This window comes from Streptomyces sp. NPDC001380 (genome assembly GCF_042895785.1).
Classification (GTDB): domain Bacteria; phylum Actinomycetota; class Actinomycetes; order Streptomycetales; family Streptomycetaceae; genus Peterkaempfera.
Window position 1 is genome coordinate 1 of record NZ_JBIAWP010000017.1, and the last position, 57671, is coordinate 57671.

General features: G+C 75.6%; 44 protein-coding genes and 5 tRNA genes (1 of these 49 running past the window's edge). 34 read left to right on the forward strand and 15 right to left on the reverse strand.

Going from position 1 to position 57671, the window contains the following annotated elements; genetic code table 11:
- The first annotated feature begins 175 nt into the window (after positions 1–175).
- The 3 genes from gatB (at position 176) to ACFY07_RS20450 (ending at position 5510) form a co-directional block, all read left to right on the forward strand.
- Positions 176–1681, forward strand: coding sequence for an Asp-tRNA(Asn)/Glu-tRNA(Gln) amidotransferase subunit GatB (gene gatB / locus ACFY07_RS20440; RefSeq protein ID WP_390870364.1), 1506 nt, complete (start codon positions 176–178; stop codon positions 1679–1681).
- A gap of 341 nt (positions 1682–2022) precedes the next feature.
- On the forward strand, positions 2023–2214 hold the full coding sequence (locus ACFY07_RS20445) for a hypothetical protein (protein WP_390870366.1): 192 nt from the start codon (positions 2023–2025) through the stop codon (positions 2212–2214).
- 233 nt (positions 2215–2447) lie between these two features.
- Positions 2448–5510: an ATP-binding protein gene (locus ACFY07_RS20450; RefSeq protein WP_390870368.1), complete on the forward strand. Its 3063-nt coding sequence runs from the start codon at positions 2448–2450 to the stop codon at positions 5508–5510.
- 65 nt (positions 5511–5575) lie between these two features.
- On the opposite strand, the gene ACFY07_RS20455 is transcribed toward ACFY07_RS20450, so the two are convergent.
- Positions 5576–6673 carry a PQQ-dependent sugar dehydrogenase gene (locus ACFY07_RS20455; protein WP_390870370.1) on the reverse strand — a complete coding sequence of 366 codons (1098 nt, stop codon included), beginning with the start codon at positions 6671–6673 and terminating at the stop codon, positions 5576–5578.
- Between the two features lie 185 nt (positions 6674–6858).
- Between ACFY07_RS20455 and ACFY07_RS20460 the strand changes: the two genes are divergently transcribed.
- From ACFY07_RS20460 to cimA, 11 genes are all read left to right on the forward strand, one after another.
- Complete coding sequence (locus ACFY07_RS20460; protein ID WP_390870372.1) at positions 6859–7842, forward strand: 2-hydroxyacid dehydrogenase; 984 nt, start codon at positions 6859–6861, stop codon at positions 7840–7842.
- Between the two features lie 434 nt (positions 7843–8276).
- On the forward strand, positions 8277–11450 hold the full coding sequence (locus ACFY07_RS20465; protein ID WP_390870522.1) for a putative bifunctional diguanylate cyclase/phosphodiesterase: 3174 nt from the start codon (positions 8277–8279) through the stop codon (positions 11448–11450).
- Positions 11451–11781: 331 nt separating this feature from the next.
- Positions 11782–13632, forward strand: a complete 1851-nt coding sequence (locus ACFY07_RS20470) for an acetolactate synthase large subunit (RefSeq protein WP_390870374.1) — start codon at positions 11782–11784, stop codon at positions 13630–13632.
- 47 nt (positions 13633–13679) lie between these two features.
- A complete protein-coding gene (gene ilvN / locus ACFY07_RS20475) occupies positions 13680–14204 on the forward strand; it encodes an acetolactate synthase small subunit (protein ID WP_230650920.1) in 525 nt (174 codons plus the stop codon).
- 144 nt (positions 14205–14348) lie between these two features.
- Positions 14349–15347 carry a ketol-acid reductoisomerase gene (gene ilvC / locus ACFY07_RS20480; protein WP_230650922.1) on the forward strand — a complete coding sequence of 333 codons (999 nt, stop codon included), beginning with the start codon at positions 14349–14351 and terminating at the stop codon, positions 15345–15347.
- 321 nt (positions 15348–15668) lie between these two features.
- On the forward strand, positions 15669–17273 hold the full coding sequence (serA, locus tag ACFY07_RS20485) for a phosphoglycerate dehydrogenase (protein ID WP_390870377.1): 1605 nt from the start codon (positions 15669–15671) through the stop codon (positions 17271–17273).
- Between the two features lie 828 nt (positions 17274–18101).
- Entirely contained in the window at positions 18102–22013 is a 3912-nt protein-coding gene (locus ACFY07_RS20490) for a S8 family serine peptidase (RefSeq protein WP_390870379.1), read from the forward strand.
- Positions 22014–22158: 145 nt separating this feature from the next.
- Positions 22159–23202 (forward strand): 3-isopropylmalate dehydrogenase, encoded by a 1044-nt coding sequence (locus ACFY07_RS20495; protein WP_230650931.1) that lies wholly within the window; start codon positions 22159–22161, stop codon positions 23200–23202.
- Positions 23203–23546: 344 nt separating this feature from the next.
- On the forward strand, positions 23547–24665 hold the full coding sequence (locus ACFY07_RS20500) for a branched-chain amino acid aminotransferase (protein WP_230650934.1): 1119 nt from the start codon (positions 23547–23549) through the stop codon (positions 24663–24665).
- 134 nt (positions 24666–24799) lie between these two features.
- A complete protein-coding gene (locus tag ACFY07_RS20505; RefSeq protein ID WP_390870382.1) occupies positions 24800–25366 on the forward strand; it encodes a Uma2 family endonuclease in 567 nt (188 codons plus the stop codon).
- Between the two features lie 338 nt (positions 25367–25704).
- A complete protein-coding gene (cimA, locus tag ACFY07_RS20510; protein ID WP_390870383.1) occupies positions 25705–27333 on the forward strand; it encodes a citramalate synthase in 1629 nt (542 codons plus the stop codon).
- A 132-nt stretch (positions 27334–27465) separates the two neighbouring features.
- Here cimA and ACFY07_RS20515 read toward each other — a convergent pair whose 3' ends face one another.
- The 8 genes from ACFY07_RS20515 to ACFY07_RS20550 all read right to left on the reverse strand — a co-directional run bounded on the left by ACFY07_RS20515 (position 27466) and on the right by ACFY07_RS20550 (position 38241).
- Entirely contained in the window at positions 27466–28050 is a 585-nt protein-coding gene (locus ACFY07_RS20515) for an ATP/GTP-binding protein (RefSeq protein ID WP_390870385.1), read from the reverse strand.
- Complete coding sequence (locus tag ACFY07_RS20520) at positions 28031–28774, reverse strand: DUF742 domain-containing protein (RefSeq protein ID WP_390870387.1); 744 nt, start codon at positions 28772–28774, stop codon at positions 28031–28033. Before ACFY07_RS20520 ends, ACFY07_RS20515 begins: the two co-directional genes overlap by 20 nt.
- A gap of 153 nt (positions 28775–28927) precedes the next feature.
- Entirely contained in the window at positions 28928–29341 is a 414-nt protein-coding gene (locus tag ACFY07_RS20525; RefSeq protein ID WP_111495390.1) for a roadblock/LC7 domain-containing protein, read from the reverse strand.
- Between the two features lie 10 nt (positions 29342–29351).
- A complete protein-coding gene (locus ACFY07_RS20530) occupies positions 29352–32768 on the reverse strand; it encodes a nitrate- and nitrite sensing domain-containing protein (protein ID WP_390870389.1) in 3417 nt (1138 codons plus the stop codon).
- 410 nt (positions 32769–33178) lie between these two features.
- Positions 33179–33781, reverse strand: a complete 603-nt coding sequence (locus ACFY07_RS20535; protein ID WP_390870391.1) for an ATP/GTP-binding protein — start codon at positions 33779–33781, stop codon at positions 33179–33181.
- The gene (locus ACFY07_RS20540; RefSeq protein WP_230654970.1) at positions 33762–34193 is read right to left on the reverse strand and encodes a DUF742 domain-containing protein; all 432 of its coding nucleotides are present in this window, start codon (positions 34191–34193) and stop codon (positions 33762–33764) included. The genes ACFY07_RS20535 and ACFY07_RS20540 overlap by 20 nt, the downstream gene beginning before the upstream one ends.
- A gap of 96 nt (positions 34194–34289) precedes the next feature.
- Positions 34290–34703, reverse strand: coding sequence for a roadblock/LC7 domain-containing protein (locus ACFY07_RS20545; RefSeq protein WP_230745250.1), 414 nt, complete (start codon positions 34701–34703; stop codon positions 34290–34292).
- A 13-nt stretch (positions 34704–34716) separates the two neighbouring features.
- Positions 34717–38241, reverse strand: a complete 3525-nt coding sequence (locus tag ACFY07_RS20550; RefSeq protein ID WP_390870393.1) for a nitrate- and nitrite sensing domain-containing protein — start codon at positions 38239–38241, stop codon at positions 34717–34719.
- A gap of 603 nt (positions 38242–38844) precedes the next feature.
- Here ACFY07_RS20550 and ACFY07_RS20555 point away from each other — a divergent pair.
- The 9 genes from ACFY07_RS20555 (at position 38845) to ACFY07_RS20595 (ending at position 43003) form a co-directional block, all read left to right on the forward strand.
- Positions 38845–39033: a hypothetical protein gene (locus ACFY07_RS20555; RefSeq protein ID WP_230745277.1), complete on the forward strand. Its 189-nt coding sequence runs from the start codon at positions 38845–38847 to the stop codon at positions 39031–39033.
- 283 nt (positions 39034–39316) lie between these two features.
- Complete coding sequence (locus ACFY07_RS20560) at positions 39317–40099, forward strand: fumarylacetoacetate hydrolase family protein (protein ID WP_230654974.1); 783 nt, start codon at positions 39317–39319, stop codon at positions 40097–40099.
- The gene (gene gltX / locus ACFY07_RS20565) at positions 40092–41591 is read left to right on the forward strand and encodes a glutamate--tRNA ligase (RefSeq protein ID WP_390870395.1); all 1500 of its coding nucleotides are present in this window, start codon (positions 40092–40094) and stop codon (positions 41589–41591) included. Before ACFY07_RS20560 ends, gltX begins: the two co-directional genes overlap by 8 nt.
- Before the next feature lie 343 nt (positions 41592–41934).
- The gene (locus ACFY07_RS20570) at positions 41935–42351 is read left to right on the forward strand and encodes an HAD family hydrolase (protein ID WP_390870397.1); all 417 of its coding nucleotides are present in this window, start codon (positions 41935–41937) and stop codon (positions 42349–42351) included.
- Between the two features lie 131 nt (positions 42352–42482).
- Positions 42483–42554 (forward strand) — tRNA-Gln (locus ACFY07_RS20575).
- 67 nt (positions 42555–42621) lie between these two features.
- Positions 42622–42694 (forward strand) — tRNA-Glu (locus ACFY07_RS20580).
- Between the two features lie 75 nt (positions 42695–42769).
- Positions 42770–42845 (forward strand) — tRNA-Glu (locus tag ACFY07_RS20585).
- 9 nt (positions 42846–42854) lie between these two features.
- A tRNA-Glu gene (locus tag ACFY07_RS20590) sits at positions 42855–42927 on the forward strand.
- Positions 42928–42931: 4 nt separating this feature from the next.
- A tRNA-Gln gene (locus tag ACFY07_RS20595) sits at positions 42932–43003 on the forward strand.
- Positions 43004–43191: 188 nt separating this feature from the next.
- Here ACFY07_RS20595 and ndgR read toward each other — a convergent pair.
- The gene (ndgR, locus tag ACFY07_RS20600) at positions 43192–43905 is read right to left on the reverse strand and encodes an IclR family transcriptional regulator NdgR (RefSeq protein WP_230654978.1); all 714 of its coding nucleotides are present in this window, start codon (positions 43903–43905) and stop codon (positions 43192–43194) included.
- Between the two features lie 245 nt (positions 43906–44150).
- On the opposite strand from ndgR, the gene leuC reads away from it, so the two are divergent.
- From leuC to ACFY07_RS20620, 4 genes are all read left to right on the forward strand, one after another.
- Positions 44151–45572, forward strand: coding sequence for a 3-isopropylmalate dehydratase large subunit (leuC, locus tag ACFY07_RS20605; protein WP_390870399.1), 1422 nt, complete (start codon positions 44151–44153; stop codon positions 45570–45572).
- A gap of 5 nt (positions 45573–45577) precedes the next feature.
- Positions 45578–46174 (forward strand): 3-isopropylmalate dehydratase small subunit, encoded by a 597-nt coding sequence (gene leuD, locus ACFY07_RS20610; RefSeq protein WP_230654983.1) that lies wholly within the window; start codon positions 45578–45580, stop codon positions 46172–46174.
- 103 nt (positions 46175–46277) lie between these two features.
- Complete coding sequence (locus ACFY07_RS20615) at positions 46278–46565, forward strand: hypothetical protein (RefSeq protein WP_390870401.1); 288 nt, start codon at positions 46278–46280, stop codon at positions 46563–46565.
- A gap of 125 nt (positions 46566–46690) precedes the next feature.
- Positions 46691–47461, forward strand: a complete 771-nt coding sequence (locus ACFY07_RS20620) for an HU family DNA-binding protein (RefSeq protein WP_230654987.1) — start codon at positions 46691–46693, stop codon at positions 47459–47461.
- Positions 47462–47656: 195 nt separating this feature from the next.
- On the opposite strand, the gene ACFY07_RS20625 is transcribed toward ACFY07_RS20620, so the two are convergent.
- Both ACFY07_RS20625 and cofC read right to left on the reverse strand, forming a co-directional pair.
- A complete protein-coding gene (locus ACFY07_RS20625; RefSeq protein WP_230654989.1) occupies positions 47657–47875 on the reverse strand; it encodes a hypothetical protein in 219 nt (72 codons plus the stop codon).
- A gap of 106 nt (positions 47876–47981) precedes the next feature.
- The gene (gene cofC / locus ACFY07_RS20630; protein WP_390870403.1) at positions 47982–48677 is read right to left on the reverse strand and encodes a 2-phospho-L-lactate guanylyltransferase; all 696 of its coding nucleotides are present in this window, start codon (positions 48675–48677) and stop codon (positions 47982–47984) included.
- A 248-nt stretch (positions 48678–48925) separates the two neighbouring features.
- Between cofC and ACFY07_RS20635 the strand changes: the two genes are divergently transcribed.
- The 3 genes from ACFY07_RS20635 (at position 48926) to ACFY07_RS20645 (ending at position 52109) form a co-directional block, all read left to right on the forward strand.
- A complete protein-coding gene (locus tag ACFY07_RS20635; RefSeq protein ID WP_390870405.1) occupies positions 48926–49789 on the forward strand; it encodes a lysophospholipid acyltransferase family protein in 864 nt (287 codons plus the stop codon).
- Entirely contained in the window at positions 49786–50787 is a 1002-nt protein-coding gene (locus tag ACFY07_RS20640) for an NAD(P)H-dependent glycerol-3-phosphate dehydrogenase (RefSeq protein ID WP_390870407.1), read from the forward strand. Before ACFY07_RS20635 ends, ACFY07_RS20640 begins: the two co-directional genes overlap by 4 nt.
- 146 nt (positions 50788–50933) lie before the next feature.
- Entirely contained in the window at positions 50934–52109 is a 1176-nt protein-coding gene (locus ACFY07_RS20645) for a D-alanine--D-alanine ligase family protein (RefSeq protein WP_390870409.1), read from the forward strand.
- A 151-nt stretch (positions 52110–52260) separates the two neighbouring features.
- On the opposite strand, the gene ACFY07_RS20650 is transcribed toward ACFY07_RS20645, so the two are convergent.
- Both ACFY07_RS20650 and ACFY07_RS20655 read right to left on the reverse strand, forming a co-directional pair.
- Positions 52261–52791, reverse strand: a complete 531-nt coding sequence (locus ACFY07_RS20650) for a DUF3515 domain-containing protein (RefSeq protein WP_390870411.1) — start codon at positions 52789–52791, stop codon at positions 52261–52263.
- A gap of 20 nt (positions 52792–52811) precedes the next feature.
- Complete coding sequence (locus tag ACFY07_RS20655; RefSeq protein ID WP_230654999.1) at positions 52812–53045, reverse strand: Lrp/AsnC ligand binding domain-containing protein; 234 nt, start codon at positions 53043–53045, stop codon at positions 52812–52814.
- 244 nt (positions 53046–53289) lie between these two features.
- Between ACFY07_RS20655 and ACFY07_RS20660 the strand changes: the two genes are divergently transcribed.
- The 3 genes from ACFY07_RS20660 to thiD all read left to right on the forward strand — a co-directional run bounded on the left by ACFY07_RS20660 (position 53290) and on the right by thiD (position 56464).
- On the forward strand, positions 53290–54252 hold the full coding sequence (locus ACFY07_RS20660; RefSeq protein WP_390870413.1) for a thiamine-phosphate kinase: 963 nt from the start codon (positions 53290–53292) through the stop codon (positions 54250–54252).
- Between the two features lie 225 nt (positions 54253–54477).
- A complete protein-coding gene (locus tag ACFY07_RS20665) occupies positions 54478–55503 on the forward strand; it encodes an ATP-dependent 6-phosphofructokinase (protein ID WP_230655001.1) in 1026 nt (341 codons plus the stop codon).
- Positions 55504–55636: 133 nt separating this feature from the next.
- Positions 55637–56464, forward strand: a complete 828-nt coding sequence (gene thiD, locus ACFY07_RS20670; protein WP_390870415.1) for a bifunctional hydroxymethylpyrimidine kinase/phosphomethylpyrimidine kinase — start codon at positions 55637–55639, stop codon at positions 56462–56464.
- Positions 56465–56579: 115 nt separating this feature from the next.
- On the opposite strand, the gene ACFY07_RS20675 is transcribed toward thiD, so the two are convergent.
- On the reverse strand, positions 56580–56996 hold the full coding sequence (locus tag ACFY07_RS20675; protein ID WP_390870417.1) for a hypothetical protein: 417 nt from the start codon (positions 56994–56996) through the stop codon (positions 56580–56582).
- A 498-nt stretch (positions 56997–57494) separates the two neighbouring features.
- Between ACFY07_RS20675 and ACFY07_RS20680 the strand changes: the two genes are divergently transcribed.
- Positions 57495–57671, forward strand: partial view of a hypothetical protein gene (locus tag ACFY07_RS20680; protein ID WP_390870419.1) — the 5' portion only. Its footprint extends 117 nt past the window's final position; 177 of the gene's 294 nt are visible here — the first part of the coding sequence; the start codon lies at positions 57495–57497; its stop codon lies beyond the right edge, outside the window.

Here is a 57671-nt window from a genome sequence, read left to right on the forward strand (position 1 = left end):
GGGGTGAGCGCCGCCGTCGCGCTGGACACCAGCACCGCGGTGCGGATCCGCGAGGTGGGGCGGGGGGGCGCCGGCGGGGGGGTGGGGGGGGGCGCCCCCGCGGGCGCGGGCGGGGGCCCGGGGGCCCCGGCCGGCTCCCCCAGAACCTTTCCGTGAACGTGAAGAAGGGGACGCTGTGAGCGTCGTGAACCTGGTGTCGTTCGAGGACGCCCTGGCGTCGTACGACCCGGTGATGGGCCTGGAGGTCCACGTCGAGCTGGGCACCGCCACCAAGATGTTCTGCGGGTGCTCGACCGCCCTCGGCGCCGAGCCCAACTCCCAGGTCTGCCCGACCTGCCTCGGCATGCCCGGTGCGCTGCCGGTGGTCAACGCCGCCGCCGTGGAGTCCGCGGTCCGGATCGGCCTGGCGCTGAACTGCGAGATCGCCGAGTGGTGCCGGTTCGCCCGGAAGAACTACTTCTACCCGGACATGCCGAAGAACTTCCAGACCTCCCAGTACGACGAGCCGATCGCCTTCGACGGCCACCTGGACGTCGAGGTCGACGGCGAGGTCTTCCGGGTCGACATCGAGCGCGCCCACATGGAGGAGGACACCGGCAAGTCCTCCCACATCGGCGGCGCCACCGGCCGCATCCACGGCGCCGAGTACTCCCTGCTCGACTACAACCGGGCCGGCATCCCGCTGATCGAGATCGTCACCAAGCCGATCACCGGCGCGGGCGCGAAGGCCCCCGAGGTCGCCAAGGCGTACGTCGCCGAGCTCCGCGAGCTCATCCGGGCGCTGGGCGTCTCCGAGGCCCGCATGGAGATGGGCCAGATGCGCTGCGACGTCAACCTCTCGCTGCGCCCGATCGGCCAGGAGAAGTTCGGCACCCGCTCCGAGACGAAGAACGTCAACTCGCTGCGCTCGGTCGAGCGCGCCGCCCGCTTCGAGATCCAGCGGCACGCCGCCGTGCTCTCCGAGGGCGGCACCATCGTCCAGGAGACCCGCCACTTCCACGAGGACGAGGGCACGACCACCTCCGGCCGCGTCAAGGAGGAGGCGGAGGACTACCGCTACTTCCCCGAGCCGGACCTCGTGCCCGTCGCGCCGGCCCGGGACTGGGTCGAGGAGCTGCGCGCCTCCCTGCCCGAGCTGCCGCGGCTGCGCCGCCGCCGGCTCCAGCAGGAGTGGGGCCTGTCCGACAAGGACATGCAGTCCGTCCTCAACGCCGGCGCCATCGAGCCCATCCTGGAGACCGTCGCCGCCGGCGCCCCCGCCGACCAGGCCCGCAAGTGGTGGATGGGCGAGCTGGCCCGCCGCGCCAACGAGTCCGGCACCGACCTCACCGCCCAGCCCATCACCCCGGCCCAGGTGGCCCGGATCTGCGCGCTGGTCGCCGATGGCTCCCTCAACGACAAGCTGGCCCGCCAGGTCATCGAGGGCGTCCTGAACGGCGAGGGCGGGCCCGACGAGGTCGTCGCCGCGCGCGGCCTGGCCGTCGTCTCCGACGACTCGGCGCTCGGCACCGCCGTCGACGAGGCCATCGCCGCCAACCCGGGCGTCGCCGACAAGGTCCGCTCCGGCAAGGTCGCCGCCGCCGGCGCCCTGGTCGGCGCGGTCATGAAGGCCACCCGGGGCCAGGCCGACGCCGCCCGCGTCAAGGAGCTCGTCCTGGAGCGGCTCGGCGTCGAGGGCTGAGCCCCCGCACCGCGCCCTCCCGCACCGCGCCCCGGACCCCTACGGGCCGAGGACCCCGGCCGGAGTCCCTGAGGCACTCCGGCCCCCACGGCGCCGCCGCCCCCCGCACCCGGGGGCGGCGGCGCCGTCGCACGTCCCCCTCCTGAGCCGTCGCGCCTCCGACCTGAGCCGTCGTGCCCCCGTCCTGAGCCGTCCCGCCCCCGCCCTAAGGCGTCCGGGCCCGGGAGGATGCGGCAGCCTGCCGATGCGGCGCACCCCCCTGGGCGAGGAGTCTCGTACCAGGACGACAGCCCGGCCGGCCCGGCCGGGCCCGGGAACCCACGAGGGGGCAGACCGCCGTGATGGAGTACGAGTTCATGCACTACCGCGCCAGGGACCTGCAGCTCCAGGCCGCCCGCCGGCGGCTGGTCCTGGAGGCGCAGGCCGCCCGCCGCGAGCGGTCGGGGAACCGTCCCGGACTGCTGCGCCGCCTGGCCGGCTCCGTGCGGGCCGCCGCACCGGAGGCCGCGCCGCAGCGGCTGCGCGAGTGCTGACCAGCGGGCCGGCCGCGGGAGCGGCGGCTGCGGACACCGGGGGGAGGGACGCCGAGGGCGCCCTCCCCCCGGGCCTTCCCGCCCCGGCATCGGCCCGGTCCGCCGCCGCGGCCGTCCCCGCCCCCGCTCCGGACGGCCACGGGCCTGCCGCCCCCACGCCGCGCGTGGCCCCGCCGCCGGCCGCCGCCGCGGTCGCGGCGGCAATCCCGGCGACGCCGTCCGACCCGTGTGGCATGCTCGGCGCCGTGGAGCACAGATCCGTCAGCCCCGTCTTCGTCGGCCGCGGCCGGGAGCTCGCCGCTCTCACCGAGGCCCTCGGGCGCGCCGGCGCAGGCCGGCCGCAGGCCCTGCTCGTCGGCGGCGAGGCCGGGGTCGGCAAGACCCGCCTGCTGGAGGAGTTCCTGGCGGCCGCCCGCGCCGCGGGCGCCGTCACCGCGCTCGGCGGCTGTCCGGAGGTCGGAGCCGAGGGGCTGCCGTACGCGCCGCTGGCCACCGCCCTGCGCCGGCTCCACCGGGAGCTCGGCGGCGAGCTGGAGCAGGCCGCCGACGGCCGCGAGGGCAGCCTCGCCCGGCTGCTGCCCGACTTCGGCGAGGCCGCGCCCGAGTCCAGCGACGAGTACGGCCGCGCCCGGCTCTTCGAGCACACCGCCCGGCTCTTCGAGCGCCTCGCCGCCGACCGCACCCTCGTCCTCGCCGTCGAGGACCTCCACTGGTCCGACCGCTCCACCCGCGAACTCCTCGCCTACCTCGTCCGCACCCTGCACAGCGCCCGGGTCGTCGTCGTCGCCACCTACCGCACCGACGACCTGCACCGCCGCCACCCCCTGAGGCCGTACCTCGCCGAGCTGGAGCGGCTGCGCACCGTGCAGCGCCTGGAGCTGTCCCGCTTCGCCCGTGCCGAGGTCGAGCAGCAGCTCGGCGGCATCCTCGCCACCGACGCCCCGGACCGCGAGCTGGTCGCCCGCATCCACCGCCGCTCCGAGGGCAACCCCTTCTTCGTGGAGGAGCTGGCCTGCTGCGCCACCGAGGGCTGCGACGTCGGCCTCAGCGACTCCCTGCGCGACATCCTGCTGGTCCGCGTCGAGGCCCTGCCCGAGCGGGCGCAGGCCGTGGTCAGGACCGCCGCCGAGGGCGGCTCCGCCGTCGAGCACGGACTGCTCGCCGCGGTCCTCGCGATGCCCGAGGACGACCTGATCGAGGCGCTGCGCGCCGCCGTCGGCGCCAGCATCCTCGTGCCCGACCCGGAGACCGAGGGCTACCGCTTCCGCCACGCCCTGGTCCGCGAGGCCGTCGTGGACGACCTGCTGCCCGGCGAGCGCAGCCGCGTCAACCGCCGCTACGCCGAGGCCCTGGAGGCCGACCCCCACCTCGTCTCCTGCGACGCGCGGGCCGCCCGCCTCGCCAGCTACTGGTACCACGCCCGCGACGCCGCCCGCGCCCTGCCCGCCGCCCTGCACGCCGGCCGGGAGGCCCGCCGCCGCCACGCCTTTGCCGAGCAGCTGCGGATGCTGGAGCGCGCCCTGGAGCTCTGGGACGACGTGCCCGGGGAGGTGCTGGAGGGCCTGCGGCCCTACGACCACGCCGACGAGTCCTACCCGCCGTGCGGCTGCGACCCCGCCCCCCACGGGGAGGGCTGCGGGCGGCTGCGCTTCGCGGACGTCCTCGCCGAGGCCACCGTGGCGGCCCGCCGCGCCGGGGACCGCGACCGCGGCCTGCGGTTCGTCAAGACGGCGCTCCGCCAGGTCGACGAGGCAGCCGAGCCCGAGCGGGCCGCCTGGTTCTGGCTCCAGCGCGCCCGGGCCGTCCGCTCCTACAACGGCACCTTCGGCGCCGCCGAGCTGGAGCGCGCCCGTTCGCTCGTCGAGGGGCGCCCCCCGTCCGCCGTCCAGGCCGACGTGCTCGGCCGGATCGCCGCCAACGGCATGCTGGACCGGCCCGAACCCGCCCACGTCGGCATCGCGGAGCGCGCCGCCGCCATGGCCCGCGAGGTCGGCGCCCCCGCCGTGGAGCTGCACGCCCTGCTCACCCTGGGCAAGCTGCGCTGCGACTTCGGGGAGCCCGAGGCCGGCCTCGCCGGCCTGCGCGAGGTCCGCGTCCGCGCCGCCGGCCTCGGCGACCCGGACCTGCACTGCCGGGCCGTCAACAACCTCGCCTCCCTCCTGGAGCAGCTCGGCCGGTCCGAGGAGGCGGCCGAGGCCGCCCGCGAGGGCCTGGAGCTCTCCCGCCGGTACGGGATGGTCCGCTACAACGGCGCCCTCCTGGCGGGCAACCTCGCGGAGTCCCTGATCGCCTCGGGGCGCACGGAGGAGGCCGCCGCCCTGCTGGCCGCGTGGGAGGACGAGGTGGACGGCTCCGCCCACGACGACTTCCTGGAGCGCCTCGCGGGCGAGCTGGTCCTGCTGCGGGACGACCCGGCGGAGGCCGCCCGCCGCCTGGCCGCGGCCCGCGCCCGCATCGAGACCCCCCAGCCGCAGAAGCTGCTGCCCGGCGCCGACCTGGCGCTGCGGACCGCCGCCCGCACCGGCCGGTTCGACGACGTCCGGACCGAGCTGCTGGCCGCCGTCGACGGCGGGCTCCCCGCCGGGTGCGACCACTACGCCTGGCCCCTGCTCACCCACGCCGCCGCGGCCGAGGCCGACTCCCGGGGGCTGCCCGCCGCCGACCCGGGCCGGGCCGGGATGCTGGACCGCATCCGGGCGGCCGCCGCGCCGCTGTCGCGCGCGGTGCCGCTGTACGCGGGCTGGGCCCTGCTGCTCGACGCCGAACTCGCCCGTGCCGAGGGCCGGGACACCCCCGCGGCGTGGCTCCCCGCCGTGGAGGCGCTGCGCGGCACCGGCAGGCCCTACCCGCTGGCCCTCGCGCTGCTGCGGGCCGCCGAGGCGCACGCCGCTGCGGGGGACCGCGACCGGGCCGGCGGCCTGCTCCGCGAGGCCGCCCACGAGGCCCGCCGCCGCGGCGACGCGTTCCTGCTGCGGGAGGCCGCGTCGCTCGCGGACCGGGCCCGCCTGCCCCTGGACGGCGGGGCCGCCGCCGCGGTGCCCGCCCCCGCCGCACCCGCGGACCCCGTCGCCGCCCTGGGCCTCACCGCCCGCGAACGGGACGTCCTGCGGCTGCTGGCCCTGGGCCGCACCAACCGTCAGATCGCCGAGGAGCTCTACATCTCGCCGAAGACGGCCAGCGTGCACGTGTCCAACATCCTCGGCAAGCTCGCCGTCGCCGGGCGCGGCGAGGCGGCGGCGCTGGCGCACCGGATGCGCCTCTTCCCGGAGGACGCGGGCGCGGCCGCGGCGGTCTGAGGACCGGCGCGGTCCCGGACTCCGTGACGCACCGTCACGGAGCCCCCGGGGCGCGGCCGCCGCGGTCAGGGGGCCGTGAGCCGCAGCACCCGGTCGTCCTGCGGGGCGGGCTCCCCGCGGCCGTCGGTGTTGCCGGTCGCCACCCACAGCGAGCCGTCGGGGGCCGCCGCCACCGTGCGCAGCCGCCCGTACAGCCCCGTCAGCTCCGCCTGCGGGGTGCCGGCCGTGCCGTCGCCGTGCAGCGGGACCCGCCACAGCCGCCGGCCCCGCAGCGCCGCGACCCACAGCGCGCCGTGCCAGTACGCCAGTCCGCTGGGGGACGCCTCGGCGGGGCGCCACTGGACGACCGGGTCGGTGAAGCCGGCCCGGTGCGCCCGGCCCTCCACCACGGGCCACCCGTAGTTCCCGCCCGGCCGGACCAGGTTGAGCTCGTCCCAGGTGTCCTGGCCGAACTCGGTGGCCCACAGCCGCCCGCGGGAGTCCCAGGCCAGGCCCTGCACGTTGCGGTGGCCCAGGCTGTAGACGGGGGAGCCGGGGAAGGGGTTGCCGGGCGCCGGCCGCCCGTCGGCGGTGATCCGCAGGATCTTGCCGCCCAGGGAGGCCCGGTCCTGGGCGAGGGGGCGCCGTCCGGTCTCGCCGGTCCCCGCGTACAGGTACCCGTCGGGTCCGAAGGCGATCCGGCCGCCGTCGTGGAACGTCCCCCGCGGGATGCCGGCCAGCACGGTGCGCGGCGGGCCCAGCCGCCGTCCGTCCCAGCGCATCCGCACGATCCGGTTGTCGGCGGCGGTGGTGAGGTACGCGTACACCCACGGCCGCGCCCCGGCGTGCGGGGGCACCGCGAGGCCCAGCAGGCCGCCCTCGCCCTCGGCGGCCACCCCCGGCACCCGCCCGGCCGGCGACCGGCCGCCCCCGGCCGCCAGACGCACGACCCCCCCCGTGCCCCGCTCGGCCACCAGCGCGGACCCGTCCGGCAGGAAGGCGGTGCCCCACGGCACCGGCAGCCGCTCGGCCACCGTGCCCGCCACCCGCACCGCGGCGGCCGCGGGCGGCCGCGTCCCGGAGGTCTGCCGCTGCGTGGCCGGGGGCGACCCGCCCGGTCCGCCCGCCGCCCCCGACGTGCAGCCCGCCGCGGGCAGCAGCCCGACCGCCACCGTCACCGCCACCGCCGCCGCAGTCCTCCGCAGTCCCCGCACGCGCCCGCCTCCGGTCCTCCGCCTCCCTCCACCCTGCCCCCGGAGCGGCCGCCGCAGCCACCCCTGCGGGCAACGGGCGGCGGGAGGGAGCGGGGGAGCCGTCGGCGGGAGGGAGCGGAGGGGAGCAGGCGGCGGGAGGGCATAGATTCGGACCCATGTCCGCACCCCGTGCCGCACTGATCCCCTACGCCCCCGGCGCCGTCGAGGGGCTGCCGCCGGACCTGGACGTCCACACGTGGGACGGCACGGAGCCGCCGCCCCCGCAGGACGTGCTGGACACGGTCGGCTTCCTCACCGTCCCCTACATGCGCACCGCCGCCGCCCTGCCGCTGATGCCCCGCCTGCCGGCGCTGGAGGTCGTGCAGACCCTCACCGCCGGCGTGGACGACGTGCTGCCCCACGTGCCGCCGGGTGCGGTGCTCTGCAACGCCCGGGGCGTGCACGACGCCTCCACCGCCGAACTGGCCCTCACCCTGGTCCTCGCCTCCCTGCGCGGCATCCCCGGCTTCGTGCGGGGCCAGGACGCCGAGCAGTGGCACGCCGGCTTCCACCCGGCCCTCGCCGACCGCACGGTGCTGCTCGTCGGGTACGGCTCGATCGGGGCCGCGGTCGAGGAGCGGCTGCGGCCGTTCGAGTGCCGGGTCCTGCGGGTGGCCCGCCGGGCCCGCACGGCCCCGCACGGTCCGGTACGGCCGCTGTCCGACCTGCCGGACCTGCTGCCGCGCGCCGACGTGGTGGTGCTGACGGTGCCCCTGACCGAGGGGACGCGCGGCCTGGCGGGCCGGGGCTTCCTCGCCCGGATGCGGGACGGGGCGCTGCTGGTCAACGTCGCCCGGGGGCCGGTGGTGGACACTGCCGCGCTGCTGGCCGAGCTGGGGTCCGGGCGGCTGCGCGCCGCGCTGGACGTCACCGACCCCGAGCCGCTGCCCGCGGGGCACCCGCTCTGGCACGCCCCCGGCGTCCTGATCAGTCCCCACGTGGGCGGCAGCAGCTCGGCGTTCCTCCCGCGGGCGCTGCGGCTGCTCGGCGCGCAGCTGCGCCGGTACGCGGCGGGCGAGCCCCCCGAGCACCGGGTCGCACCCCCCGGGGCGGCAGTGCCCGGGGCAGCGGCGCCCGGGGCCGGGGAGCACCGGGGCTGACCGCTCTCCGGCCGGGACACGGCGGCCGTCGTGCGGCGGCCGGAGCGCGGCTGCCGGCGTGCGACGGCCCGGCCGCAGCAGCAGGGGCGCACCCGGCCCGGCCGCGCCCGGGCGGGGCGCACCGCGCCCGGGCGCGCGCGGTCCCGGCGCTCCGGCGCTCCGGGCCCCGCGCCCGCCCGGCCCGCCGCCCGCTCACCTGGACCAGAGGTCACCCGTACGGGTGGCGGCGGCGGATGCGGTGATCCCCCGACGGTGCCGCTCCGTCGCGATCCGGGCCTGCACCCGGCCACGGGGCGTTACTTTCGGTGGTGCATCTGTGTCACTGAGTGACCGGCGTGGTGTATCGTCCCGTCCGAAGGCGCGGGCGGGGCGCGGCGAAGCCGGCCCTTCACGCCCGGAGGGGGAGATGTCGGTTGACTTCCACCGATGTTGTGCTGCCCAAGGCCGCCGGAACCCGGGGGGCCGTCGGCGCCGTCCGCACCGGCCGCCTTCCCCGCCTGCTGCTCGCCGCGGCCTGCTGCGCCTACGCGGCGGGGGCGGCCACCGGGTGGGGATCGGCCCGGCTGGCCCCCGTCATGGGCGACTTCGGCCTGGCCGCGGCCGCCCTGGCCGCCGCGGTGTCCTGCCTGGTCCGGGGCTCCCGCACCGGCGGCCCGGCCCGCCCCGCGTGGCTGCTCTTCGGGTTCTCCTCCCTGATGGCCGCCCTCGGCAACGGCACCTGGGGCTGGTACGAGGTGGTGCTGCACACCCCCGTGCCGTCGCCGTCGGTCGCGGACGGGGCCTTCCTCCTCTTCGCGCCGCCCGCCATCGCCGGCCTGCTGGTCCTCGGCCACCGGCCGCGCACCCCCGCCGCCTGGGTCTGCCTGCTGCTGGACGGCTGGCTGATCGCCGGCTCGCTGCTCACCCTGGGCTGGAGCCTCGCCCTGGCCCGCACCGCCCGGGGTGAGGAGGGCAGCCCGCTGCGGATGTCCCTGTCCCTGGCCTACCCGCTGCTGGACATCCTGCTGGCCAGCGTCGTCCTGGGCATGCGGTTCCGCGGCCGGGAGGGCAACCGGGCGGCCGTGAACACGGCCGTGCTGGCCCTGGCCGTCACCGTGGTCAGCGACGCCCTGTGGACCTCGCCCACCCTGCGCAGCGGCTACCACTCGGGCGAGTTCCTGGACGCCGGCTGGTTCGCGGGCAGCCTGCTCCTCGCCTGGGCGCCCTGGGCCGGCGACCGCTTCCGGCCGGCCGCCGACCCGGCCCCGCCGCACCCCCCGGCGGCCGGCCGCCGCACCGCCGCGACCTGGCTCAGCGCCCTCACCCCCTACCTCGCCGCGGCGGTGTGCACCGCCGCCCTCCTCACCAACGCCCTCGGCAGCCGCCCCATGGACCGGGTGGTGCTGGTCGCCGGCTGCACGGTGGTGCTGGCGCTGATCGTGCGCCAGGGCATCATGCTGCTGGACAACATCTCCCTCACCCAGGAGCTCGCGCGGCAGGAGGCCCACTTCCGGTCCCTGGTCCAGGGCTCCAGCGACGTCATCATGATCGTCGGCCCGGGCGGGGTGCTCTCGTACGTCAGCCCGGCCGCCCTCGGCGTCTACGGGCGCGATCCGGCGGAGCTGGCGGGCGGCCCGCTGGTCGACGTGGTCCACCCCGACGACCGCGGCCGCGTCCGCTGGGAGATCCGGCGCCTCCTCGCCGGGGGGCCCGGCACCGGGCCCGCCCGCGTGGAGTGCCGGATCCGCTCCGGGGCGGGGGAGTGGCTCCACGTCGAGTCCGCCGTCAGCCACTGCCCCGACGGACTGATCCTCAACAGCCGGGACGTCACCGAGCGCGTGCGCCTCCAGGCCCAGCTCCAGCACCACGCCTTCCACGACTCGCTCACCGACCTGCCGAACCGGGCGCTCTTCACCGACCGGGTGCGGGCCGCGCTCTCCGGCGTGCGGGGCGAGGGCCGGACGGTCGCCGTGCTCTACCTCGACCTGGACGGCTTCAAGGCGGTCAACGACACCGCCGGCCACCAGGTCGGCGACGAGCTCCTCGTCCAGGCCGCGCGCCGCCTGCGGGAGGCCGTCCGGGCCGAGGACACGGTGGCCAGGCTCGGCGGCGACGAGTTCGCGGCCCTGGTGGCCGGCCGGCTGCGCGAGGCGCACGTCCGCGACATCGCCGAGCGGCTGCGCGCCGCCCTCTCCCGGCCCTACCGGATCGGTGGCGCCGAACTCGCCGTGGCGGCCAGCATCGGCATCGCCTTCGCGGCCCCCGGCAGCGTCCCCGCCGAGCTGATGCGCAACGCCGACCTGGCGATGTACCGGGCCAAGTCGGCGGGCAAGGGCCGGGTCGTCGTCTACTCCCCGCGGTTCCGCGCCGACCTCGTCCGCCGCCGGGAGCAGGAGCAGCGCCTGCGCGGCGGCGTCCGCGGCGCCCGGCCGGTCCTGCTCCACCAGCCGGTCGTCGACCTGCTGAGCGGGGAGGTCGCCGCGGTGGAGGCCCAGGCCCGCTGGCAGGCCGGGCCGGAGCCCGCCGTCCCGGAGGACCTGCCCACGGGGGAGGCCGCCCGGTCCGGCACCCTCCCGCCCGGCCTGCTCCCGCCAGGCCGCCTCCCGTCCCGTGCCGGCCGGTCCGGACCCGGGCCCCGCACCGCCCGTGCCGGCGCCGACCCCGGCGCCGACCCCGGCACCGTCGACGGCCACGCCTCCCACGCCGCGGAGGCCGACGGGGACGCCGGCGAGCGTGCCGCCCGCCTCGCCCGCTGGCTGGTCCAGCAGTCCGTCGCCGCGGCCGCCTCCCGCTGGCGCGGCGCCCCCGAGCGGGGCGCCGCGGTGCCGGTGGCGGTCCGGCTGTCCGTGCGGCGGCCGGACGCCCCCGGCGCGTCCGGCCTGCTCGACGCCCCCGGCCTGCTCGACACGGTCGAACGTGCCCTGCGGGAGAGCGGCCTGCCCCCCGGCCGGCTGATCCTGGGCGTGGGCGGCGGCCCCGGGGAGCCGCCCGAGGAGCTGGACGACCTGGTGCGCCGCCTGGCCGCGCTGCGCCGGCTCGGCGTCCGGCTGGCGCTGGAGGGCTTCGGCACCGGCCCCGCCCCGCTGACCTGGCTGCGCCGCCTCCCCGTGGACATCCTCAAGCTGGACCGCGCCCTCGTCCACGGGGTGGCGGAGTCCGCCGTCACCCGCGCCCTCGCCGGCCACGTGCTCCGGCTGGCCCGCGACCTGGGCCTGACGACGGTGGCCGAGGGGGTGGACACGCACCGGCAGGCGGCCGTCCTGCGCGAGCTGGGCTGCCGGCACGCGCAGGGGCTGCTCTTCTCGGGGCCGCTCGACGACCGGCGGCTGCACCGGGTGCTGCTCCGCCGCCGCCTCCCGTTGCCCGGCCCCGCCGTGCACGCTCCCCCTGCCGCGCCCGCCGCCGGGCCCCCTGCCGCGCCCGCCGCCGGGCCCCCTGCCGGGCCCTCCGCCGGGCCCGCGGCCGCGCTCCGTCCCGTACCGCTGCAGCAGCCCGCGCCGTCCACCCGTCCGGAGGGGCGCGCGCACCTCCGCCGCGAGCCCTCCCCGCCGGCCCGGAACCCCTCCGACCTGCCCGGACGCCCCTCCGGAAGGAGTCCGCATGATGAGACCTGCGTCCCACCTACTTGACACCGCCCTCGGCTCGGGGGGAAGGTCGTCACCATGCGCACCCGAATCCTCGTACTTGGCGGGCGCGTCGGCTGACCCGGACAGCAGCACCGGATCGCAGAAGCCGACGCGCTACCCCTCGCATGCCCTGGGCACGAGGGGTTTTTTGCTGCACAGAACCCGTTCCACCACCGCCCGGCACCCCCTCCCGGGGCCTCCGGGGCAGCGATGAGCAGTCCACCGCAGACGCCGCGCGCCATGGGTCGCACCATGGGAGTACAGCCGCCGCGCGACGCCCAGCGACCGCCGCGGGCACCCTCCACCGCGGCGCAACCGGAGAAGAGACAGGCAGATGACCGAGCAGGCCGCCCCGCACCGCGGGGACAACCCGGCAGCCCACTCCGCTACCGGCACCCACGCCGCCCAGACGATGACCGGCGCCCAGTCGCTCATCCGCTCCCTGGAGGCCGTGGGGGCCGACACCGTCTTCGGCATCCCGGGCGGCGCCATCCTCCCCGCGTACGACCCCCTGATGGACTCCGCCAAGGTCCGCCACGTCCTCGTCCGCCACGAGCAGGGCGCCGGCCACGCCGCCGAGGGCTACGCCCAGGCCACCGGCCGGGTCGGCGTCTGCATGGCGACCTCCGGCCCGGGCGCGACCAACCTGGTCACCCCGATCGCCGACGCGTACATGGACTCCGTCCCCATGGTCGCCATCACCGGCCAGGTCGCCAGCGCCTCGATCGGCACGGACGCCTTCCAGGAGGCGGACATCTGCGGCATCACCATGCCGATCACCAAGCACAACTACCTGGTCACCGACCCCGCCGACATCCCCCGGGTGATCGCCGAGGCCTTCCACATCGCCTCCACCGGCCGCCCCGGCCCGGTCCTGGTCGACATCGCCAAGGACGCCCTGCAGGCGCAGACCGTCTTCCGCTGGCCGGTGGAGACCTCGCTCCCCGGCTACCGGCCCGTGACCCGGCCGCACGCCAAGCAGATCCGCGAGGCCGCCCGGATGCTGGTGAACGCCAAGCGGCCGGTGCTCTACGTCGGCGGCGGCGTCCTGAAGGCCCGCGCCACCGCGGAGCTGCGCATCCTCGCCGAGCTGACCGGCGCCCCGGTCACCACCACCCTGATGGCGCTCGGCGCCTTCCCCGACAGCCACCCGCAGCACCTGGGCATGCCGGGCATGCACGGCACCGTCCCGGCCGTCACCGCGCTGCAGAGGGCCGACGTCATCCTCGCGCTCGGCGCCCGCTTCGACGACCGCGTCACCGGGAAGCTGGACAGCTTCGCCCCGCACGCGAAGATCGTCCACGCCGACATCGACCCCGCCGAGATCGGCAAGAACCGTGCCGCGGACGTCCCGATCGTCGGCGACGCCCGCGAGGTGCTGGCCGACCTGATCGTCGCCGTCCAGGCCGAGCACGAGGCCGGCCGCCGCGGCGACTACACCGCCTGGTGGGAGCGGCTGAACGCCTGGAAGACCACCTACCCGCTGGGCTACGCCCCCGCCCCCGAGGGCGAGCTCTCCCCGCAGCAGGTCATCGAGCGGATCGGGCAGCTGGTCGGCCCGGACGCGATCTACGCCGCGGGCGTGGGCCAGCACCAGATGTGGGCCTCCCAGTTCATCGGCTTCGAGAAGCCCGCCACCTGGCTGAACTCCGGCGGCGCCGGGACGATGGGCTACGCGGTCCCCGCCGCGATGGGCGCCAAGGCCGGCCGCCCCGAGACCCAGGTCTGGGCGATCGACGGCGACGGCTGCTTCCAGATGACCAACCAGGAGCTGGTCACCTGCGCCCTCAACAACATCCCGATCAAGGTCGCGGTCATCAACAACGGCTCGCTGGGCATGGTCCGCCAGTGGCAGACCCTCTTCTACAACCAGCGGTACTCCAACACCGTGCTCCACAGCGGGCCCGGCCACGACGGCGTCGCCCCGCCGCCGGCCGGCACCCGCGTCCCCGACTTCGTGAAGCTCGCCGAGGCGATGGGCTGCCGCGGCCTGCGCTGCGAGACGCCGGACCAGCTGGACGCGGTCATCAAGGAGGCGATGGCGATCGACGACGCCCCCGTCGTCATCGACTTCATCGTCCACCAGGACGCCATGGTCTGGCCGATGGTCGCCGCCGGCACCAGCAACGACGAGATCATGGCCGCCCGCGACGTCCGCCCCGACTTCGGCGACGAGCTCGACTGAGACCCCCGTCAGGACGTCAGGACGTCAGGAACCGAGGAAGCCGACCCATGTCCAAGCACACGCTCTCCGTCCTGGTCGAGAACAAGCCCGGCGTGCTCGCCCGCATCGCCGCGCTCTTCTCCCGCCGGGGCTTCAACATCGACTCGCTCGCCGTCGGGCCCACCGAGCACCCCGACGTCTCCCGGATGACGATCGTCGTCCAGGTGGAGGACCTGCCGCTGGAGCAGGTCACCAAGCAGCTCAACAAGCTGGTCAACGTGATCAAGATCGTCGAGCTGGACCCCGACGCCTCCGTGCGGCGCGAACTGGTCCTGGTGAAGGTCCGCGCCGACTCCGAGACCCGCTCGCAGGTCGTCGAGATCGTCCAGCTCTTCCGGGCCAAGACGGTCGACGTCTCGCCCGACGCGGTCACGATCGAGGCCACCGGCAGCTCCGACAAGCTGGAGGCGATGCTGCGGATGCTGGAGCCGTACGGGGTCAAGGAGCTGGTCCAGTCCGGCATGGTCGCCATCGGACGCGGCGCCCGCTCCATCACCGACCGCTCGCTGCGCGCCCTCGACCGCTCCGCCTGAGCCCCCGGCGGGCCCGGCCGGAACCCCGAGGTCAGCCGTCCGGACCCGTCTCACCCACCGACTACACCCCGCACCACGGCACCCGGTTGCGTACCGTGAGGACACGACCGCTGCCACCACCACCACGCAAGGAGATGTGCCCCCGTGGCCGAGCTGTTCTACGACGACGACGCCGACCTGTCCATCATCCAGGGCCGCAAGGTCGCGGTCCTCGGCTACGGCAGCCAGGGCCACGCCCACGCCCTGTCGCTCCGCGACTCCGGCGTCGACGTGCGGGTGGGCCTGCACGAGGGCTCGAAGTCCAGGGCCAGGGCGGAGGAGCAGGGCCTGCGCGTGGTGACGCCGGCCCAGGCCGCCGAGGAGGCCGACGTCATCATGATCCTGGTGCCGGACCCGATCCAGGCCGACGTCTACAAGGAGTCCGTCGAGCCGCACCTGAAGGACGGCGACGCCCTCTTCTTCGGCCACGGCTTCAACATCCGCTTCGGCTTCATCAAGCCCCCGGCGGGCGTCGACGTCTGCATGGTCGCCCCCAAGGGCCCGGGCCACCTGGTCCGCCGCCAGTACGAGGAGGGCCGCGGCGTCCCCTGCATCGCGGCCGTGGAGCAGGACGCCACCGGCAAGGCCTTCGACCTGGCGCTCTCCTACGCCAAGGGCATCGGCGGCACCCGCGCCGGCGTCATCAGGACCACCTTCACCGAGGAGACCGAGACCGACCTCTTCGGCGAGCAGGCCGTCCTGTGCGGCGGCGCCTCGGCGCTGGTCAAAGCGGGCTTCGAGACCCTGGTCGAGGCCGGCTACCAGCCGGAGATCGCCTACTTCGAGTGCCTCCACGAGCTGAAGCTCATCGTCGACCTCATGTACGAGGGCGGCCTGGAGAAGATGCGCTGGTCCGTCTCCGAGACCGCCGAGTGGGGCGACTACGTCACCGGCCCGCGCATCGTCACCGACGCGACCAAGGCCGAGATGAAGAAGGTCCTCGGCGAGATCCAGGACGGCACCTTCGCCAACACCTGGATGGCCGAGTACAAGGGCGGCCTGAAGAAGTACAACGAGTACAAGAAGGCCGACAGCGAGCACCTGCTGGAGACCACCGGCAAGAAGCTGCGCTCCCTGATGAGCTGGGTCGACGAGGAGGCGTGAGCCTCCGCGGCGGCCGCCCCCCGTCCGGGGCGGCCGCCGCGCCGCACCACCCCCGCACCGCCGTCCGCACCGCCTTTCGTCAAGCCCCGGTTTTTGTCCGGCCTGTAGATTCCCGTGCGGGTGATTCCGCCGCGGGGGCAGGGGCCGGTGCACCGTACGTCGATACACTTCCGAGTGCGCGTCAGGCCCACAGCGTCGTGCGTCTTCAACGCGGCATGCCACCGTTCCCCATGCCGCTGTTCCCGCCGCCGGGACAGCCCCGCGAGACACGCCACCCACGGTCTGCGGCCGGGGGAGAACCGGACAGTAAGGACAACTGTCGTGAGCGCTGCAACACACCAGAAGCCTGTCGTTCTCATCGCCGAAGAGCTCTCGCCCGCCACGGTCGACGCGCTGGGCCCGGACTTCGAGATCCGCCACTGCAACGGCGCCGACCGCGCCGAGCTGCTGCCCGCCATCGCCGACGTCGACGCGGTCCTGATCCGCAGCGCCACCAAGGTGGACGCCGAGGCGATCGCCGCCGCCCGCCGCCTCAAGGTCGTCGCCCGCGCCGGCGTCGGCCTGGACAACGTGGACGTCTCCGCCGCCACCAAGGCCGGCGTGATGGTGGTCAACGCGCCCACCTCCAACATCGTCACCGCCGCCGAGCTCGCCTGCGGCCTGCTGATCTCGGTCGCCCGCAACATCCCGCCGGCCAGCACCGCCCTGAAGAACGGCGAGTGGAAGCGGTCGAAGTACACCGGCGTCGAGCTCGCCGAGAAGACCCTGGGCGTCGTCGGCCTCGGCCGCATCGGCGTGCTGGTGGCCCAGCGGATGTCCGCGTTCGGCATGAGGATCGTCGCCTACGACCCCTACATCCAGGCCGCCCGCGCCGCCCAGATGGGCGTCAAGCTGCTCTCCCTCGACGAGCTGCTGGAGGTCGCGGACTTCATCACCGTGCACCTCCCCAAGACCCCGGAGACGGTCGGCCTCATCGGCGACGAGGCGCTGCACAAGGTCAAGCCGACCGTGCGCATCGTCAACGCCGCCCGCGGCGGCATCGTGGACGAGGCCGCGCTGGTCAGCGCCCTGAAGGAGGGCCGGGTCGCCGGCGCCGGCCTGGACGTCTTCGCCAAGGAGCCGTGCACCGACTCCCCGCTCTTCGAGTTCGACAACGTGGTGGCCACCCCGCATCTGGGCGCCTCCACCGACGAGGCCCAGGAGAAGGCCGGCATCGCCGTCGCCCGCTCGGTGCGCCTCGCCCTCGCCGGCGAGCTGGTCCCCGACGCCGTCAACGTCCAGGGCGGCGTGATCGCCGAGGACGTGCGCCCCGGCCTGCCGCTCGCCGAGAAGCTCGGCCGGATCTTCACCGCGCTGGCCGGCGAGGTCGCCGTCCGCCTCGACGTCGAGGTCCGCGGCGAGATCACCCAGCACGACGTCAAGGTGCTGGAGCTCTCCGCCCTCAAGGGCGTCTTCGAGGACGTCGTCGACGAGACCGTCTCGTACGTCAACGCGCCGCTCTTCGCCCAGGAGCGCGGCGTCGAGGTGCGGCTGACCACCAGCAGCGAGTCGGCCGAGCACCGCAACGTCATCACGGTGCGCGGCACCCTCGCCGACGGCGGGGAGGTGTCGGTCTCCGGCACCCTCACCGGCCCCAAGCGGACCCAGAAGATCGTCGGCGTCGACTCCTTCGACGTGGACGTGGTCCTCACCGACCACATGGCCTTCTTCCAGTACGAGGACCGGCCCGGCGTGGTCGGCACCCTCGGCCGCATCCTCGGCGACGCGGGCATCAACATCGCCGGCATGCAGGTCGCCCGTGACGAGGCCGGCGGCGACGCCCTGGTCTCGCTCACCGTGGACAGCGAGATCCCGCAGCAGGTCCTGACCGAGATCGCCACCGAGATCGGCGCCCGGTTCGCCCGCTCCGTGGACCTCGGGGACTGACCGCCCCTCCGGGGCGCCGCCGCCCCGGGTGCTCCGCCCCCGTGTGCCCCGCCGCGTCCGCGCGGCGGGGCACACGCACGTCCCGGACCCCGCGCGGACGGCGCCCGGGACGCCCGCCGCGGGCGGGGGTCCCGCGCCGGGGGGCGTGACGAGCCTCCTGGCCGGCGCCCGTGCCCGCACCTCCCTCCCGGCCGCCGACGTGCGTCCCGTGCCGGGAGAGGCGGGCTGTGCCGCCGGGTCCGGGAGGGCATGGCGGGTCGCCGTCTCAGATAGTAGGAAGTCCGAGTAACGGGCGGACATCCGCCGCCGGCCCGGCGTACCGTGAGAGTGCCATGCGGTCCGCGGCCCCTTGCGACCGGCCACCCTCCCGGTCTGCCGCCCGTGTGCGCCGTACGCGAATGCGCAGGCCACCCCTGCGGCGTACCGCAGCCCTCGGCGACGCCGAGGCCAGACACCCACCCCCATGCGCCCCCCGCATGCCACGGAACGGAGTCCCGGTATGCCCACCACCGCCCCCGACACCACCGCCAAGCGCGACGACACCGCCCGGCGCAACGCCGCGGCCGCCCTCCAGCGGGCCCTGGACCGGCGCGACAACGGCGGCGCCACCGGTCACTGACCCGCCCCGCCGCACGCCGGTCCCACCGGTTCCCCGCGGCCTCCCACCGGACGGGTGAGCCGCGGTCACCCGTGGGAGTGCACCGGTCCCGACCCGGGGTCGGGGCACCCGGCGGCCTTCCGGACCGATCGTAATTTGATCCCTCCGGGAGGGTGATCGCCGTCCGCACGGTGCGTACGGCCAGCCGACCCTTCCGGGGGAGGCCGACCTTGCGCACGCCCCGACCCGAGCACACCGACCGGCCCGGACCGGGCCCGATCCGGTCCGGACCGGCCCGGTCCGGCTCGACCCGGTCAGGCCTGGGCCGATCCCGGACGGTCCGGACGGCCCGGGCCGTCCGGCCCCGGGCCGCCGTCCGGCGCGCGGCCGCCGGCGCGGCCCTGCTCGTCCTGGTCGCGGCACCCGGGCTGCTCGACCTGACCCGGGCGCCCGGCACCGCGCCGGTCTCCCGTGCGCAGTCCGCCGCGCCCGACGCCCCGGGCGACGCCGCCGCGCCGCCCGAGACCGCCCTGCTCGAACTCGACACCCCCGACAGCTGGCAGGCCTGGCGCGGGGCCCGGGACGAGGCCCGCCGCGCCCGCCGCTCCGCAGGGGACGTCCGCCGTGCCGCGGCCGGCGCCGGCGAACGGCAGCGGCGCGCGGTGGAGGCCGCCGCCGACCGCACCGCCCGCGCCCTGGAGGCCGCCGTGCCCGGGGCCCGGGTGCTCTACCGCACTGCCTCCGTGGTCTCCGGCCTCGCCGTCCGCGTGCCCGCCGACCGGCTGGGCGCGCTGCGCGGCCTGCCCGGCGTCCGCGCCGTCCACCCGATCAGCCGCAAGTACCGGGCCAACACCCACTCCGTCCCGCTCACCGGCTCGCCCGCCGTCTGGGCGGGCTCCGGCGCCGTGCCCGGGAACACCGGCAGGGGCGTCACCATCGGCGTCGTCGACAGCGGCATCGACTACACGCACGCCGACTTCGGCGGCCCCGGCACCCCCGAGGCGTACCGCGCCGTCGACGGCTCCCGGCCCGCGCCCGCCGGCCTCTTCCCGAACGCCAAGGTCGTCGGCGGCCGGGACCTGGTGGGCGACGACTACAACACCGACCCCGCCGAGCCGCCCTACCAGCCCGACCCCCACCCCGACGCCAACCCCCTGGACTGCACGGCCAACGGCCACGGCACCCACGTGGCCGGCACCGCCGCCGGGTACGGCGTCACCCGCGACGGCCGCACCTACACCGGCCCCTACCGGCCGGGCCTCGACCCCGCCGGCTTCCGGGTCGGCCCCGGCGTCGCGCCCGGCGCCTCCCTCTACGCCCTGCGGGTCTTCGGCTGCCACGGCTCCACCGACGAGATCGCCCACGCCCTCGACCTCGCCGCCGACCCGAACCAGGACGGCGACTTCTCCGACCGGCTCGACGTGGTCAACCTGTCCCTCGGCGGCTCCTTCGGCGACCCCGGGGACGGCGACGCGGTGGCCGCCGACCGGCTCGCCGCCGCCGGGACCGTGGTCGTCGCCTCGGCGGGCAACGACGGCGACGTCTACGGCATCGGCTCCAGCCCGGCCGTCGCCTCCCGGGCGATCGCCGTCGCCGCCTCGGTCGACGGCCACACCGACGCGGACGGCATCCGCGTCCTGCCGCCCCCGGCCGCCCCGGACGGGGGCGGGCCCGTCCCCGGCGCCGCCGGGCCGCCCGCCTCCGCCTCCGCGCCCCCGGCGGCCGTCCCCGCCCCCGGTACGGCCTCCGCCTCCGGCGCCCCCACCCCCGGCGCCCCCACCCCCGGACCGGCCGTCCCGGCAGGGCCCGCACCCGTCCCCGCCGCCGGATCCGCACCCGCGCCCGTCCCCCCGGGTCCCACCCCCGCCCCCCGGGCCGCGGGGGCCGGGCCCGCGCCCGCCCCTCCGGGCCCCGCACCCGTCGCCCCCGCCCCGGCCGTCGCACCCGGCGAACCCGACCCCACCGCCGCCGGGACGGTCGTCCCCGCCCACTGGAGCAGCAAGTACCCCGACTGGGAGACCCGCGACGTCACCGGGGAACTCGCCCTCCCGGCCGACGACGCCGACGGCTGCGCCCCCTTCGGCCCGGCCGACGCCGCCCGCCTGCGCGGCCGGGTCGCGGTGCTCGCCTGGACGGTCCGCGACGCCGACCGGGCCTGCGGCTCCGCCGCCCGGGCCGACCACGCCGCGGACGCCGGGGCGGTCGGGGTGGTCCTCGCCGCCGACGGCGACCAGACCGGCGAGATCGCCGGCGACACCCGCATCCCCGTAGTGATCGTCGCCCGGGCCGACGGCGAGCGGCTCCGCGCCGCCGCGGCCTCCGGCGACCCCGTCCGGGTGCGGCTCGCCGCGCCCGGCAACACCCTGCGCGGCTCGGTGGCGCAGGACCGTCCGGAGCGCGCCGACACGCTGGCCGGCTTCTCCTCCCGGGGCAACGGCCTGCCGGGGCTGGTCAAGCCCGACGTCACCGCGCCCGGCGAGACGATCCTCTCCGCGCAGGCCGGCTCCGGCTCCGGGGGCGTGCGCAAGGACGGCACCTCGATGTCCGCGCCGCACGTCGCCGGGGCCGCCGCCCTGGTGCGCGCCGCCCGCCCGTCCTGGACGCCCGAGCAGGTCAAGGCGGCCCTGATGGACACCGCGGGCGCCGACCTGACCACCGGCGAGGGCGGCACGGGCGCGGTCTACGGCCCGGAGCGCGTGGGCGCCGGGCGGATCCGGGCGGACCTGGCCGTCCGCACCCCCGTCATCGCCGCGGCCTCCGGCGCCGGGGTGCCGCCGGGCGCGGTCGGCGTCTCCTTCGGCGAGGTGGCGGCCACCGCGCCGGTGTCCCTCACCCGCGAGGTGGAGGTGCGCAACCTCGGCGACCGGCCCGCCGCCTACCGCACCGGCTACCGGGCCGCCACCGCGGTGCCGGGCGCGTCCTACGCGGTGGAGCCCGCAGCGGTGTCCGTACCGGCGGGCGGCACGGCCGTGGTCCGGGTGACCCTGCGGATCCCCGACCCCGCCGCGCTGGAGGCGCGGCCGGACCCCACCCTGGACCCGGAGCAGGCCGGGCACGCCCGCGTCTACCGGCCGGAGGCGTCCGGGAGGCTGGTCCTGACGCCGGAGGGCGGCGACGGACTGCCGGAGCTGCGGGTCCCGGTCCTCGCCGCCCCGCACGCCGCGTCCCGCCTCACCGCCGCCCTGGTCTCGCGGCTCCCCGCGGACGGCTCGGGCCGGCCGGGCCTGCTGGTGCGGATCGACGACGACCCCCGTGCCGCAGGCCGGACCGCCGGCACGGCCGCCGCGGAGGCGCCGTCCCTGCTCGGCGCGTTCGCCCTGGGCGCGGAGGGGGCCCGCTGGCCGGACTGCGGCCCCCGCCCGCCGGCGGGCGGCGCGGACTGCGCCGCGTACCCCGCCGACCGGGCCGCCGACCTGCACTGGGCCGGCGCCGCCAGCGACGCCCCCGCCGTGGCGGCCCGGGGCGGCGACCCCCTGGAGGACGGCACCCTCTACCTGGCCGCCGTCTCCTGGGCCGCCGCCCCCACCCCGGTCGGCAGGACCGCGGTGCGGGCCTCCCTGGACACCGACGGGGACGGCCGCACCGACGCCGTGGTCGAGGCCGACCGCCTGCCCGGCAGCGACGTGCTGGTGGCCCGCACCCTCGACGCGGCCACCGGCACGGAGCTGGACGTCCAGCCGCTGGGCGCCCGGTGGGGCGCCGCCCCCGGCCTGCTGGACAGCGGCACGGTCGTGCTGCCGGTGCGGCTGGCCGCGCTGCCGGGCCTGCGCCAGAGCACCGCGCGGATCCGCTACGCCCTGTGGACGGGCCCGGCCGGGGGCGACGGCGTCCCCGACGTCCGCCGTGCCTACGACGCGCTCGGACTGTCCGGGGGGTGTCCGGCGCTGACGCTGGACGTGCTCCACCCGGCGCTGGACGTCCGGGCCGGCACCGGCGGGCCCGCCGCGGTGGCCGTGCCGGAGGGGCCCGGGATGCTGCTGGAGGTGCGCCGCGACCCGTGGGCGTACGACCCGTGGGCCTACGGCCCGTGGGCGTACGGCCCGGGCGGGGGCGGCCTCGGGGCCGGGGGTGCGCTGCTGGTGGTCCACCAGGGCAACACCGACGACAGGCGCGCCCAGGTGGTGCCGCTGCCCCTCTGGTGAGAGCCGCCCTCCTGGCGGCGCGGGCGTCCCGCCGGTCCGGGCCGGACCGGCGGGACGCCCGCGTCCCGGCCCGCCCGCCCGGATCGTTCGTCCACATGGCGGACGGTCCGTGTCATCACCTGGGACGGGCGAGTAGGGTGCCCGCATGTCTCGCAGCATCCGCCTCGCAGTGATCCCCGGTGACGGTATCGGCCAGGAAGTCGTGGCCGAGGGCCTCAAGGTGCTCGGCGCGGTGCTCCCCGCCGGCACCAAGGCCGAGACCACCGAGTACGACCTGGGCGCCCGCCGCTGGCACGCCACCGGGGAGACCCTCCCCGACTCCGTGCTGGAGGAGCTGAAGGGCCACGACGCGATCCTGTTGGGCGCGGTCGGCGACCCGTCGGTGCCGTCCGGCGTGCTGGAGCGCGGCCTGCTGCTGAAGCTCCGGTTCGCCTTCGACCACCACGTCAACCTGCGCCCCGCCCGGCTCTTCCCGGGCGTGGCCTCGCCGCTGGCGGGCTCGCCCGGGATCGACTTCGTGGTGGTCCGCGAGGGCACCGAGGGCCCCTACGCGGGCAACGGCGGCACCCTGCGCGCCGGCACCCCCCACGAGGTCGCCACCGAGGTCAGCCTCAACACGGCCTTCGGCATCGAGCGCGTCGTCCGCGACGCCTACCGCCGCGCCGCCGCCCGCCCGCGCCGCAGGCTCACCCTGGTCCACAAGAACAACGTGCTGGTGCACGCCGGCCACCTGTGGAGCAGCATCTTCGAGCGGGTCGGCCGCGAGTTCCCCGACGTCGCCACCGACTACCTGCACGTGGACGCGGCGACGATCTTCATGGTGACCCGGCCCGAGCGGTTCGACGTCGTCGTCACCGACAACCTCTTCGGCGACATCCTCACCGACCTGGCCGCGGCCGTCACCGGCGGCATCGGCCTGGCCGCCAGCGGCAACATCAACCCGGCGGGCGACTTCCCGTCGATGTTCGAGCCCGTCCACGGCTCCGCGCCGGACATCGCGGGCCAGGGCAAGGCCGACCCGACGGCCACCGTCCTCTCCGTCGCCATGCTCCTGGAGCACCTCGGCCTCACGGAGGAGGCGGCCCGCGTCGAGGCGGCCGTCGCCGCCGACCTGGCCGGGCGCGTCGGCGCCCCCGCCCGCACCACCGCGCAGACCGGCGACGCGCTCGCCGCCCGAGTAGCCGGCTGAACCGCCGGTCCACTCGCCCGCGCCCTTCACCCACGAGGCGGCCCGGACGCCCTGCCGACCCGGCGGTTCAGCACCCCTGACCCCCGGCACCCGGTACGCATCCCGGGCCGCCCGTCGTGTCCCGCGGACCGGCGTGCGCCCCGGCGGCCCGCCCTCCGCCGCCCCGCCGCCCCGCGCGGCCGGCCGGTGGCGGAGAGCCGCCGCCCGCACCGCCGGACACCCCCACGGCTGTCCGACCGGGCCCCGGGAATGCGACCATCGAACCTGGGCACCGGTCGCGCCCGGCCCTGCGCCGGGCCGCCCGGCGGCCCGCCACGACGAGACGGTGAAGGACTCACGCAGCCATGACCACGGCACCCCTGGCCCAGGCCCCCATCACGATCGAGCTCAAGCCCTCCGCGCACCCGCTGCCCGCGGCGGAGCGCGAGGCCCGGCTGGCCTCCCCCGGCTTCGGCCGCGTGTTCACCGACCACATGGTGACCATCCGCTGGACCGAGGGCCGCGGCTGGCACGACGCCCAGCTGGTGCCGTACGGGCCGCTGGAGATCGACCCGGCCAACATGACCCTGCACTACGGCCAGTCGATCTTCGAGGGCCTCAAGGCCTACCGGCGGCAGGACGGCACCATCGCCACCTTCCGCCCCACCGCCAACGCCGAGCGCTTCCAGGCGTCCGCCCGCCGCCTGGCGATGCCGGAGCTGCCGGTCGAGACCTTCGTCGAGGCCGTCGAGCTGCTGGTCCGCCAGGACCGCGACTGGGTGCCGGCCGAGCCCGAGCAGAGCCTCTACCTGCGCCCCTTCATGTTCGCCACCGAGGTCGGCCTCGGCGTCCGCCCGGCGAACGAGTACCTCTTCATGCTGATCGCCTCCCCGGCCGGCGCCTACTTCCCCGGCGGCGTCAAGCCGGTCTCGGTCTGGCTCTCCGAGGAGTACGTCCGCGCCGCGCCCGGCGGCACCGGCGCCGCCAAGTGCGCCGGCAACTACGCCGCCTCGCTGGTCGCCCAGGCCCAGGCCGCCGAGAAGGGCTGCGACCAGGTCGTCTGGCTGGACGCCGTCGAGCGCCGCTGGATCGAGGAGATGGGCGGCATGAACCTGTACTTCGTGTACGGGGAGGGCGACGACGCCCGCATCGTCACCCCCGAGCTCTCCGGCTCCCTGCTGCCCGGCATCACCCGTGACTCGCTGCTGCGCCTCGCCGCCGACCTCGGCTACGGGACCGCCGAGACCCGCATCTCCACCGACGACTGGAAGGACGGCAACGCCGACGGCACCCTCACCGAGGTCTTCGCCTGCGGCACCGCCGCCGTCATCACCCCCGTGGGCTCGGTGAAGTCCACCCGCGCCGACTGGACGGTCGGCACCGGCGAGCCCGGCCCGGTCACCATGCGGCTGCGCGAGGCGCTGCTCGCCGTCCAGACCGGCCGGACCCCCGACACCCACGGCTGGATGCACACCATCTGCTGACGCGCCCCCGCCGTGCGCCGCGCCCCGGCGCACGGCCCCGTGCGCACGGCGCCCCGGCCCGGGGCGCCGTGCGGCGATGGTGTCCTCCCCAGCCCGCTGCTCGTTGGACCGGCTGACGCCGGGAGGAGGAGAGCATGACCGCGGCCCCGCACCACGTCACCGCAGGACACGGCGGCGACGGCGACGACCTGCTGGCGGCCTTCCTGGCGCTGGACACGCCGGAGGGATTCCGCGCGGAGCTCGTCGAAGGGGAGATCGTCGTGACCCCGCCGCCGGACGGCGACCACGAGACGGTGATCGGCCGGATCGTCCGCCAGGTCTACCGCTCCTCTCCCGAGGACATCGACTTCGCCCCCAACAAGGGACTGTCCCTCCCTGCCGGCCGCTTCATCCCCGACGGCACCTTCGCCCGGCGCGGCGCCTTCGCCGGCCGCCCCTCCTGGGCCGAGCCCGACGGCGTCCTCCTGGTCCTGGAGGTCACCTCCACCCGCCCCGAGCGGGACCGCGACGCCAAGCGCCGCGGATACGCCGCCGCCGGCATCCCGCTCTACCTCCTCGTGGACCGGGAGCGGTCCCGCGCCGTGCTCCACAGCGAGCCCCGCGGCGGCGACTACCACCGCTGCGCCTGGGTCGCGCTCGGCGACGTCCTGGAGCTCCCGGCCCCCTTCTCCCTCCCCCTCGACACCGGCGACCTGGACTGATCCCCGATGATCTCGAAACGGCGTCCGCATGCCGAGACGCGCTGGGGCGCCCCGTCCGTCCTGTGCGAGACTGCGGCCATGCCCTCGCTCGTCGTGATTACCGGCAGCAGGCGCGCCGGTCCGCAGTAGACCGCTCCGACGACCAGAACCGGAGCGGCCACCGTGTCCCAGACCCGCGCGCAGACCTCTCGCACCCGCGAGGGGTCTTTTGTTTTGGACCGGCCGCGCGGGACCTCCCACAAGGAGGCCCCGCAGGCCGGCCGGCGCCCGCGGCGAGGAGGACGGCGGCGCCGGAGAGACCCGGCAGCAGCATCCACCCGGACAGGAGACCCACGGCCATGACCGAGGCCAGCAGCCACCCGGACGACACCTTCCACGTCTTCGACACCACGCTGCGCGACGGCGCCCAGCGCGAGGGCATCAACCTCACCGTCGCGGACAAGCTCGCCGTCGCCCGGTACCTGGACGAGTTCGGCGTCGGCTTCATCGAGGGCGGCTGGCCCGGCGCCAACCCCCGCGACACCGAGTTCTTCGCCCGCGCCCGCGACGAGCTCCACCTGCGGCACGCCCAGCTCGTCGCCTTCGGCGCCACCCGCCGGGCGGGCGGCACCGCCGCCGAGGACCCGCAGCTTGCCGCCCTGGTCGCCTCCGGCGCCCCCGTCGTCACCCTCGTGGCCAAGGCGCACGACCGCCACGTCGAACTCGCCCTGCGCACCACCCCGGACGAGAACCTGGAGATGGTCCGCGACAGCGTCCGCCACCTGCGCGCCCAGGGCCGCCGCGTCTTCGTCGACTGCGAGCACTTCTTCGACGGCCACCGCGGCAACCGGGAGTACGCCCTCGCCGTCGTCCGGGCCGCGCACGAGGCCGGCGCCGACGTGGTGGTCCTCTGCGACACCAACGGCGGCACCCTGCCGAGCCGGGTGCACGAGGTCGTCGCCGACGTCCTCGCCGAGACCGGCGCCCGCCTCGGCATCCACGCCCAGGACGACGCCGGCTGCGCCGTCGCCAACACCCTCGCCGCCGTCGAGGCCGGCGCCACCCACGTCCAGTGCACCGCCAACGGCTACGGCGAGCGGGTCGGCAACGCCAACCTCTTCCCCGTGGTCGCCGCGCTGGAGCTCAAGATGGGCCGCCGGGTCCTGCCCCCCGGCCGGCTCGCCGAGACGACCCGCATCTCGCACGCCGTCGCCGAGGTCGTCAACCTCACCCCCTCCACCCACCAGCCGTACGTGGGCGTCTCCGCCTTCGCCCACAAGGCGGGCCTGCACGCCTCCGCCATCAAGGTCGACCCCGACCTGTACCAGCACATCGACCCCGGGCTGGTCGGCAACACCATGCGGATGCTGGTCTCCGACATGGCCGGCCGGGCCTCGGTGGAGCTCAAGGCGAAGGAGCTCGGCCACGACCTCTCCGCCGACCGCGACCTGGTCGGCCGGATCGTCGCCCGGATCAAGGAGCAGGAGAACGCCGGCTACACCTACGAGGCCGCCGACGCCTCCTTCGAGCTGCTGCTCCGCGACGAGGCCGCGGGCCGCCGCGAGCGCTTCTTCACCGTGGAGTCCTGGCGGGCCATCGTCGAGCAGACCCCGGGCGGCGGCGCCGTCAACGAGGCGACCGTGAAGCTGTGGGCCAAGGGCGAGCGGATCGTCGCCACCGGCGAGGGCAACGGGCCGGTGGACGCCCTGGACAGGGCGCTGCGCACCGGGCTGGAGCGGATCTACCCGCAGCTGGCCAAGCTGGAGCTGGTGGACTACAAGGTCCGCATCCTGGAGGGCCGGCACGGCACCGGCTCGGAGACCCGGGTGCTCGTCGAGACCTCCGACGGCTCCGCCGAGTGGTCCACGGTGGGCGTGGCGGCCAACGTCATCGCCGCCTCCTGGCAGGCGCTGGACGACGCCTACACCTACGGCCTGCTGCGGGCCGGCGTGCAGCCCGGGCCCCAGGACCCGCCCGCACGGGGCTGAACCGCACGGGAGCGGCCCCCGGAGGCCTGAACCGCACGGGAGCGGGCAGACGCCCGTACACGGCCGGGAGCCGGCGGCCTGAGGCCGCCGGCTCCCGTGGGGTCCGCCCCCGTGCCCGTCCCCGGGCCCGGCTCAGCGCAGCCGGGCGAGGAGGGCGTGCTCGACGAGGGTGATCAGCGCGGACTTGGCGCTGTCGCGGCGTCGGGCGTCGGTGGTGATGATCGGCGTGTCCGGGCCGAGCTGCAGGGCCTCGCGGACCTCGTCGGGAGTGTGCGGCTGGTGCCCGTCGAAGCCGTTGAGGGCCACGACGAACGGCAGGCCGCTGTTCTCGAAGTAGTCCAGCGCGGGGAAGCAGTCGGCGAGGCGGCGGGTGTCGACCAGGACGATGGCGCCGATGGCGCCGCGGACCAGGTCGTCCCACATGAACCAGAAGCGGTCCTGCCCGGGGGTGCCGAAGAGGTAGAGGATCAGGTCCTCGTCGAGGGTGATGCGGCCGAAGTCCATGGCCACCGTGGTGGTGGTCTTGCCCGCCGTGTGGGTGAGGTCGTCGATCCCCGCGGACGCGGAGGTCATGACGGCCTCGGTGCGCAGCGGGTTGATCTCCGAGACCGCGCCGACGAGGGTGGTCTTGCCGACACCGAAGCCGCCCGCGACGACGATCTTCGCGGAGGTGGTGGCGCGGGTCGCGGCAGCCGGGCTAGAGCTTGCGAAGTCCACTGAGGACCCTTTCGAGCAGTGTCACGTCGGGCTGTCCGCCGGATTCGCCCCCGGCGGCGGGCTGGTGGATGGCGACCAGGCCTGTTTCGGCCAGGTCGGCGACGAGGATGCGTGCGACCCCGAGCGGCATCGAGAGCAGTGCGGAGACCTCCGCGACCGACTTGACCTCCGTGCAGAGCATGCAGATCCGCTGGTGCTCCGGAAGCAGGGTGTCGAGCTGCTCCGGCTGGGCGGTGGAGGTGACCAGGGCCTCGATCGCCAGCTCGTACCGGGGACGGGTGCGCCCGCCGGTCATGGCGAACGGCCTGATCAGCGGCTCGTCGTCATGGCCGTCGTCGTGGCCGTCCTCGGGGAAGTCCTCGGGGTGGAAGTCCCCGCCGTAGCCGCCCTGCCCGTGCCGGTCCTGGTACGGGGCCGGCGGGGCCTCCTGCCCGTAGCCGCCGTACCGGTCGGCACCGTACTGGTCGCCGCCGTACTGGCCGGCACCGTACGCCTGCTGCTGCGGATCGCCGTACGGCGGGCCGTAGTCCTGGCCGTAGCCCCCTTGGGGAGGTGACCAGCCCCGGCCGTCCCCGCGCTGCGGGAACGGCTGCCCGGGACCGGAACGGCCCTGGGCTCCCTGCCCTCCGGGTCCGTAGTCGGTGCCCTGGGCACCGAAGGCGTCGTGGCCCGTTCCGGGATACGGAACGCCGTACGGACCGCTGCGGTCGTCGGGCGGTGTCACGGTTCCTCCTCACGTGGAGCGGCGGGGGCGGTGCGACGGGTGCTGTGCTGTGCAGTGTCCGGTCCCACTACTACCGGCGGTCGTATCTACGGGCGGTCCCGGGCCCTCCTCGCGGGGGCCCGGGACTGACCGGGAGGTGCATCCGGTGGAGCGTCAGTGCAGCAGGCTGCCCTGGAGTTCGGCGCGCAGCGCGGGGGTGAGGACCGCGCCGGCCCGGTCGACGAGGAGTGCCATCTCGTAGCCGACGAGGCCGATGTCGGAGTCGGGGGAGGCGAGCACCGCCAGCGAGGAGCCGTCGGAGACGGCCATGAGGAACAGGAAGCCCCGCTCCATCTCGACCACGGTCTGGTTGACGTCGCCGCCCTCGAAGATCCGGGAGGCCCCGGAGGTCAGGGAGGTGAGGCCGGAGGCCACCGCGGCGAGCTGGTCGGCCCGGTCGCGGGGGAACCCGTCGGACATGGCGAGCAGCAGACCGTCCGCGGAGACCACCACGGTGTGGGACACCCCGGGGGTGTTGTCCACGAAGTTGGTGATCAACCAGTTCAGATTCTGTGCCGCCTGGCTCATCTGACTCAACTCAACGCTCCTGGTGGTTCGAGCCGCCGAAGAGATCGGTGCTGCCGTGCTGTTCGTTGCCGCCCCGGTCGGTCCGGAAGCTGCCCGTCACGGACGGGTCGCCGCCGGCACTGCGCCCCTGCTGGACGCCGCGGCGCAGGCTGCTGAGCCGGCCGCGCACCTCCTCGGGGGCACGGGAGATCTGGGGGCCGTCCTGGGGGATGGTCTGGGCGTTGCCCGGAACCAGGTTCTGCTTGGGCACCCGGCGGGGGAGGCCGGACGTGGTGACCCCGCCCGCGCTGGGCTCCCGCACCTGCTCGGCGCGCTGCCAAGAGGTGTCGTTCGGGGTCCGCCAGGCGTCGTCGACCGGAGCACCCGACGGGGTGTTCTCCTTCGCGCCGGTGAACCAGTTGGGCTTCTCGCCCGTGTCCGGTCCGCCGATGGCCCGGTTGCCCAGTCCGGCCGCACCGCCGCCGCCCGGCAGGGCCTGGCCCGGCCGCCGCTGCGGCAGGCCGGCGCCGGTCTGCGCCGACGCGGCGGGGGAGGGGGCCTCGGGGCGGCCGCCGTCGTAGCCGTTGCGGTGGGAGTCGGCGTACCGGCCGTCCGCGTACGGGTCGGCGGGCATCCCCGCGGCGTAGTCCCCGGCGGGGGCGCCGTCGTAGGACTCGCGGTAGCCGTCCTGCGCGGCGTAGCCGGCGTCGGCGTACTGCCCGTCGCCGTACTGCTGCCGGCCGCCGTAGCCCTGGCCCGCGTACCCCTGGTCGCCGTATCCCTGGTCCGCGTAACCCTGCTCGGCGTACCCCTGGTCGGCGTACCCCTGCTCGGCGGAGGGGCCGCCGCGGCCGTCCTGTCCGGCGTAGCCCTGGTCCGCGTAGTCCTGCGGGGCGTACCCCTCGCGGTACTCCTGCGCGGGTTCCGCGTACTGCTCGTCCGCGTAGCCGCCGGCCTCCGGCGCACCGGACGGCAGGGCGGCCGGACCGGCCTCCAGCGCCGCCCGGCGGCGCTGGTCCAGCCGCATCGAGCGGTTCATGGCGTCCAGCGCGGGGCTGAAGCCGTCGTTGCCCTCCGGGGCCCGCTCGAAGCGGCTGTCGTCGAAGCCCAGCTCGGCGGCGCTGCGCAGCTGCTCGAAGGTGTCCTCCGGGCGGCCCTGCTCCGCGAAGATCCGGGAGACGGTGAACTGCTCCTCGGGCGCCTCCGGCGCCCTCTGCACCTGGGTGAGGTGGGCGGGCATCATGACCAGCGAGGTGGTGCCGGCCGACTCGCCGGACGGCCGCAGCTGGACCCGGATCTCGTGGCGCTCGGCCAGCCGGCCGACCACGAAGAGGCCCATGCGCCGGGAGATCGAGGCGTCGACGGTGGGCGGGTTGGCGAGCTTCTCGTTGATCTCGGCGAAGTCGTCGGCGGTGAGGCCGATGCCCTTGTCGTGGATCTCCACCAGCACCCGCGCGTCCGGCAGCCGGGTCGCGTTGACCTGCACCTTGGTCTGCGGGCTGGAGAAGGTGGTGGCGTTCTCCAGCAGCTCGGCGAGCAGGTGGACGAGGTCGGTCACGGCGGGGCCGACGACCTCGGTCTCCGGGATGCCCGAGAGCTCGATGCGCTCGTACTGCTCCACCTCGGAGGCCGCGGCGCGCAGCACGTCGACGAGCGGGACGGGCTGGTTCCAGCGGCGGCCGGGCTCCTCGCCCGCGAGGACGAGGAGGTTCTCGCCGTTGCGGCGCATGCGGGTCGCCAGGTGGTCCAGCTTGAAGAGGTTCTCCAGCTGGTCCGGGTCGGCCTCGTTGTTCTCCAGGTCCGTGATCAGCGTCAGCTGGCGCTGGATCAGGCCCTGGCTGCGGCGCGAGAGGTTGGTGAAGATCGCGTTGACGTTGCCCCGGAGCATCGCCTGCTCGGCGGCGAGGCTGACGGCCTGCTGGTGCACCTCGTCGAAGGCGCGCGCGACCTCGCCGATCTCGTCGCGCCCGTACAGCGGGATGGGCCTGACGTCGGTGTCGACCCGCTCGGGGTCGGTCTTGGACAGCCGGTCGACCAGGTCGGGGAGACGGTGGCCGGCGATGTCGAGGGCGGCGGCGCGCAGGGTGCGCATGCCGATGATCATAGAGCGTGCGACGAAGCCGGTCAGCAGTCCGGCGACGGCCAGCGAGGCCAGCACGATCGCGGAGTTGAGGATGGCGTCGTTCTGCGCCCGGTTCTTCAGGCGGTGCGCGTCGGCCAGGACCAGGCCGTTCAGCCGGCTCTCCACGGTGCGGTAGGCCTGGATGTGGACCCCGGTCGCCGCCATCCAGTTGGCGAGGTTCAGGCCCTGGAGGTTCGCGGCGCTCACGGCCTGCAGCGCCGCCCGCGGGCTCTGCGCGGAGGCGATGGCCTGGGCCGTGACGTTGGCGATGCCGATCTGCTGGGTGATGCTCGGGATCGGGTGGCCCGCCTTGGCGGCGGCGGCGTCGGTGTCCTTGGCCGCCTCCGCCTGCGCCTGCTGGAAGATCGTGGTGTCGTTGTCGTTGCTGGCGGACTGGAACTCGCCGAGCGACACCTCCTCCAGCTTGTTGGAGATCGCGATGCTCTGGACGAGGGCGCTCATCTCGGGCCTGGAGAGCTTGCCGGTCCTGACGCCGATCAGGAGCTGCGTCATGAGCAGCCGCTGCGTCGAGGCGGAGGCCTTGGAGAGCGCGAGGGCGTAGATGGAGCGGCCGCGGGAGGTGACGTCGGAGCCGCCGAAGCCGACCTCGTTCTCGTACGACATCAGCGGGGCGATGAGGACCGAGTAGGCGCTCTGGGTCGCGGTCGCGAAGAGCCGGGGGCTGAAGGCGTTCTCCTGCAGGTTCTGCAGGGAGGCGACCAGCAGCTGGAAGGCGGCGTTGCGGCGCCGCAGCGACTCGTCGTCGGAGAGCGGCTCGTAGGCCTTGTTGTAGGCGGCGAGGGCTTCGGCCGTCGTCGAGCGCAGCTTGTTGACGGCGTTGGTCTGGCCGGTGTCGTGGGTGAGCAGCGGCAGGGCGGACAGGTCGCGCTCCTGCTCCAGGGCGTCGGCGAGCGCGGTGGAGGCCGCGGCGAGCTTCGCCGTCTTCTCGGCGCGGTCCGCGGCCTGCCAGCCGTCGATCGAGGTGTTGACGCGCAGTCCGCCGAAGACGAGGCCGATGACGACCGGGATGAGCAGGATCGCGATCAGCCGGGTCGGCACGCGCCAGTGCCGGGGGGAGAGGGAGCCCAGCCGGCCGCCCGGGCCGCGCTCCTGGTCCCGGTCGCTCCTGTCGCCCGCGCCGTGGCCCGGCTCGGGCGCTGCGGGGGGCGTCGGCCTGCCCTGCGCGGAGGTCCCCGGGGCCGCGCGCTCCGTGGAGGCGGCGAAGGGCGTGAAGGCGGCGCGGTCCCGGGAGTCGCCGGGGTTCCCGGGCTCTCCCTGTCGGGGCTCGGGGCGCCGCTGAGGGGTGACTGGCTGCTTACGCCTCACTCGACAACAACCTCTCGGCCGCTCGGCGGCCATGGATCAATCCAGCGGCACTGCCCGGGTCACGGCCTTCTGCGCGGCGGCTCGGACGGAGGTGGCCCGGGAGTAGCTGGAATTTCAGCACGTGCACGGCGAGCGGAACAAACAGCCGTACACGCCCTTTCAGGGAAGGACAATTCGGGCGGAATGCGGCACCGGTCGACGAATGGCCGCAGGAACGTGTCCGCAGCGGCCCGGTTCGGGCACGCTGGGTGACCGCGCGGCGGGAAATCCCTATCGAACCGTTATGCAGCCGGTGCGCCGCATGGGGGCGTGCGGCCGGACGCGCCGCGCGGGGGCGCGTCCTCCGGCGCGGCAGGGCGGCCCGACGAGTGCCGCAGGAAGCGGGTACCGGGCCGCCCATCGCAGGCTCCCTACCTCAGCCGGGCGAGGAGGGCGTGCTCGACGAGGGTGATCAGCGCGGACTTGGCGCTGTCGCGGCGTCGGGCGTCGGTGGTGATGATCGGCGTGTCCGGGCCGAGCTGCAGGGCCTCGCGGACCTCGTCGGGAGTGTGCGGCTGGTGCCCGTCGAAGCCGTTGAGGGCGATGACGAACGGCAGGCCGCTGTTCTCGAAGTAGTCGATCGCGGGGAAGCAGTCGGCGAGGCGGCGGGTGTCGACCAGGACGATGGCGCCGATGGCGCCGCGGACCAGGTCGTCCCACATGAACCAGAAGCGGTCCTGCCCGGGGGTGCCGAAGAGGTAGAGGATCAGGTCCTCGTCGAGGGTGATGCGGCCGAAGTCCATGGCCACCGTGGTGGTGGTCTTGCCCGCCGTGTGGGTGAGGTCGTCGATCCCCGCGGACGCGGAGGTCATGACGGCCTCGGTGCGCAGCGGGTTGATCTCCGAGACCGCGCCGACGAGGGTGGTCTTGCCGACACCGAAGCCGCCCGCGACGACGATCTTCGCCGAGGTCGTCGCCCGGGTCGCCGTGCCGCCGAGGCCCGGATCCGCGGGCCTAGAGCTTGCGAAGTCCACTGAGCACCCTTTCGAGCAGTGTCACGTCGGGCTGTCCGCCGGTCTCGCCCGAGGCGGCGGCCGGCTGGTGGATGGCGACCAGGCCGGCTTCGGCCAGGTCGGCGACGAGGATGCGTGCGACCCCGAGCGGCATCGAGAGCAGCGCCGAGATCTCCGCCACCGACTTGATCTCGCGGCAGAGGTGGACGATGCGCTGGTGCTCGGGGAGCAGCCCGCCCTGGCGGCCGGCGGTGGCGGTGGTGGAGATCAGCGCCTCGATCGCGAGCTGGTACCGCGGCCGCGTGCGGCCGCCGGTCATCGCATAGGGGCGCACCAGCGGCTGCTGCTGTTCGTAGCCGCCTGGCTGCTGGTCACCGTAGCCGTTGCCGTACCCGTTTCCGTACGGACCGGCCGTGCCGGGGGGCGGGGTCATGAATCCTCCTTGCGCTGCAGCGGATCGCAGCCCGTGTCAGCGGGGTGGTTCTCCGGCGGCGCGGCGGGACGGCCGCGCCACCGGCGTGATGAGGGGTCAGTGCAGCAGGCTGCCCTGGAGTTCGGCGCGCAGCGCGGGGGTGAGGACGTCGCCGGCCCGGTCGACGAGGAGTGCCATCTCGTAGCCGACGAGGCCGATGTCGGAGTCGGGGGAGGCGAGCACCGCCAGCGAGGAGCCGTCGGAGACGGCCATGAGGAACAGGAAGCCCCGCTCCATCTCGACCACGGTCTGGTTGACGTCGCCGCCCTCGAAGATCCGGGAGGCCCCGGAGGTCAGGGAGGTGAGGCCGGAGGCCACCGCGGCGAGCTGGTCGGCCCGGTCGCGGGGGAAGCCCTCGGACATGGCGAGCAGCAGACCGTCGGCGGAGACCACCACCGTGTGGGACACCCCGGGGGTGTTGTCCACGAAGTTGGTGATCAACCAGTTCAGGTTGCTCGCCGCCTGGCTCAACTGACTCACTGTCTCAACGCTCCTGGTGGTCGGGCCCGTAGGCGCCGCTGCCGAATACTCCGGACCCGCTGTTCGGGTACCCGGTCTGCCTGCCCTGGTGGGGCTCCGCTGCGCCGGCACGGCGGCCCTGCTGGATGCCGCGGCGCAGGTTGGTGAGCCGGCCCCGCACCTCCTCGGGGGCGCGGGAGACCTGGGGGCCTCCCAGCGGTGCCTGCTCCGCGGTGCCCGCCACGAGGTTGGCGCGGGGGACCCGGCGGGGCAGGCCGGACGGGGTGATCCCGTCCGACGCCGGCTCGCGCACCTGCTCGGCGCGCCGCCAGCGCTCGTCGTTGGCCGAGGTCCGCCACGGGGCCTCGGCGGCACCGTCCGGCGCGGGGCGCTGGGGCGCCTGCTGCGCGGGGCGGTCCGCGGCCGGCCGCGGGGTGTCGGCCGTCCGCTGGCGCGGGGCGGTGGGCGCCTGGCGGGGCCGGGCCCGCCGCGGCTCCTGGTCCTGCTGCGGCGCGGGTGCGGCCGCCGGGGCGCCGCCGTCGACGGGGACCGCGCGCATGCGGTCCGCGGCGCCGGTGCGGAACCAGTTGGACTCCATCGCCTCGAAGATCGGCGATCCGGAGCCCCCGGCCGACCGGCCCGTCGTGTCCGGGCCGAGCGGCGCGGTCAGCGGGTCGGTGTCGCCGCCCGGGGGCAGCGCCATCGGCTGCTGGGGCGCGGCCGGGACGGACGGCCGCGGGCCGCCCTGGTGGGGGGCCGGCGCCGGCGGCTGCGGCGCGGGCGGCTGGGGGGCCGGCGGGACCGGGCCGAGGCCCAGCGGGTCCCGCGGGTCGATCTCGGCCTCGAAGCGGGGCCGGGCGAACTGGGCGGTGGTCTCCAGGGACTCCGCCGGGACGGCCTGCTGCCGGCCGCCGCGCGGCTGCTGTCCGGTGTCCTGGCCGTGGACGGGCCGCTGCTGCGGTCCGCGGGGGCCGTCCTGGGCGAACCGGCCGTCCCGCGGGTCGGGGCCCGGGGCGGTGTGCTGGGTGCGCTCCGCCGGCCAGCCGCCGTCGGCCTGCGGGAACTCCGCCCCCGCCGCCGGCTGCTGCGGGCGCCGGTCCGGGCCCTGGGGGCCGTGCTGGGCGGGACCCTGCGGACGGCCGCCGCGCTGCGGACCGGCGGGCGGCAGCGGCGCCTGGGCACCGCGGCCCGGCAGCCCGTTCTGCTGCTGGCCGTTCTGCTGGCGGCCGGCCTGGTCGTGGCCGCCCGGCGCCTGGGGACCGCCCTGCGGACGGCCGCCGGAGCCGATCTGCGGCCGGGAGCCCCGGCCCAGGGCGCCCGCGGGGGCGTCCGCGCCGGGCACCGCGCGCTGGCGCGGGGTGGGGCCCGCGCTCCGCTGCTGCTTGCCGGCCGCGCCGCCGCGGCCGCCGCGGCGGTCCGAGGCGTTGGTGACGTCCACCGGGAGCATGACGAGGGCGGTGGTGCCGCCGGAGTCGCTGGGGCGCAGCTGGATCCGGATGCCGTGCCGCAGGGACAGGCGGCCGACCACGAAGAGGCCCATGCGGCGGGAGACGGAGACGTCCACCGTCGGCGGGCTGGCGAGCCGCTCGTTGATGTCGGTGAGGTCGTCGGGGGACAGGCCGATACCGGTGTCGTGGATCTCGACGAGCACCCGGCCGTCCGGCAGGGCGTGGCCGGTGACCCGCACCCGGGTCTGCGGGCTGGAGAAGGAGGTCGCGTTCTCCAGCAGCTCGGCGAGCAGGTGGACGAGGTCGTTGACCACCCGGCCGGCGACGTCCGCGGACGGCACCGAGGCCAGCTCGATGCGCTCGTACTGCTCCACCTCGGAGGCCGCGGCGCGCAGCACGTCGACGAGCGGGACCGGGCGGGTCCAGCGGCGGCCGGGGTCCTCGCCCGCGAGGACGAGGAGGTTCTCGCCGTTGCGGCGCATGCGGGTCGCCAGGTGGTCCAGCTTGAAGAGGCTGGCCAGCTGGTCCGGGTCGGCCTCGCGGCTCTCCAGCTCGGAGATCAGCGACAGCTGGCGCTGGATCAGGCCCTGGCTGCGGCGCGAGAGGTTGGTGAACATCGCGTTGATGTTGCCGCGCAGCAGCGCCTGCTCGGCCGCGAGGCGGACGGCCTCGCTGTGCACCATGTCGAAGGCGTGCGCCACGTGGCCGATCTCGTCGGTGGAGTCGATGCCCACCTTCTCGACGGTGACGTCGACGTCCTGGGGGTCGGCCTCGGAGAGGGTCTTGACCAGCTCGGGCAGACGGCGCTCGGCGACGTCCTCGGCGGACTCCTGCAGGAGGGTCAGCGAGCGGACCATGGAGCGGGCCACCAGGGCGGCGCCGGCGACGGCGACGAGGAGGACCAGGGCGATCAGCACACCGTTGACGATGGCCTCGGTCTGCGCCTGCGAGCGCAGGTCGGCGGCCTGGCCCTGCATCTCCTCCAGCAGCCGCGTCTCGATGTTGTGCATCGCGCTCATCTTGGAGCTGGCGGTGTTGTACCACTCCAGGTACGTCATCGCCGGCACCTGCTGGATGCCGTTGGTCTGCAGGATCTGGTCCGACAGCCGGTTGGAGCGCTTGATCTCCGCGTTCAGCGACAGCGGCGCGAGCACCGCCTGGGCCTTGGAGGCGCCGTAGATCGCCTGGAAGGTGTTGAGCGAGCTGGTGACGTCGGTCCGCAGCTTGGCGCCGAAGGTCTCGTCGCTCGCGCTCAGGGCGGGCTTGGGCAGGTGGGCGAAGCCCGCGCTGATCAGGGCCCGCTGCATGGACACGTTCTCCTTGGCGAGGGAGAACTGCTGCAGCGAACGGGTGCTCTCGATGAGCTCCCGGTTGCTGGAGCTCAGGGCCATGTCCTGGCTGATGGCGATCAGGCTCTTGATCAGGGAGTCGTACCCGGTGATCGTGGACTGCAGGTTGTCCGGGTGCTGATAGGCGGTGTTGCGGATCGTGGTCAGCGCGTTGGCGCCGGACTGGATCTGCGTCAGCAGCGCGTTGGTGCCGGGCAGGTCCAGCCTCTCGAAGTTCGCGGCCGCACCCATGTACGAGCGGTACAGGGCGTCGGTCTCCCGACGGGCGTTCACCACGTCGTCGTCGGTGAGCTTCCGGCGGATGAAGGGGCCGGCGCTCGTGTCGCGCTCCGTCTGGAGGGCGTCGGCCACCGCGGTGGCCTTGCTGGCCAGGCTGCTCAGGTTGGTCATCTGGTCCAGGTCGCGCCCGTTCTGCAGCGACGACTGGATCCGCAGGCCGCCCAGCACCAGGGCCGCGATGACGGGGAGCGCCAGCAGCGCGATGAGCCTGGTGCGGATGCGCCAGTTGCGCAGCGCGAAGCGGCGCAGGCCGGTGGCCTTGCGCCGGGCGTTCGCGCGGTCCAGGCGCGCCCGTGTCCGGGCCCTGCGGCTCTGGTCGCCGGCGACCTCGTCGGCAGTGGCGCCGGCGTCGCCCCCGCGGGCGTCCGGTGCTCCCGGGGCGGCCTTCGGGCCTGCCTGCTGGGGGGCTGCGGCGGGCTCGCGCTCCTCCGGGTCACCCGCGGCGCCGCCACCCCTCTTGAAACGTCCCTGCACTAGCGTCGCAACCTCTGGACCAGGCGTCCCCCGCGTTGCCGCGAGGGGACGGTGTCGAGTTCGAATCCGCAATCCCGGATCGTCCGGGCCTGCCCGGGGCCGCCGTTTCGGCCCCTGCGCTGCTCAGCGCTCCGGAGGGCGGTCCTCCGGCGGTCCGTGGAATTCCAGCACAGCGGGGGATCTCCAACAAGGGGCGACGCTGCGTGTTCGACGCGACTACGCTTTGCGCTCCCCTCCTCACCGAGTGTGCGCCCCGGCTGCTGGAATACCGCATCTTTCGGACAGGCGGCAGGCGAAGCCTATGCGACCTGCGTGACATGGCTCGGGCTTAATGTCCGAACTGTCGCCAATGCCGGAAAATCGGGCAGTGATTAAATGTCCGTAATGTCGCTCTGCGTGATGCAATTGTTACCGAAATCACACCGCGCCGTGTAGATTCGCTCACGGTCGCTGTGGGAGTGGATCCCTAGTCTTGCTCGGTGCAGGGACCTGCGGGGCGGATGCGGCTCCGGTTGCAGTGGACGCCTCCCGGAGTACTCCCCCGTTCGGCGGGCCCTGACACCAGATCATCACTGCCGGATCCATGACAAGTAGGTGTCACGCGTGCCCACGAAGACCACGATGAGCTTCCGCCCGACGGCCAACCCGCGCCGGACCACCCTCGCCTCCGCCGAGGGCTTCGAGGTGCTGCCGGCCCAGGCCGCGGGCGGGCGCGAGCCGCGGCCGCTGCCGGAGAGCACCGCCAACCCCCGCCGCACCGTCCTGATGGAGGTGCCCGGCGGCGCCGCCTGAGGGGGCCGCCCCCGCGGGGCGCCGGAACCGCCGACGGGCGGTCCGGCGCCCCGCGTGCGTCCGGCCCCGGCGGGCACGGGCCCGGCGCCCCGCGCCCGCTGCTCCGCCCGTCCGCCCTCCGGCACCTGCCCGCGCCCCCCTCGGCCCCCCTCGCGGCTCCCGTCCCGGCCCGACGGCCCCGGCCCCGCCCGGCCCCCCGCCCGCCCCACTGCCCGCGCCCGCCGTCCTGGCGCCGCGATAACCTGAGGGCGTTCAGCCGCCGACCCGAGGAGTCCGGACACCCGTGCGCATCGCCCGATTCTCCATCGACGGGAACGTCTCCTTCGGCGTGGTCGAGGGCGACGCCGAGCGGCCGGAGTCGCTCGTCGTCCACGCCCTCGCCGGCCACCCGTTCGGGGCCCCGCAGCCGACCGGCGAGACGCACCGCCTCGCCGACGTCCGCCTCCTCACCCCGATGCTGCCCAGCAAGATCGTCGCCGTCGGGCGCAACTACGCCGCCCACGCCGCCGAGATGGGCAACGAGGTGCCCGAGGTCCCGCTCACCTTCTTCAAGCCCAACACGGCGGTCGTCGGACCCACCGAGGCCATCGCCTACCCGCCGTTCTCCTCCGACGTCCAGTACGAGGCCGAGCTGGCCGTGGTCATCGGCCGGATGTGCCGCGAGGTGCCCGCCGCGCGGGTCCCCGAGGTGATCCTCGGCTACACCTGCGCCAACGACGTCACCGCCCGCGACGTCCAGCAGCGCGAGGGCCAGTGGGCCCGCGCCAAGGGCTTCGACACCTCCTGCCCGCTCGGCCCGTGGATCGAGACCGACCTCGACCCGGCCGACCTGGCCGTCACCTGCACCGTCAACGGCGAACTCCGGCAGGCCGGGCGCACCTCCCAGATGGTGCGCTCCGTCACCGACCTGATCGTCCACATCTCCGAGGCGATGACGCTGCTCCCCGGCGACGTCGTCCTCACCGGCACCCCGGCCGGCGTGGGACCGCTCCACGTCGGCGACGAGGTCGCCGTCTCCATCGAAGGCATCGGCACTCTCACCAACAGGGTGATCAAGCGTGGCTAATCCCGATCCGGCAGTCCGGGTCCGCTTCTGTCCCTCCCCGACCGGCAACCCGCACGTCGGCCTGGTCCGCACGGCCCTGTTCAACTGGGCCTTCGCCCGGCACCACGGCGGCACCCTGGTCTTCCGGATCGAGGACACCGACGCGGCGCGCGACTCCGAGGAGTCGTACGGGCAGCTCCTCGAGGCCATGCGCTGGCTCGGCTTCGACTGGGACGAGGGCCCCGAGGTCGGCGGCCCGCACGCGCCGTACCGGCAGTCGCAGCGGATGGACGTCTACGCCGACGTCGCCCGCCGCCTGCTGGAGGCCGGCCGCGCCTACCACTGCTTCTGCACCACCGAGGAGCTGGACGCCCGCCGCGACGCCGCCCGCGCCGCCGGCCGCCCCTCCGGCTACGACGGCCACTGCCGCGACCTCACCGCCGAGCAGCAGGCCGCCCACCGCGCCGAGGGCCGCGAGCCGATCGTCCGCTTCCGGATGCCGGACACCACGATCACCTTCCCGGACCTGGTCCGCGGCGAGCTCACCTTCGAGCCCGAGCACGTGCCCGACTACGGCATCGTGCGGGCCAACGGCGCCCCGCTCTACACCCTGGTCAACCCGGTGGACGACGCCCTCATGGGCATCACCCACGTGCTGCGCGGCGAGGACCTGCTCTCCTCCACCCCCCGCCAGATCGCCCTCTACGCCGCCCTCGGTGAGATCGGCGTCGGCACCGGCGAGGCCCCGCTCTTCGGCCACCTGCCGTACGTGATGGGCGAGGGCAACAAGAAGCTCTCCAAGCGCGACCCGCAGGCCTCGCTCAACCTCTACCGCGAGCGCGGCTTCCTCCCCGAGGGCCTGCTCAACTACCTGGCGCTGCTCGGCTGGTCGCTCTCCGAGGACCGCGACCTGTTCTCCGTCGAGGAGATGGTCGCCGCCTTCGACATCGACCGGGTCAACGCCAACCCGGCCCGCTTCGACCTCAAGAAGGCCGAGGCGATCAACGCCCACCACCTGCGGCAGCTGCCGGCCGACGAGTTCGTCCGCCGCCTGGTGCCGTACCTGCAGGCCGCCGGGCTGCTCCCCGCCGAGCCCACCGCGGAGCAGCTGGAGCTGCTCGGCCGCGCCGCGCCGCTCACCCAGGAGCGCATGACGGTGCTCGGCGAGGTCGTCGGCATGCTGGGCTTCCTCTTCGTCGACCCGGCCGGCTTCGCCCTCGACCCGGCCGACGCGGAGAAGGTGCTCACCGCCGACGCCCGCCCGGTGCTGGAGGCCAGCGTCAAGGCGCTGGAGGGGCTGGCGGACTTCACGCCCGAGCCGATCCAGGCCGTGCTGCGCGAGGCGCTGGTGGAGGGGCTGGGCATCAAGCCCAAGTTCGCCTTCACCCCGCTGCGGGTGGCCGTCACCGGGCGCCGGGTCTCCCCGCCGCTCTTCGAGTCGATGGAGCTGCTGGGCCGGGAGGAGACGCTGCGCCGCCTGCGCGCCGCCCTGGAGGCCGTTCCCGCCGCCTGAGCACCGCGGGGCGCGGCCCGGCGCCGCCGGGTGCCGGTGGCCGCGCCCGGCGCGGCGGCGTCCGCCGCATGACCCTCGCGGGTGTCCTCCGGGACGTCGACGACACGCTCTTCGACCACTCCGGCGCCGAGCGCGCCGGCATCCTGCGCCACCTGGAGGCCGGGGACCCGCCCGTCGGCGGGCGGGCCCCCGGCCTCCGGCACGCCCTGGCGGAGGAGGTGCACGCCCGCTTCACCGCGGGCGTGCTCACCTTCCACGAGCAGCGCCGCGAGCGCGCCCACCGCTTCCCGGGCGATCCGGACCTGCCCGACGCGACCGCGCGGACGCCCGGTCCGCCGGCTGCGTGCGCTGCTGCGAGGAGTTTTGGGCGGCCTTCCCCGACGCGCTGCCCGCGCTGGACGCCCTCGGCGGGTACCGGCACGGCGTGCTCTCCAACGCCTCCCTGGCCCGTCAGGAGCGCAAGCCGGTCCGGCCGGGCATGCGCGACCGCTTCTCCTGCCTGCCCTGCTCCGACCGGCTGGGCACCGCCAGGCCCGACCCGCGGGCCTTCCGCGCCGCCTGCGACGCGCTGGGCCTGCCGCCGCAGCGGGTGGCGTACGTCGGCGACCGGCTGGACCTCGACGCGCTGGGCGCCCGCGACGCCGGACGGCACGGCGTCCGGCGGGACCGCGCGGGTACCGGCGGCGACCCGCCGCCCGGCGTCCACCGCGTCCGCACCCTCGCCGACCTGCCCGGGCTGCCGCGGCGCGTCACGGGGTGACGGGAACGGATTTGGGAGCCGCGCCGGGCATCGGGTAATGTTCTTCCTGCGCCGCCCGGGACGGGCCTGAGGGAAACCGAGGGAACGGTCGGGAGACGCAAGCCAAGCAGAGCCCCGCAGGGGCCGAGCAATGGGGTATGGGGTAATTGGCAGCCCGACGGATTCTGGCTCCGTTAGTCTAGGTTCGAGTCCTGGTACCCCAGCGTGAGATCCGCTGGCCACCACCCTCCGGTTCCGGGGGGTGCGGCCGCGGGACTCCACCTCAAGAGAGCCCCCGTTGTGTAGCGGCCTAGCACGCTGCCCTCTCAAGGCAGTAGCGCCGGTTCGAATCCGGTCGGGGGTACTCCCTCCTCGTCCATCGGTCGAGAAGGGTTCCACAGTCCCATTCCGGTCCTCCGGAGCGGGATGCCTGGCTCCCGCCCCCGTTGTGTAGCGGCCTAGCACGCTGCCCTCTCAAGGCAGTAGCGCCGGTTCGAATCCGGTCGGGGGTACCAGCCGGGCAGGCCCCCGTTGTGTAGCGGCCTAGCACGCCGCCCTCTCAAGGCGGTAGCGCCGGTTCGAATCCGGTCGGGGGTACTGATGGGGTATGGGGTAATTGGCAGCCCGACGGATTCTGGCTCCGTTAGTCTAGGTTCGAGTCCTGGTACCCCAGCGAGAGAATCGCTGGACATGCGTGTGGCCCCCGGCAGCAGCCGGGGGCCTTCGCTTTTCCCCGGACCGTTTCCCGTGCCGCGCCCTCCCGGGCCGGGGTCGGGGCCCGGGCGTCGAGGGGCGCCGGTCCGCGGACGCGGCGCGGCCCCGGGCCCGCCGGGGGCGGACTCGGGGCCGTGGCCTGCGGCGTCAGCCGCGGCGCAGCGCGTCGGTGAGGCGGCCGGCGGCCTCGATGATGGCCTGGGCGTGCAGCCGGCCGGGGTGGCGGGTCAGCCGCTCGATCGGGCCGGAGACGGAGACGGCGGCCACGACCCGGTTGGACGGGCCGCGCACCGGCGCGGAGACCGACGCCACGCCCGGCTCGCGCTCGCCGATGGACTGGGCCCAGCCGCGCCGCCGGACCCCGGAGAGCGCCGTGGCGGTGAAGCGGGCGCCCTGCAGGCCGCGGTGCAGCCGCTCGGGCTCCTCCCAGGCGAGGAGCACCTGGGCGGCGGAGCCGGCCTTCATCGGCAGGGTGCTGCCCACCGGGACGGTGTCCCGCAGTCCGGAGAGCCGCTCGGCGGCGGCCACGCAGATGCGCATGTCGCCCTGGCGCCGGTAGAGCTGGGCGCTCTCGCCGGTCACGTCGCGCAGGTGGGTGAGGACCGGCCCGGCCGTGGCGAGCAGCCGGTCCTCGCCGGCCGCGGCGGCCAGTTCGGCGAGCCGCGGGCCGAGGATGAAACGTCCCTGCATGTCGCGGGTGACCAGGCGGTGGTGCTCGAGCGCGACCGCCAGGCGGTGGGCGGTGGGTCGTGCGAGTCCGGTGGCGGCGACGAGTCCGGCCAGGGTGGCGGGGCCCGACTCCAGAGCGCTCAGCACCAGAGCCGCCTTGTCGAGAACGCCGACGCCGCTAGAGTTGTCCATGCGCTGATATTGCAGTCTCAGATCGCGAGACGCAAGTTCAATCTTCCGGGATCTCCGTCACCCTGGGAGGAGCAGCCCCGGAGGCGCCCGCCACCCGGGCCGCCCCGAGCGCCGGGCGGCCCCGCGGACCGGGGCGGTCCCCGGACGGGCGCTGCCCCGCACGGGCGCCGCTCCCCGGACGCGTACCGCGGAGGCGGCTCCACCACACGAACAGGCCGGCAGAGCGGCCGGTCGGAGGGAAAGCGATGGGACGGACACTCGCGGAGAAGGTCTGGGACGACCACGTCGTCCGGCGCGCCGAGGGCGAGCCCGACCTCCTCTACATCGACCTGCACCTGCTCCACGAGGTGACCAGCCCCCAGGCGTTCGACGGCCTCCGGCTGGCGGGGCGGAAGGTCCGGCGGACCGACCTCACCATCGCCACCGAGGACCACAACACGCCCACCCTCGACATCGACAAGCCCATCGCGGACCCGGTCTCCCGCACCCAGCTGGAGACGCTGCGCCGCAACGCCGAGGAGTTCGGCGTCCGCATCCACTCGCTCGGCGACGTCGAGCAGGGCGTCGTCCACGTGGTGGGTCCGCAGCTGGGCCTGACCCAGCCGGGCATGACGGTGGTCTGCGGCGACAGCCACACCTCCACCCACGGCGCCTTCGGCGCGCTGGCGTTCGGCATCGGCACCAGCCAGGTCGAGCACGTGCTGGCCACCCAGACGCTGCCGCTGGCGCCCTTCCGCACCATGGCGGTCACCGTCGAGGGCGAGCTGCCCGAGGGCGTCACCGCCAAGGACCTCATCCTGGCGGTCATCGCCCGCATCGGCACCGGCGGCGGCCAGGGCTACGTCATCGAGTACCGCGGCTCGGCGGTCCGCTCGCTCTCCATGGAGGCGCGGATGACCGTCTGCAACATGTCGATCGAGGCGGGCGCCCGCGCCGGCATGATCGCGCCCGACGACACCACCTTCGCGTACCTGCAGGGCCGCCCGCACGCCCCGCAGGGCGAGGACTGGGACGCCGCCGTCGCGTACTGGCGCACCCTCGCCACCGACGACGACGCCGTCTTCGACCACGAGGTCTACATCGACGCGGCCGAGCTGACGCCGTTCGTCACCTGGGGCACCAACCCCGGCCAGGGCGCCCCGCTGGGCGCGAGCGTCCCGGACCCGGCCTCCTTCGCCGACCCGTCCGAGCGCACCGCCGCCGAGAACGCCCTCGCGTACATGGGCCTCACCCCCGGCACCCCGCTGCGCGAGGTCCCCGTGGACGCGGTCTTCGTCGGCTCCTGCACCAACGGCCGCATCGAGGACCTGCGCGCCGCCGCGGACATCCTGCGCGGCCGCCGGATCGCCGACGGCCTGCGCATGCTCGTCGTCCCCGGCTCGGTGCGCGTCGCCCTGCAGGCGGTGGAGGAGGGCCTGGACGAGGTCTTCACCGCCGCCGGCGCCGAGTGGCGGCACGCCGGGTGCTCGATGTGCCTGGGCATGAACCCCGACCAGCTGGCACCGGGGGAGCGCTGCGCCTCCACCTCCAACCGCAACTTCGAGGGCCGGCAGGGCAAGGGCGGCCGCACCCACCTGGTCTCCCCCCAGGTCGCCGCCGCCACCGCCGTCCTGGGCCGCCTCGCCGCGCCCGCGGACCTCACCGACCGCATCTCCGTGGAGGCCTGAGACCGATGGAGAAGTTCACCGCCCACACCGGCCGGGCCGTCCCGCTGCGCCGCAGCAACGTCGACACCGACCAGATCATCCCGGCGCACTGGCTGAAGAAGGTCACCCGCACCGGCTTCGAGGACGGCCTCTTCGAGGCCTGGCGCAAGGACCCGGAGTTCGTCCTCAACCGCCCCGAGCGGCAGGGCGCGAGCGTCCTGGTGGCCGGTCCCGAGTTCGGCACCGGCTCCTCCCGCGAGCACGCCGTCTGGGCGCTGCAGAACTACGGATTCAGGGCCGTGGTCTCGTCCCGGTTCGCCGACATCTTCCGCGGCAACTCGCTGAAGAACGGCCTGCTGACGGTGATCCTGCCGCAGGAGACCGTGGAGCGGCTCTGGGAGCTGACCGAGGCCGACCCGGCGGCCGAGGTCACCGTCGACCTGGAGGCGCGCGAGGTCCGTGCGGAGGGGATCACGGCCCCCTTCGAGCTGGACGAGAACGCCCGCTGGCGACTGCTCAACGGCCTGGACGACATCAGCCTCACGCTGCGGCACGAGGACGGCATCACCGACTTCGAGGCCGGCCGCCCCTCCTTCAAGCCCCGCACCCTGCCGGTCGCCTGACCGCGCCGGCGCCCGGTCCGGCACCGCACGCCCCACGCCCCACGGCCCGCCCTCCCGCATCCGCGGAGGGCGGGCCGTGGGGCGTCGGGGGCACAATCGAGCCATGGAACGGCGCCGTGAAACCCCGTACGGCCGCGGCGGGGACGGCGGCCCCGGCGAGGACGACCCCCGCGAGACCGCCCTCTACGCCCTGGTGGCCGAGCGGTTGAGGGTCGCCCATGCCCGGGTGCGTGCGCTGAACGTGTCCGACGAGGCCAGGGTCGTGCTGGTGCGGCGGCTGCTGGCCGTCACCGAGTCCGCGAAGCGCGATCTCCCCGCCGCGGCAAGGAGGTTGGGGCGCATCGTCGCCGACCTGGAGGCCGGGAGGACGCCCCCGCCGCCGGGTGGCTGAGCGGCAAGTCCGTTGCGGCACCAGGGTGATTCGTCCGTTTGGTTATTGCAAGAACGTATATAGATACTTAACGTGCGAATTGTGCTGGTGGATTCACCGGCGGGCCGGTCTCCGAAGGGGAAGACGTGAACAAAGCACAGCTTGTCGAAGCGGTGGCCGAGCAGCTCGGCGGCCGGAGGGCCGCCGCCGAGGCAGTGGATGCTGTGCTCGACACCGTCGTCCGCGCCGTCGTCGCCGGGGACCGGGTCTCGGTCACCGGCTTCGGCACGTTCGAGAAGGTGGACCGCTCCGCGCGGTTCGCCCGCAACCCGCAGACCGGGGAGAAGGTCCGGGTCAAGAAGACCTCCGTCCCCCGGTTCCGCCCCGGCCAGGGCTTCAAGGACCTGGTCAGCGGCAGCAAGAAGCTGCCCAAGGAGGGCCCGTCGGTGAAGAAGGCGCCCAAGGGCTCCCTCACGCCGGGCAAGACCGGCACCGCCGCCGCCGTGAAGCGCGCCGCCGCCAAGCGCACCGCCGGCGCCGCCGAGGCCGCGGCGAAGCCCGCGAAGAAGGCGGCGGCGAAGACCACCGCCGCGGCGAAGAGGACGGTGACCGCGGCGAAGAAGGCCGCCCCCGCGAAGAAGACCACGACCGCGGCGGCGAAGAAGACGGCCCCTGCGAAGACCGCGGCGCCGAGGACGACGGCCGCCAAGACGACCGCGGCGAAGACGACCGCGGCGAAGACGGCGACGGCGAAGACGACGACGCCGAAGGCCGCCGCGAAGAAGACCGCGGCCAAGAAGTCCACCGGCAAGAAGGCGGCGGCGAAGAAGCCCGCCGGCAAGAAGACCGCGCCGGGTGCCCGCAAGACCGACTCCCGCCGGGCGGTCACCCGCACGGTCGTGGCGCCGGCCGGCTGAGCCGCCGGCGCGTGCACGGGCCGCAGGCGCGGGACCCTGCGGCTCCGCCGCCCTCCGCGGCGTCCTGCCCCCGGGGCGCCGCGGGCCCGTGACGCCCGCCCCGCGCCGGCCGCACCGCCTGTCCGCGCGCCCTCCCGGCCGTCCCCGCGGGGTCGCCGCCGGGGCGCCGCCGGGCCGTCCGGCGGCCCGGCCGGATCAGGCCCCCGGGTCCGGGAAGGTCTGCAGGGTGACGAAGACCACGCGCCGCTCCGCACCCTCGCCCTCGGTGCGGATCCGCACCCGCTGGCCGGGCCGCAGCAGCCGCAGGCCCCCGGCGTCGAAGGCCGCCGCGTCGAACGGGACCGGCGTCCCGTCGTCGAGCAGCACCGAGCCGGAGCGCGTGTCGGAGGAGAAGGTGAAAGCCGTGGCCTGCATGGCATCAGCGTAGTCGCCGCCCCGGACACCCCTGCCGCCCCGGACACCCCTGCCGCCGCGGTGCCCGGCCCCGCCGCCGCGTCCCGGCGCCACCCCGCGCGCCGCGCTACCCCGCGCGCCCGCCCCGCGCGGCCAGCACCCCCGCCACCTCCGCCGTGCGCGGGCCCACGCCCAGGACCAGCGCCTCCGCCAGGTCCGCCCCGGTGTCCACGTCGCGCCGCACCGAGTCCACGTCCGACGGCAGCAGTTCCCGCGCGCCTGACGCCCGGTGCCGCTCCCGCGAGGCGCCCCCGAAGGCCGGCGCGAGCTCCACCCCGGGAGCGGCCGCCAGCAGTGTCGTGCCGATGCCCGGGGTGTCCGGCAGGAACGCCCGCCCCCCGCACGGCACCCGGCACAGCACCCGCGCCAGCTCGCCCGGCCGCAGCGCGGGCAGGTCGGCCGACAGGGCCGCCACCGGACCGTCCGGCGCCTGCAGCCGGGCCCGCCGCGCACCGTGCGCCAGGGCCGCGTTGAGCCCGAGCGCCGGTTCGTCCGGCACCACCAGCGTCCCCGCCGCGGCCAGCTCCGCCGCGGCCAGCGGGTCGTCGGTCACCACCAGGACCCGCGCCACCGCCGGGCAGGCGAGCGCCGCCGCGGCCGTGTCCAGCGCGAAGGCCAGCGCGAGGTCGGCCCGCAGCGCCCCGGCGCTGGCGCCGAGCCTGCTCTTGGCGACGGCCAGCGGCTTCAGCGGCAGCACCAGGGACCAACCGGCGGGGGGAACGCAGCCGGGCTCGGGGGAGGGGCGTACGGTGTCCTGGTTCATCGGCGCCATTCTGGTACCGCCACGGGCCCGCCCGCTCCGCCGGAGGAGCCGCCGGACGTGCGTTTCGTCACGTGCGAGCGGTCGCGGACTGCTGTTCCTCGACAGCGGCGGGGAGGCGGGACACACTTGTCCGGCCGCCACCACGGGGCCGGTGGAGGTTTCCTCCCGGCCCCCGGCCGGGCAGATCGGGGGAACGGCACAGCGAACAGCGGCCCGCAGGGGGCCGCGCAGGCAGAGGAGGACTCGGGGTGGCCCGCCGCTCTAAAGCCCGGTACGGCTTCTGGTACCGCTCGACGGCTGCGCTCGTGAAGCCGGTGCTCTTCCTCCTCACGAAGCACGAGTGGCGGGGCTGGGAGAACCTTCCCGCCGAGGGCGGCTTCATCACCGCCGTCAACCACATCTCCTACTTCGACCCGCTGAGCTACGCCCACTTCCAGTACGACAGCGGCCGCCCGCCGCGCTTCCTGGCCAAGTCCGGGCTCTTCGCCATCCCCTTCGTCGGCATGATGCTGCGCAACACCGGCCAGATCCCGGTCTTCCGCGAGTCCGCGGACGCGGCGCACGCCTTCCGGGCCGCGGTGGACGCCGTCGAGCGCGGCGAGTGCGTGGCCGTCTACCCCGAGGGCACCCTCACCCGCGACCCCGGCATGTGGCCGATGACCGGCAAGAGCGGCGCCGCCCGCATCGCGCTGATGACCGGCGCCCCCGTGATCCCGGTGGCCCAGTGGGGCGCGCAGGAGATCGTCCCGCCGTACGCCGAGGGCGGCCGCGGCGCCCGCCGGTTCCGGCCGTTCCCCCGGCACCGCACGACGGTGGTGGCCGGTCCGCCGGTGGACCTCTCGCGGTACGCGGGCGAGGACCTCACGGCGGAGGTGCTGCGGGACGCCACCGAGGACATCATGGCGGCGATCACCGCCCTGCTGGAGGGGATCCGGGGGGAGAAGGCGCCCGCCGAGCGGTTCGACCTGCGGCGCAGCGCGCGGCAGCGCCGGGCCGAGCGTGCGGCCCAGGGCGGCCGCGCCGCGGCGCCCCAGGCCGACGTCGCCGAGGAGGGCGCCGCTCCGGAGGGCCCCGCCCCCGGGAGCGCCGCCCCCGAGGGGGCCGCCAAGTGATCCGCTGCGCCGTCTACGGCAACGGCTCCTGGGGCACCGCCTTCGCCATGGTGCTCGCCGACGCCGGCTGCGAGGTGTCCCTGTGGGGCCGCCGCCCGGAGCTGGCCGATGCCGTCAACCGCGACCGGGTCAACCCCGACTACATGCCCGGGATCGAGCTGCCGCCGGGGATCACCGCCACCGCCGACCCGGCGGAGGCCGCCGCCGGCGCCGCCTTCACGGTGCTGGCCGTGCCCTCGCAGACGCTGCGCGGCAACCTCGCGGCCTGGGCGCCGCTGCTGGAGCCCGACACCGTGCTGGTGAGCCTGATGAAGGGCGTGGAGCTCGGCACCGCCAAGCGGATGAGCGAGGTCGTCGCCGAGGTCACGGGCGCCGGGCCGGAGCGCATCGCGGTGGTGAGCGGTCCCAACCTCGCCCGCGAGATCGCCGGCCGGCAGCCCGCCGCCAGCGTGGTCGCCTGCGCCGACGAGGAGGTGGCCCGGCGCCTCCAGGCGGCCTGCCACACCGGCTACTTCCGCCCCTACACCAACACCGACGTCGTCGGCTGCGAGCTGGGCGGCGCGGTCAAGAACGTCATCGCCCTCGCCGTCGGCATGGCCGACGGCATGGGCCTGGGCGACAACGCCAAGGGCTCGCTCATCACCCGCGGCCTCGCCGAGACCACCCGCCTCGGCCTGGCCATGGGCGCGGACCCCTACACCTTCGCCGGACTCGCCGGCATGGGCGACCTGGTCGCCACCTGCTCCTCGCCGCTCTCCCGCAACAACACCTTCGGCACCAACCTGGGCCGCGGCATGACGCTGGAGGAGGCCGTGGCCGCCACCCGCCAGACGGCCGAGGGGGTCAAGTCCTGCGAGTCGGTCCTCGACCTGGCGCGCCGCGCCGGCGTCGAGATGCCGATCACCGAGGCCGTGGTGGACGTCGTGCACAACGGCAAGCCCACCCGTCTGGTGCTCAAGGAGCTGATGGCGCGCTCGGCCAAGCCGGAGCGCCACTGACGCACCCCGGCGCCGCCGCACCCGCCGCCGTCCGCGGTCGTCCGCAGCCGTCCGCCGGGCGCGCCCCGCCCGGACGGCGGCCGCGGCGCGTCCGGCCGTACGCCCGCACGACAGCCGCAGGGGCGCACGGTAGTGTCGGCCCCGATATGAGCATCGAACCGCCTTCCTCGAACCACCCGGCCCCCGCGGACCCGGAGGGCCGCGCCGCCGGGCGCAAGCCCCGGGTCGCCCTCGTCTTCGGCGGCCGCAGCTCCGAGCACGCCGTCTCGGTGTCGACCGCCGGCAGCGTCCTCCGCGCCATCGACCGGACGGTCTACGACGTGCTGCCCATCGGCATCACCCACGACGGACGCTGGGCGCTGACCGGCGACGAGTCGTCCCGGATGGCCATCACCGCCGGCCGCCTGCCCAGCGTGGAGGACGTGGCCGAGTCGGCGGAGGGCCAGGTCGCGCTGCCCGTCAGCCCGGCCTCCCGCGAGGTGGTCTGGAACGAGCCCGGCGCCGCGCCCAAGGCGCTCGGCGAGGTCGACGTCGTGCTGCCGCTGCTGCACGGCCCGTGGGGCGAGGACGGCACGCTCCAGGGCCTGCTGGAGCTCTCCGGCGTGCCCTACGTCGGCTCCGGCGTGCTGGCCAGCGCGGTCGGCATGGACAAGGAGTACACGAAGCGGGTGCTGGCCTCCTTCGGCCTCGGCATCGGCCCGTACACGGTGGTCCGACCCCGCGACTGGGAGACCGAGGAGGGCCGGGCCGCCGCCCGCGCCCGCGTGGCGGAGCTGCGGTTCCCCGTCTTCGTCAAGCCCTGCCGGGCCGGCTCCAGCATCGGCATCACCCGGGTCAAGGACCCCGCCGACCTGGACGGGGCGATCGAGGAGGCCCGCCGCCACGACCCCAAGGTCATCGTGGAGGAGGGGCTGGTCGGCCGCGAGATCGAGTGCGGCGTGCTGGAGTTCGAGGACGGCCCGCGGGCCAGCGTGCCCTCCGAGATCAAGGTCGGCGGCGACTTCGAGTTCTACGACTTCGAGGCCAAGTACATCGACTCCTCCGAGGTGGAGATCCCGGCGCGGCTCGCCGAGGCCGAGACCGCGGAGATCCGCGAGCTGGCGGTGCGCGCCTTCGAGGCGCTCGGCTGCGAGGGCCTCGCCCGGGTCGACTTCTTCCTGCTGGACGACGGCCGGTGGGTGGTCAACGAGATCAACACCATGCCGGGCTTCACCCCCATCTCGGCCTACCCGAAGATGTGGGAGGCCACCGGCGTGCCCTACCCCGAGCTGATCGACCGCCTGCTCCGGGCCGCGCTGCGCCGTTCCACCGGACTGCGCTGAACCGGCCCCCTGCGGACCCCCGGGGCCCGGCCCGCGCCGCACGGCGCGCGCCGGGCCCCGGTTGCGTGCGCCCCTGCGGTGCAGCACGGCGCGGCAGGGCGGCGCGGCAGGGCACGGCATGGCGGCGCGGCATGGTGCGGTGCGGGGCGCCCTACGGCGTGAAGCGCGAGGGCACGGTCCGCGCCACGGCGTCGGAGAGCGGCGGCAGCACGTCCGTCGCGTTCGGGTACGCCCCGGCGCGGACGGTCACCTGCACGGTGGTCCGCCGCTCGATCGTGGTGAAGCGGTAGTCGCCGCCGCCCAGCTCCTCGACCAGCCAGTCGACCCCGTTGACCTCGGCGGCCTCGTCCGACGGCCGCGGCCGCTCCAGCCGCGGCGGCACCGGCACCCCGCACTCCAGCACGGCGCGGGGACTGCTCGCCCAGGCCGCGGTGTACGGGGATGCGGGCGCCGGGTCGCGGCGCGCCCGGCCCTGCAGGTCGCGGGGGAGCGCGCGGTCCAGGGCGCGGCACAGGGCCGCGCCCCCGGCGTCGGGCCGCGGCGGTTCGACCCGGTCCGCGCCGCCCCTCCACCACAGCAGGCCGGCCGCCAGCAGCGCGCAGAGCACCGCCGTCAGCAGCAGCATGCGGCGGGGTGCGGCCGAGGCCGGGAGCAGCCGCCGGAGCGGGGTCGGAACGGTCACCGACCGATCATAGGAGGGGTCTACAGGTGGACCACCGGGCAGGTCAGGGTCCGGGTGATCCCCTCGACCTGCTGGATGCTGGCCACCACCAGGCGGCCCAGCTCGTCCACGGTCTCGGCCTCGGCCCGTACGATCACGTCGTAGGGGCCGGTGACGTCCTCGGCCTGGATCACCCCGGTGATGTCCGAGATGGTCCCTGCCACGGCGGAGGCCTTGCCGACCTCGGTCTGGATCAGGATGTATGCCTGCACCACGGGGGGACCTCCCGGCGGCTCGGTGTGGAGATCGTCTCGTCGTCCGATGTCACGCTACCGTGCGGCGCGCCCCCGCGGGGAGACCTGCGCGACCGTGCGGGACTACGCTCGCGCTGGGAGCCCGTGCCGCACGGGTCCGCCCGGCGCACGGGCGGTCCGCACCGCGGACGGCCCCCGCCCGGTCCGGCACACGGCCGGGCACACGATCCGGCGCACGCGTCCGGGGTCCAGGGAAGGACGGCACATGCAGGGCACCGTGGGCGAACTCGGCGAGTTCGGGCTCATCCGGGAGCTGACCGCCCGGCTGCCCCGCAACCGGGCCGTCGACCTCGGGCCGGGCGACGACGCCGCCGTGGTGCGGGCGCCCGACGGCCGCGTGGTCGCCACCACCGACGTCCTCCTGGAGGGGCGCCACTTCCGCCGCGACTGGTCCACCGCGTACGACGTGGGCCGCAAGTCCGCCGCCCAGAACCTCGCCGACGTGGCGGCCATGGGCGCGGTGCCCACCGCCCTGCTGCTCGGCCTGGTCGTGCCCGCCGACCTGCCCGCCACCTGGGCCACCGAGCTGATGGACGGGCTGCGCGACGAGTGCCGGGTGGCGGGGGCCGCGGTGGTCGGCGGGGACGTGGTGCGCGGCGACACCGTCATGCTCGCCATCACCGCCCTGGGCGACCTGCAGGGCCGCGCCCCCGTCACCCGCTCCGGCGCCCGGCCCGGCGACGTGGTCGCGGTCACCGGCTGGCTGGGCTGGTCGGCGGCCGGCTACACGGTGCTCTCCCGCGGCTTCCGCTCGCCGCGCGCCTTCGTGGAGGCCCACCGGCGCCCGGAGCCGCCCTACCACGCCGGCCCGGCCGCGGCCCAGCTCGGCGCCACCGCCATGATCGACGTCAGCGACGGCCTGGTCGCCGACCTCGGCCACGTGGCCGAGGCGAGCGGCGTCGACATCGACCTGCACGCCGCCGACCTGGACGTGCCGGCGCAGATGGCCGACATCGGGCAGGCGGTGGGGGTGGACCCGCTGGTCTGGGTGCTCTCGGGCGGCGAGGACCACGCCATCGTGGCGACCTTCCCGCCGGACACGCCGCTGCCCGCCCGCTGGCGGGTGGTGGGCGCGGTGTCCGCGGCCCGGCCCGGCCGGACCGGTGCGGTCACCGTCGACGGTGCGCCCTGGGACCGGGCCGGAGGCTGGGACCACTTCTCCGCCTGAGCCGCCTGAGCCGCCCGGGCCGCCTTGGCTGCCTGAGCTGCCTCGGCCGCCCTGGCTGCCCGGCGCCTCGGGACCGGCGGGTCCGGACCCGGACCCGCCGTCCCGCACGTCCCGCAGCCCCCGTCGGCGCGTCCGACCCCGCTCGGTCGTCTGTTTCGGGTATCTCTGGGGCGGTATGTCCGAAAACGGGCATTCCCGGACGGAGAGCGGGAGCTCTGGCGACGTATGCGCATCGGTGTCATGACCAGCGGTGGCGACTGCCCCGGCCTCAACGCGGTGATCCGCTCCGTGGTGCACCGCGCCGTCGACGTCCACGGCGACGAGGTCGTCGGCATCGAGGACGGCTACCTGGGGCTGATCGAGCAGCGGGCCAGGCCGATCGGCCACGACGACGTCACCGGGCTCCTCACCCTCGGCGGCACCGTCCTCGGCTCCTCCCGGGTGGAGCACCACCGCATCCGCCAGGCCGTCGCCGAGGCGCCGGCGCTGGCCGCCGGGCTCGGCATCGACGCCCTCATCGCCATCGGCGGCGACGGCACCTTCACCGCCGCCCGGATGTTCTGCGACGCGGGCCTGCCGGTGGTGGGGGTACCCAAGACCATCGACAACGACGTCAGCGCCACCGACGTCTCCTTCGGCTTCGACACCGCGGTGTCCGTCGCCACCGAGGCCGTCGACCGGCTGAAGACCACCGCCGAGTCCCACCAGCGGGTCATGGTGGTGGAGGTGATGGGCCGGGACGCCGGGTGGATCGCCCTGGAGGCGGGGATGGCGGGCGGCGCGCACGCCATCCTCATCCCGGAGAAGCCGTTCGACATCGAGGCGGTCTGCGTGATGGTCGAGGAGCGGTTCGCCCGCCGCAAGAAGTTCGCGATCGTGGTGGTCGCCGAGGGGGCCCGGCCCGCACCCGGCACGCTGCGCCTCGACCCGGGCACCGTCGACCAGTTCGGCCACCGCCGCCACGGCGGGATCGGCGCCCGCCTGGCCGTGGAGCTGGAGCACTGGGTGGGCAAGGAGGCCAAGCCGGTGATCCTCGGCCACACCCAGCGCGGCGGCACGCCCACCGCCCGGGACCGGGTGCTCGCCACCCGCTTCGGCTGGCACGCGGTGGAGGCCGTCCACAAGGGCGCCTTCGGCTGGTTCACCGCGCTGCGCGGCACCCAGGTCGAGCTCGCGCCGCTCGCCGACGCCATCGCCGAGTCCAACACGGTGCCGCTGTACCGGATCCTGGAGGCCGAGGCGGTGCTGTGACCCCGGCCGGGACCGGGGGCGCCCACCCCGCTCGCCCCGCCCGTCCCGCCCGTCCCGCCCGTCCCGCCCGTCCTGCCCGTCCTGCCCGTCCTGCCCGTCCCGCCCGCCCCGCGGCGGGCGGTAGGTTGGAGCCATGGCAGACAGTGCACACCCCGCCCCCGGCGCCGCCGCCCCGGCGCCGCCGAGGGTGCTGACCGTCGCCGGCTCCGACTCCGGCGGCGGCGCCGGGATCCAGGCCGACCTCAAGACGATGCTGGCGCTCGGCGTGCACGGCATGAGCGTGGTCACCGCGGTCACCGCCCAGAACTCCCTGGGCGTGCAGGGCTACTGGGAGCTGCCCGCCGAGGCCGTGCGGGCGCAGTTCCGCAGTGTCGTCGACGACATCGGCCTCCAGGCGGTGAAGACCGGCATGCTGGCCTCCGCCGTCCTCGCCGGGACCGTCTCCGACCTGCTCGCCGGCCTCGACGTGCCGGTCGTGGTGGACCCGGTGGGCGTCTCCAAGCACGGCGACGCCCTCCTCGCCGCCGACGCGGTCGCCACCGTGCGGGAGCGGCTGCTGCCCCTCGCCACCGTCGCCACCCCGAACCTGCACGAGGTCGCCCAGCTCACCGGCGTCCGCGTGGAGGACGAGTCCGGCATGCGCAAGGCCGCGGAGGCGGTGCTGGCGCTCGGGCCGCGCTGGGTCCTCGTCAAGGGCGGGCACCTGCCCGGCCGCGCCTCCGACCTGCTCTCCGACGGGGCGCAGGAGCACTGGTTCCACGCCGAGCGGTACGACAACCGGCACACCCACGGCACCGGCTGCACCCTGGCGAGCGCCGTCGCCGCGGAGCTCGCCAAGGGGCAGGACGTGCCCGGGGCGGTCGCGGCCGCCAAGGAGTACGTCACCGGCGCCATCCGGGCCGGCTTCCCCCTCGGCTCCGGCATCGGGCCGGTCGACCACGCCTGGCGGCAGCGCCGCTGACGGTCCTTCACCACCGGGGGGCCGTGGCCTGCGGTGCGCCGGCGGTCCGCGCCGGCCGCGGACCCGGGCGCCGGGGAGCCCCGCCGGAGAGTCCCGGCGGGGCCCGTGTCCGGCCTCAGGGCAGGTTGACGGTGACGGTGTCCCCGTCGTCCGTGCCGGTGGTGACCGCGACGTTCTTCTTGATGCTGTGCAGCGCCCCGCCGCCCGGCGGGTCGCACGTGGCCTGGAAGGACACCTTGACGTTGCTGTCCGCGAGCGTCAGCGTCAGCGGCCCGTAGGTGCCCTTGACGCCGCCCGTGCTGGTGACGTCGCCGCTGTCGGAGCCGAAGCCGGCGGACGTCACGCGGACCACGGTCGGCACCGACAGGTCTTTGAACTTCGCGCACGACACCGAGCCCTCGAAGTTCACGTCCCTGACCTGCGGGGCGGCGTGTGCGGCCGTCGTGGGGCCGACCACCAGGGCACCGGCCAGCAGGGGCGCCGCCCCCAGCAGGGCCTTCAGCCTCCGGGAGCGGGAAGAACGGAAGGACATCGCAGCCTCCAGGCAATTCGGGGATGGCGGGTCCGGTGCGTGTACCCGTGCCCCGGCCGGGGTTGAATTCCGTGCTGCTGGTCCGTGTCCGATTCCGTGCGGCCCGGCCGAGGAATGTGCCGCAGGCGGGGTGCGGCGTCCCGGACATTTCAATGACAACGCTAGTGAAGGCACCTCTGAGCTGGCAAGAGGGGCGTCCGGATTTTGCATTGCCGCACGGCGTTACTGCATGCGAGAAATCGTTTGAAAATTCCACATGATTCTCCCGGTCCGGTGTCCGGATTTTGGGCGGGGCGGTGTGCTCCCGTGTTCCGGAATGCGCGGCGGAGGCGTTCCGCCGCGGTCTTCGGCCGCCGCCCCCGCGCACCGCCCCGCCGGCCGCGGCCCTGGGCCGACCGGGTGTCGTTGCGCTTCGTCCGGCCCCTGCGCCTTGCCGCGGCCGCCTCCCTGCAGTGATGTGGGTACCGCGGGATGATCAGCGCGAGAGGAGGTGGCCGGGTGCCGGGCGACCGCGAGACCGCAGCCGAGCACGGTGAGGGCCCGGCGGGTTCCGGCACCGGGGACGGCCACCGGAGGCTGGAGCCGACGGTGACGCGCACCCGGCCCGTCCGCACCACGGTGGACCTGGACCCCACGCTGCACCGGCGGCTGAAGAGGTGGACCGCGGACGCCGCC

Coding starts and splice junctions, on each gene's coding strand:
- ACFY07_RS20445 (WP_390870366.1), top strand. CDS start 2,023: ATGGAGTACGAGTTCATGCACTACCGCGCCAGGGACCTGCAGCTCCAG.
- ACFY07_RS20450 (WP_390870368.1), top strand. CDS start 2,448: ATGCTCGGCGCCGTGGAGCACAGATCCGTCAGCCCCGTCTTCGTCGGC.
- ACFY07_RS20460 (WP_390870372.1), top strand. CDS start 6,859: ATGTCCGCACCCCGTGCCGCACTGATCCCCTACGCCCCCGGCGCCGTC.
- ACFY07_RS20470 (WP_390870374.1), top strand. CDS start 11,782: ATGACCGAGCAGGCCGCCCCGCACCGCGGGGACAACCCGGCAGCCCAC.
- ilvN (WP_230650920.1), top strand. CDS start 13,680: ATGTCCAAGCACACGCTCTCCGTCCTGGTCGAGAACAAGCCCGGCGTG.
- ACFY07_RS20495 (WP_230650931.1), top strand. CDS start 22,159: ATGTCTCGCAGCATCCGCCTCGCAGTGATCCCCGGTGACGGTATCGGC.
- ACFY07_RS20500 (WP_230650934.1), top strand. CDS start 23,547: ATGACCACGGCACCCCTGGCCCAGGCCCCCATCACGATCGAGCTCAAG.
- ACFY07_RS20505 (WP_390870382.1), top strand. CDS start 24,800: ATGACCGCGGCCCCGCACCACGTCACCGCAGGACACGGCGGCGACGGC.
- cimA (WP_390870383.1), top strand. CDS start 25,705: ATGACCGAGGCCAGCAGCCACCCGGACGACACCTTCCACGTCTTCGAC.
- ACFY07_RS20525 (WP_111495390.1), bottom strand. CDS start 29,341: ATGAGCCAGGCGGCACAGAATCTGAACTGGTTGATCACCAACTTCGTG.
- ACFY07_RS20540 (WP_230654970.1), bottom strand. CDS start 34,193: ATGACCCCGCCCCCCGGCACGGCCGGTCCGTACGGAAACGGGTACGGC.
- ndgR (WP_230654978.1), bottom strand. CDS start 43,905: ATGGACAACTCTAGCGGCGTCGGCGTTCTCGACAAGGCGGCTCTGGTG.
- leuC (WP_390870399.1), top strand. CDS start 44,151: ATGGGACGGACACTCGCGGAGAAGGTCTGGGACGACCACGTCGTCCGG.
- leuD (WP_230654983.1), top strand. CDS start 45,578: ATGGAGAAGTTCACCGCCCACACCGGCCGGGCCGTCCCGCTGCGCCGC.
- ACFY07_RS20615 (WP_390870401.1), top strand. CDS start 46,278: ATGGAACGGCGCCGTGAAACCCCGTACGGCCGCGGCGGGGACGGCGGC.
- ACFY07_RS20625 (WP_230654989.1), bottom strand. CDS start 47,875: ATGCAGGCCACGGCTTTCACCTTCTCCTCCGACACGCGCTCCGGCTCG.
- cofC (WP_390870403.1), bottom strand. CDS start 48,677: ATGAACCAGGACACCGTACGCCCCTCCCCCGAGCCCGGCTGCGTTCCC.
- ACFY07_RS20645 (WP_390870409.1), top strand. CDS start 50,934: ATGAGCATCGAACCGCCTTCCTCGAACCACCCGGCCCCCGCGGACCCG.
- ACFY07_RS20660 (WP_390870413.1), top strand. CDS start 53,290: ATGCAGGGCACCGTGGGCGAACTCGGCGAGTTCGGGCTCATCCGGGAG.
- ACFY07_RS20665 (WP_230655001.1), top strand. CDS start 54,478: ATGCGCATCGGTGTCATGACCAGCGGTGGCGACTGCCCCGGCCTCAAC.
- thiD (WP_390870415.1), top strand. CDS start 55,637: ATGGCAGACAGTGCACACCCCGCCCCCGGCGCCGCCGCCCCGGCGCCG.
- ACFY07_RS20675 (WP_390870417.1), bottom strand. CDS start 56,996: ATGTCCTTCCGTTCTTCCCGCTCCCGGAGGCTGAAGGCCCTGCTGGGG.